The organism is Microcoleus sp. AT3-D2 (genome assembly GCF_036705715.1).
Lineage (GTDB): Bacteria > Cyanobacteriota > Cyanobacteriia > Cyanobacteriales > Microcoleaceae > Microcoleus.
This window is the reverse complement of the sequence record NZ_JAUBVE010000027.1, coordinates 1-57,671: the sequence shown is the minus strand read 5'-3', so window position 1 is coordinate 57,671 and position 57,671 is coordinate 1. Positions and strand designations below refer to the sequence as shown.

53 protein-coding genes (1 of these 53 running past the window's edge) are annotated in these 57,671 nt (G+C 44.7%); 34 read left to right on the top strand and 19 right to left on the bottom strand.

What is annotated here, in order from left to right:
* Positions 1 to 1,238: the 5' portion of a dihydroorotase gene (locus tag QUB44_RS14220; RefSeq protein WP_333368361.1), read on the bottom strand. It extends 76 nt beyond the left edge of the window; only the first 1,238 of its 1,314 coding nucleotides appear in the window; the start codon lies at positions 1,236 to 1,238; its stop codon lies beyond the left edge, outside the window.
* A 396-nt stretch (positions 1,239 to 1,634) separates the two neighbouring features.
* Complete coding sequence (locus QUB44_RS14215; RefSeq protein WP_333368358.1) at positions 1,635 to 2,996, bottom strand: histidine phosphatase family protein; 1,362 nt, start codon at positions 2,994 to 2,996, stop codon at positions 1,635 to 1,637.
* A gap of 215 nt (positions 2,997 to 3,211) precedes the next feature.
* On the opposite strand from QUB44_RS14215, the gene QUB44_RS14210 reads away from it, so the two are divergent.
* The 7 genes from QUB44_RS14210 to QUB44_RS14180 all read left to right on the top strand — a co-directional run bounded on the left by QUB44_RS14210 (position 3,212) and on the right by QUB44_RS14180 (position 10,875).
* Entirely contained in the window at positions 3,212 to 4,804 is a 1,593-nt protein-coding gene (locus QUB44_RS14210; RefSeq protein ID WP_333368355.1) for a type II CAAX endopeptidase family protein, read from the top strand.
* 353 nt (positions 4,805 to 5,157) lie between these two features.
* Positions 5,158 to 5,370, top strand: a complete 213-nt coding sequence (locus tag QUB44_RS14205) for a hypothetical protein (RefSeq protein ID WP_333368352.1) — start codon at positions 5,158 to 5,160, stop codon at positions 5,368 to 5,370.
* A gap of 93 nt (positions 5,371 to 5,463) precedes the next feature.
* Positions 5,464 to 5,811, top strand: a complete 348-nt coding sequence (locus tag QUB44_RS14200; protein WP_333368349.1) for an NINE protein — start codon at positions 5,464 to 5,466, stop codon at positions 5,809 to 5,811.
* Between the two features lie 44 nt (positions 5,812 to 5,855).
* Positions 5,856 to 5,990, top strand: coding sequence for a hypothetical protein (locus QUB44_RS14195; RefSeq protein WP_333368346.1), 135 nt, complete (start codon positions 5,856 to 5,858; stop codon positions 5,988 to 5,990).
* Between the two features lie 44 nt (positions 5,991 to 6,034).
* Positions 6,035 to 6,739 (top strand): helix-hairpin-helix domain-containing protein, encoded by a 705-nt coding sequence (locus QUB44_RS14190; RefSeq protein WP_333368343.1) that lies wholly within the window; start codon positions 6,035 to 6,037, stop codon positions 6,737 to 6,739.
* Between the two features lie 315 nt (positions 6,740 to 7,054).
* Entirely contained in the window at positions 7,055 to 8,065 is a 1,011-nt protein-coding gene (chlG, locus tag QUB44_RS14185; protein WP_006633316.1) for a chlorophyll synthase ChlG, read from the top strand.
* A gap of 239 nt (positions 8,066 to 8,304) precedes the next feature.
* Positions 8,305 to 10,875 (top strand): penicillin-binding protein 1A, encoded by a 2,571-nt coding sequence (locus QUB44_RS14180; RefSeq protein WP_333368341.1) that lies wholly within the window; start codon positions 8,305 to 8,307, stop codon positions 10,873 to 10,875.
* Positions 10,876 to 10,898: 23 nt separating this feature from the next.
* On the opposite strand, the gene QUB44_RS14175 is transcribed toward QUB44_RS14180, so the two are convergent.
* The 3 genes from QUB44_RS14175 to QUB44_RS14165 all read right to left on the bottom strand — a co-directional run bounded on the left by QUB44_RS14175 (position 10,899) and on the right by QUB44_RS14165 (position 16,219).
* Positions 10,899 to 12,248: a 16S rRNA (cytosine(967)-C(5))-methyltransferase gene (locus tag QUB44_RS14175; protein WP_333368338.1), complete on the bottom strand. Its 1,350-nt coding sequence runs from the start codon at positions 12,246 to 12,248 to the stop codon at positions 10,899 to 10,901.
* Positions 12,249 to 12,363: 115 nt separating this feature from the next.
* Entirely contained in the window at positions 12,364 to 13,080 is a 717-nt protein-coding gene (locus QUB44_RS14170) for a Uma2 family endonuclease (RefSeq protein WP_333368335.1), read from the bottom strand.
* 166 nt (positions 13,081 to 13,246) lie between these two features.
* Complete coding sequence (locus tag QUB44_RS14165) at positions 13,247 to 16,219, bottom strand: tetratricopeptide repeat protein (RefSeq protein WP_333368332.1); 2,973 nt, start codon at positions 16,217 to 16,219, stop codon at positions 13,247 to 13,249.
* A gap of 301 nt (positions 16,220 to 16,520) precedes the next feature.
* Between QUB44_RS14165 and QUB44_RS14160 the strand changes: the two genes are divergently transcribed.
* Both QUB44_RS14160 and QUB44_RS14155 read left to right on the top strand, forming a co-directional pair.
* Positions 16,521 to 16,790 (top strand): hypothetical protein, encoded by a 270-nt coding sequence (locus QUB44_RS14160; RefSeq protein WP_333368330.1) that lies wholly within the window; start codon positions 16,521 to 16,523, stop codon positions 16,788 to 16,790.
* Between the two features lie 190 nt (positions 16,791 to 16,980).
* Positions 16,981 to 17,685, top strand: a complete 705-nt coding sequence (locus QUB44_RS14155) for a hypothetical protein (RefSeq protein WP_333368327.1) — start codon at positions 16,981 to 16,983, stop codon at positions 17,683 to 17,685.
* Between the two features lie 454 nt (positions 17,686 to 18,139).
* Here the strand turns inward: QUB44_RS14155 and QUB44_RS14150 are convergent, their stop codons facing one another.
* Both QUB44_RS14150 and QUB44_RS14145 read right to left on the bottom strand, forming a co-directional pair.
* Entirely contained in the window at positions 18,140 to 18,586 is a 447-nt protein-coding gene (locus QUB44_RS14150) for an NADAR family protein (protein ID WP_333368324.1), read from the bottom strand.
* Positions 18,587 to 18,634: 48 nt separating this feature from the next.
* A complete protein-coding gene (locus QUB44_RS14145) occupies positions 18,635 to 19,348 on the bottom strand; it encodes a hypothetical protein (RefSeq protein WP_333368321.1) in 714 nt (237 codons plus the stop codon).
* A gap of 121 nt (positions 19,349 to 19,469) precedes the next feature.
* On the opposite strand from QUB44_RS14145, the gene QUB44_RS14140 reads away from it, so the two are divergent.
* From QUB44_RS14140 to QUB44_RS14110, 7 genes are all read left to right on the top strand, one after another.
* Positions 19,470 to 20,549, top strand: a complete 1,080-nt coding sequence (locus tag QUB44_RS14140) for a dipeptide epimerase (protein WP_333368318.1) — start codon at positions 19,470 to 19,472, stop codon at positions 20,547 to 20,549.
* Positions 20,550 to 20,580: 31 nt separating this feature from the next.
* Entirely contained in the window at positions 20,581 to 21,405 is an 825-nt protein-coding gene (locus tag QUB44_RS14135; protein WP_445299899.1) for a Uma2 family endonuclease, read from the top strand.
* Positions 21,406 to 21,479: 74 nt separating this feature from the next.
* Complete coding sequence (locus QUB44_RS14130; RefSeq protein ID WP_333368316.1) at positions 21,480 to 22,529, top strand: DUF1611 domain-containing protein; 1,050 nt, start codon at positions 21,480 to 21,482, stop codon at positions 22,527 to 22,529.
* Between the two features lie 43 nt (positions 22,530 to 22,572).
* A complete protein-coding gene (locus QUB44_RS14125) occupies positions 22,573 to 23,202 on the top strand; it encodes a type I restriction endonuclease (RefSeq protein WP_333368313.1) in 630 nt (209 codons plus the stop codon).
* Positions 23,202 to 23,672 carry a GNAT family N-acetyltransferase gene (locus tag QUB44_RS14120; protein ID WP_333368310.1) on the top strand — a complete coding sequence of 157 codons (471 nt, stop codon included), beginning with the start codon at positions 23,202 to 23,204 and terminating at the stop codon, positions 23,670 to 23,672. The genes QUB44_RS14125 and QUB44_RS14120 overlap by 1 nt, the downstream gene beginning before the upstream one ends.
* 1,047 nt (positions 23,673 to 24,719) lie before the next feature.
* A complete protein-coding gene (locus QUB44_RS14115) occupies positions 24,720 to 25,007 on the top strand; it encodes an NfeD family protein (protein WP_172191372.1) in 288 nt (95 codons plus the stop codon).
* Positions 25,008 to 25,125: 118 nt separating this feature from the next.
* The gene (locus tag QUB44_RS14110) at positions 25,126 to 25,413 is read left to right on the top strand and encodes an NfeD family protein (protein ID WP_333368307.1); all 288 of its coding nucleotides are present in this window, start codon (positions 25,126 to 25,128) and stop codon (positions 25,411 to 25,413) included.
* 174 nt (positions 25,414 to 25,587) lie between these two features.
* Here the strand turns inward: QUB44_RS14110 and QUB44_RS14105 are convergent, their stop codons facing one another.
* The gene (locus QUB44_RS14105; RefSeq protein WP_333368303.1) at positions 25,588 to 26,733 is read right to left on the bottom strand and encodes an Rpn family recombination-promoting nuclease/putative transposase; all 1,146 of its coding nucleotides are present in this window, start codon (positions 26,731 to 26,733) and stop codon (positions 25,588 to 25,590) included.
* A gap of 52 nt (positions 26,734 to 26,785) precedes the next feature.
* Between QUB44_RS14105 and QUB44_RS14100 the strand changes: the two genes are divergently transcribed.
* Entirely contained in the window at positions 26,786 to 27,055 is a 270-nt protein-coding gene (locus tag QUB44_RS14100) for an XRE family transcriptional regulator (protein WP_333368299.1), read from the top strand.
* Here the strand turns inward: QUB44_RS14100 and QUB44_RS14095 are convergent.
* From QUB44_RS14095 to QUB44_RS14085, 3 genes are all read right to left on the bottom strand, one after another.
* Positions 27,048 to 27,416 (bottom strand): clan AA aspartic protease, encoded by a 369-nt coding sequence (locus tag QUB44_RS14095; RefSeq protein ID WP_333032779.1) that lies wholly within the window; start codon positions 27,414 to 27,416, stop codon positions 27,048 to 27,050. The genes QUB44_RS14100 and QUB44_RS14095 overlap by 8 nt on opposite strands.
* Positions 27,413 to 27,685 carry a hypothetical protein gene (locus tag QUB44_RS14090; protein ID WP_333368296.1) on the bottom strand — a complete coding sequence of 91 codons (273 nt, stop codon included), beginning with the start codon at positions 27,683 to 27,685 and terminating at the stop codon, positions 27,413 to 27,415. The genes QUB44_RS14095 and QUB44_RS14090 overlap by 4 nt, the downstream gene beginning before the upstream one ends.
* A gap of 162 nt (positions 27,686 to 27,847) precedes the next feature.
* Complete coding sequence (locus QUB44_RS14085) at positions 27,848 to 28,132, bottom strand: hypothetical protein (RefSeq protein ID WP_333368293.1); 285 nt, start codon at positions 28,130 to 28,132, stop codon at positions 27,848 to 27,850.
* Between the two features lie 167 nt (positions 28,133 to 28,299).
* Between QUB44_RS14085 and QUB44_RS14080 the strand changes: the two genes are divergently transcribed.
* The 5 genes from QUB44_RS14080 (at position 28,300) to QUB44_RS14060 (ending at position 33,737) form a co-directional block, all read left to right on the top strand.
* Positions 28,300 to 30,825, top strand: coding sequence for an NACHT domain-containing protein (locus tag QUB44_RS14080; protein WP_333368290.1), 2,526 nt, complete (start codon positions 28,300 to 28,302; stop codon positions 30,823 to 30,825).
* Between the two features lie 73 nt (positions 30,826 to 30,898).
* Complete coding sequence (locus tag QUB44_RS14075) at positions 30,899 to 31,255, top strand: hypothetical protein (RefSeq protein WP_333368287.1); 357 nt, start codon at positions 30,899 to 30,901, stop codon at positions 31,253 to 31,255.
* The gene (locus tag QUB44_RS14070) at positions 31,252 to 31,680 is read left to right on the top strand and encodes an HNH endonuclease signature motif containing protein (RefSeq protein WP_333368284.1); all 429 of its coding nucleotides are present in this window, start codon (positions 31,252 to 31,254) and stop codon (positions 31,678 to 31,680) included. The genes QUB44_RS14075 and QUB44_RS14070 overlap by 4 nt, the downstream gene beginning before the upstream one ends.
* Positions 31,681 to 31,868: 188 nt before the next feature.
* Positions 31,869 to 32,747: a glycine--tRNA ligase subunit alpha gene (gene glyQ / locus QUB44_RS14065; RefSeq protein WP_333368281.1), complete on the top strand. Its 879-nt coding sequence runs from the start codon at positions 31,869 to 31,871 to the stop codon at positions 32,745 to 32,747.
* Between the two features lie 222 nt (positions 32,748 to 32,969).
* Complete coding sequence (locus QUB44_RS14060) at positions 32,970 to 33,737, top strand: ATP-binding cassette domain-containing protein (RefSeq protein WP_333368277.1); 768 nt, start codon at positions 32,970 to 32,972, stop codon at positions 33,735 to 33,737.
* A 203-nt stretch (positions 33,738 to 33,940) separates the two neighbouring features.
* On the opposite strand, the gene QUB44_RS14055 is transcribed toward QUB44_RS14060, so the two are convergent.
* On the bottom strand, positions 33,941 to 35,212 hold the full coding sequence (locus QUB44_RS14055) for an MFS transporter (protein ID WP_333368273.1): 1,272 nt from the start codon (positions 35,210 to 35,212) through the stop codon (positions 33,941 to 33,943).
* Between the two features lie 291 nt (positions 35,213 to 35,503).
* Positions 35,504 to 36,016, bottom strand: a complete 513-nt coding sequence (locus QUB44_RS14050) for a DUF2808 domain-containing protein (protein ID WP_333163667.1) — start codon at positions 36,014 to 36,016, stop codon at positions 35,504 to 35,506.
* A 444-nt stretch (positions 36,017 to 36,460) separates the two neighbouring features.
* Here QUB44_RS14050 and QUB44_RS14045 point away from each other — a divergent pair, with 444 nt between their 5' ends.
* The 3 genes from QUB44_RS14045 (at position 36,461) to QUB44_RS14035 (ending at position 39,671) form a co-directional block, all read left to right on the top strand.
* The gene (locus QUB44_RS14045) at positions 36,461 to 37,609 is read left to right on the top strand and encodes a Re/Si-specific NAD(P)(+) transhydrogenase subunit alpha (RefSeq protein WP_333368269.1); all 1,149 of its coding nucleotides are present in this window, start codon (positions 36,461 to 36,463) and stop codon (positions 37,607 to 37,609) included.
* Between the two features lie 362 nt (positions 37,610 to 37,971).
* Positions 37,972 to 38,265: an NAD(P) transhydrogenase subunit alpha gene (locus QUB44_RS14040; protein WP_106150865.1), complete on the top strand. Its 294-nt coding sequence runs from the start codon at positions 37,972 to 37,974 to the stop codon at positions 38,263 to 38,265.
* Positions 38,262 to 39,671 carry an NAD(P)(+) transhydrogenase (Re/Si-specific) subunit beta gene (locus QUB44_RS14035; RefSeq protein ID WP_333368266.1) on the top strand — a complete coding sequence of 470 codons (1,410 nt, stop codon included), beginning with the start codon at positions 38,262 to 38,264 and terminating at the stop codon, positions 39,669 to 39,671. The genes QUB44_RS14040 and QUB44_RS14035 overlap by 4 nt, the downstream gene beginning before the upstream one ends.
* Before the next feature lie 254 nt (positions 39,672 to 39,925).
* Here QUB44_RS14035 and QUB44_RS14030 read toward each other — a convergent pair whose 3' ends face one another.
* On the bottom strand, positions 39,926 to 40,255 hold the full coding sequence (locus QUB44_RS14030) for a tetratricopeptide repeat protein (protein WP_333368263.1): 330 nt from the start codon (positions 40,253 to 40,255) through the stop codon (positions 39,926 to 39,928).
* Positions 40,255 to 40,530, bottom strand: a complete 276-nt coding sequence (locus QUB44_RS14025) for a hypothetical protein (RefSeq protein WP_333368260.1) — start codon at positions 40,528 to 40,530, stop codon at positions 40,255 to 40,257. The genes QUB44_RS14030 and QUB44_RS14025 overlap by 1 nt, the downstream gene beginning before the upstream one ends.
* 261 nt (positions 40,531 to 40,791) lie before the next feature.
* On the opposite strand from QUB44_RS14025, the gene QUB44_RS14020 reads away from it, so the two are divergent.
* Positions 40,792 to 41,487, top strand: coding sequence for a hypothetical protein (locus tag QUB44_RS14020; protein WP_333368258.1), 696 nt, complete (start codon positions 40,792 to 40,794; stop codon positions 41,485 to 41,487).
* 20 nt (positions 41,488 to 41,507) lie between these two features.
* Here the strand turns inward: QUB44_RS14020 and QUB44_RS14015 are convergent, their stop codons facing one another.
* On the bottom strand, positions 41,508 to 41,858 hold the full coding sequence (locus tag QUB44_RS14015) for a hypothetical protein (RefSeq protein ID WP_333368256.1): 351 nt from the start codon (positions 41,856 to 41,858) through the stop codon (positions 41,508 to 41,510).
* 219 nt (positions 41,859 to 42,077) lie between these two features.
* On the opposite strand from QUB44_RS14015, the gene QUB44_RS14010 reads away from it, so the two are divergent.
* From QUB44_RS14010 to QUB44_RS13980, 7 genes are all read left to right on the top strand, one after another.
* Entirely contained in the window at positions 42,078 to 45,173 is a 3,096-nt protein-coding gene (locus QUB44_RS14010) for a type ISP restriction/modification enzyme (protein WP_333368253.1), read from the top strand.
* 20 nt (positions 45,174 to 45,193) lie between these two features.
* Entirely contained in the window at positions 45,194 to 45,520 is a 327-nt protein-coding gene (locus tag QUB44_RS14005; protein WP_333368250.1) for a DUF433 domain-containing protein, read from the top strand.
* A gap of 198 nt (positions 45,521 to 45,718) precedes the next feature.
* Complete coding sequence (locus QUB44_RS14000) at positions 45,719 to 48,418, top strand: protein-arginine deiminase family protein (RefSeq protein ID WP_333368247.1); 2,700 nt, start codon at positions 45,719 to 45,721, stop codon at positions 48,416 to 48,418.
* A gap of 199 nt (positions 48,419 to 48,617) precedes the next feature.
* A complete protein-coding gene (locus QUB44_RS13995; protein ID WP_333368244.1) occupies positions 48,618 to 49,541 on the top strand; it encodes a hypothetical protein in 924 nt (307 codons plus the stop codon).
* 84 nt (positions 49,542 to 49,625) lie between these two features.
* The gene (gene pruA, locus QUB44_RS13990; RefSeq protein WP_333368241.1) at positions 49,626 to 52,601 is read left to right on the top strand and encodes an L-glutamate gamma-semialdehyde dehydrogenase; all 2,976 of its coding nucleotides are present in this window, start codon (positions 49,626 to 49,628) and stop codon (positions 52,599 to 52,601) included.
* 125 nt (positions 52,602 to 52,726) lie between these two features.
* Entirely contained in the window at positions 52,727 to 54,397 is a 1,671-nt protein-coding gene (locus tag QUB44_RS13985) for a glycosyltransferase family 39 protein (RefSeq protein WP_333368238.1), read from the top strand.
* A 153-nt stretch (positions 54,398 to 54,550) separates the two neighbouring features.
* Positions 54,551 to 55,030, top strand: a complete 480-nt coding sequence (locus QUB44_RS13980; protein ID WP_333368236.1) for a hypothetical protein — start codon at positions 54,551 to 54,553, stop codon at positions 55,028 to 55,030.
* Between the two features lie 28 nt (positions 55,031 to 55,058).
* Here QUB44_RS13980 and QUB44_RS13975 read toward each other — a convergent pair whose 3' ends face one another.
* The 3 genes from QUB44_RS13975 to QUB44_RS13965 form a co-directional block, all read right to left on the bottom strand.
* A complete protein-coding gene (locus tag QUB44_RS13975) occupies positions 55,059 to 55,445 on the bottom strand; it encodes a transposase (RefSeq protein ID WP_333368233.1) in 387 nt (128 codons plus the stop codon).
* 46 nt (positions 55,446 to 55,491) lie between these two features.
* Positions 55,492 to 56,031: an IS110 family transposase gene (locus QUB44_RS13970; RefSeq protein ID WP_333368230.1), complete on the bottom strand. Its 540-nt coding sequence runs from the start codon at positions 56,029 to 56,031 to the stop codon at positions 55,492 to 55,494.
* A 320-nt stretch (positions 56,032 to 56,351) separates the two neighbouring features.
* Entirely contained in the window at positions 56,352 to 56,564 is a 213-nt protein-coding gene (locus tag QUB44_RS13965; RefSeq protein WP_333368227.1) for a hypothetical protein, read from the bottom strand.
* Between the two features lie 617 nt (positions 56,565 to 57,181).
* Between QUB44_RS13965 and QUB44_RS13960 the strand changes: the two genes are divergently transcribed.
* Positions 57,182 to 57,562 carry an IS110 family transposase gene (locus tag QUB44_RS13960; RefSeq protein WP_333368223.1) on the top strand — a complete coding sequence of 127 codons (381 nt, stop codon included), beginning with the start codon at positions 57,182 to 57,184 and terminating at the stop codon, positions 57,560 to 57,562.
* Positions 57,563 to 57,671 lie beyond the last annotated feature (109 nt).

Here is a 57,671-nt window from a genome sequence, read left to right as displayed (position 1 = left end):
AGACTTTGCCCGTCAACAGTCCAACTCATTTGCGGGTCGAACAAAATCAGCTCAGCAGAGACTCCCGGTGCAACCGTGGCGGGGGTTTGTCCGAGACAAACGGCAGGGCCTGCGCTCAACACTCGCCACAGTTCTAAAGCCGAAAACTCGCCTGTTTCTACCAGTCCGTGCCACAGTAAAGGCAAGGCTAATTCCAAGCCGATCGCCCCGGGCGGACTATCAGCAAAAGCCACAGTTTTCTCCTCATAAGTATGCGGCTTGTGGTCGATCGCGATCGCATCAATTACGCCATCTTTCACAGCTTGAATCAGCGCTAATTGGTCGCTGACATTGCCCAACGGCGGTTCTAGGTGTAAATTCGGATCGTATGCCAACGAAGCAGTCAGAGCATTTTTCCCGCCGGAATCTTGAGAGTTTCCTGAAATTGCCCCGACATTCAACAGCAAGTGCATCCAAGTCACACTCGCAGTCACCGACAAACCCCGCGCCTTCGCATCTCGAATCAATTCCACGCTACGCGCTGTAGAAACGCGCATAATGTGCACTCCTGTGCCCGCAGATGCCACCAACTCCAGAATTGCCGCCAAAGCCGAAGTTTCCGCACTCGCCGGAATTCCAGGTAAACCCAAGCGCACCGACACCGCACCCTCTCTCACCGCGCCATTTCCTGCCAAAGTTCGATCGCACGGCCACAAAGCCACAGACTTGCCCAAAGGCTGGATATACTCAAGCAAACGCCTCACCAGAGCCGGATTAGACAGCGGCAAACCGTCCGCAAAACCCACCACTGCACAGGATGCCAGCTCGCCCAACTCTGCCATCTGCTGCCCTTTAACGCCCGCTGTCAGCGCTCCCCAAAAATACAAGCGGGGCAGCCCCGGCGACAAATTGCGGATATGTTGCTGCAACAAAGCTAAACCAGCCAAATTGTCAACAGGTGGCGAGGTATCCGGCAAAATCGCCACTCGCGTAAAACCGCCAGCCGCCGCAGCCTGCATCAAGGATTCCAGGGTTTCTCGATCCTCAAAACCCGGTTCTCCGCTGTGACTGTAGATATCAGTTAACCCCGGCCCCAAAATCAGTCCCTGGCAATCCCGCACTTCCGTGTCAGCGGGAAACTCAGCAATTTTTTCCTCAACTGCTTTGATATTACCTTCAGCAATCAGAATATCAGCGATGCGATCGCTCCCTGAAACTGGATCTAGCACTCGTACATTTTGTAGCAGTTCGCGGCTCATAACTTAAGATTCAAATATATTGAAGAAGGAAGATGGAGGATGGAACCGCGAAGACGCGAAGGACGCGAAGGAAGATGGAAGAAGGAAGATGGAATAAAAGCAAGGGTTTTAGTAATTAAGAAGGCTTGGCAGTTGCTATAAAAATTCAAACATTTTTCAGGCGGGCGAAGCGTAGCGGTGGACATTGGTGTTAACTTAAGCCTAAAAGCTTTGATAAATTTCGCTTTGACACGAGTCTCGATCCCCCTAAATCCCCCTTAAAAAGGGGAGTAGGGGTTGACTTTGAGAAGGCTTCTTTTCCCCCCTTCTTAAGGGGGGCTAGGGGGGATCGAAGGCCTAATCGTCAAACAGCAGACCGGTACTACATCTACGGGTTCGCGCCCAGCAGTTTACTAATTACAGTGCTCCGGCTGCTGTTTTGTCAAAAACGCCGCCGCTCAAATGAGTTGTCACATTCATCGCCTGTAATACCGGCAAACCATCGGGGCCGTGAGGATAATCAATCACGCTAACGGCTCCGTTTCCTTGTTTGAATTTCCAGAAATGTTCTGGTTCCAAGCCGAATAGGTGGCAGAGAATAGCTTTGTTAATGGCATCGTGAGCAACCACAATCCCAGTACCAGAAACAGATTGTACAATTTCTCGCCAAGATGCGATCGCCCGCGTCCAAACGTGCTGCAAATTCTCTCCTTCGGGCATTTGCACTGTTTCAGGAGATGTTTTCCATTCTTCTAGCAAACCGGGATAGGATTGTTCGATTTCTGATTCAAACTTTCCTTCCCAAAGTCCGTGGCTGATTTCTCTCAACTCATCGCGGAGTTCCAGTTGCAAACCGCTGTGATATTTGAGAATAATTTCCGCCGTTTCTTTCGGCCGTAGCATGGAACTGCTGATCGCAAAATCTAATTTTACATCCTTGAGAAATTCTGCTGCTCGCCGGGATTGTTCGCGACCGTTATCGTTGAGAGGTACGTCTATTTGCCCCTGAAATTTACCTGCTTTATTCCAGTCGGTTTCGCCATGACGCACCAACAACAATCGCGGGCCTTGGTGTCCGTCCCTCGGTTTGGGAAAAATTTCCCCAGTATGGGAAGTTAAATTTACCGACTCTAATTGAACTGCAACTTTCTTTTTTGGCTCTCCGAGTTTGTCGTTTGTAACAGGGGAAGGGCCAAAATTAATGACACTAATTCCGCAATTTGACTGTTGAATTGATTGATAGTAATCCGGGGTAATTTCCGACGCGGTGGCGATGAGAGCGCGGTTGATTCCGTTGTGACCTACTACTAGAATTGTGCCGTCTTGGTGGCGCGATAAAAGTTCTTGCCAAAAATGACGAGCGTTAGCAAAAATTGCCAATACGGGAAAGTGTTCAATGTCGCCGTCAGCAGATGGCAGTTTCATGGAAAATTTGTCTGGCTGTCTTTGCCACTGCTGATATGCTTCGGGGAATTTGTCGATCGCATCTTGGCGCAGCATTCCTTCCCACAGAGGCAAATCGATTTCCATCAAATTATCAGTTGGCTGGAGTTGTGGCGGATTTGTCAAGCGCGACAGGATGATTTCCGCTGTTTCTTTGGCTCGTTGCAAGGGACTGGTATAGGCGGCATCAAAGGCGATACTGCTGAGTGTGTCGCCTACTTGCAGGGCGGCGCTGCGGCCTGCTTCTGTCAAAATTGATTTATCGAGGCGGCCTTGGATGCGACGTTCTTGATTGTATGTGCTTTTGCCGTGACGGACTAAGATAATGCGAGTCATTCGATTTTAGATTTTAGATTTTAGATTTTAGATTTAGCCTGTTACCGCGCTTCGGGTGCGCGGTGCACGCCTTACCCAGTCTTCGGGTGCCAGACGAGTCAAAAAGATGAGCCAGTGAAATTTTACCAGTTGTGGGGGTACTCTCGTCTGCAACGACCTATGATGAAAGACGGAAAAGATTTAGCCACGGATTCGCGCGGGACGGAAAAGCAGGAATGACACTGAAGCGGGTTATTTTAGGTATTTTAACGGCGATCGCGATCGCCATGGTCGGTTTATCTTTACTTGCTAGTTGGAATCAGCCGCAAATTCAAAGCCGGCTGGAACTCTACCAGACAAATTTGCTGCTGCACGCCTCGGAGTTGCAAGGAGAAAATAATCAGAGTGCTAATTTAAGTTCGGCGCGCAACAATATTGTCGGTGCAGATCCTTTAAATACGGCTTTGACGCAATATCAAGAAGCGCGAGACTCGACTCGCAAAACTCTCGAAACAACTCAATCACAATTTAAAGAAATTCAGTCTGCCATCGCCTCCAAGTCGGCTGATAATACTCTGAATTTTGCTCAAAATAAGGCTTTGTCAGAGTCTATAAATCAACAGTCATTGCTGCTGAACGAACTTGACTTGCGATTGGGAATTTTGCAGGCAAGCAGTGGCAAAACTGAGGCGGCGCTCCAAACTTGGACAAATTTAGTTGAGCGCTACAAAACTAAAAGTGATGACGATTCTTCGGTGGTAACTGCTCAAGTTTTAACGGGAATTTGGAGCAATCCGGCTCAACTGCTACCGGATGCCGAGCCGCGCATTCAAAAGTCTTTGGATGGCTGGTTTCGCTATCGCGCTCTCGCTCAACTTTACAAGCTGCAAGAACGTTCTAAAGAGCTGGCGGCGCTGCAAGCTGCAGAGCAAGTAACGGCCCAGCAAGCTGTAGAAAAGTTGGCAATTATAGTTGGCGTTCCGGCGATCGCACTTTGTATTGGTACGGTTTTGCTGGTTGGTTTGACCGTGCAGTGGCTGTTGCAGCGGAAGCAGTTAGATACAGCAGGTTCCGGCCCGGTATTGGCGCGAAATGCGAGCTTGACTTGGGATGTGCCTTGGGATGGTGAAATTGTTTGGCAGGTGCTTGTGGTCGGCTTTTTCTTTGTCGGGCAAATCTTGATTCCCTATTTGTTGCTGCCTGTTTCTCTGGCTGTTTTAAAACTCAATCCTGCTACTTTTGACCCGCGCGACAAGGCTTTTTATATCTTTGCTACTTATTTGTTGCTGTCGGCTGGGGGGCTTTCGGTACTGTATTTTTCGGTCAAGTCTTTTTTGCCTTTGCCTGAAGGTTGGTTTCGGATTAATTGGCGAGGAAGTTGGTTTTTGTGGGGTTTTGGCGGCTATTTTGTTGCTTTGCCTTTGGTAGTTTTGGTGTCGCTGATTAATCAGCAATTGTGGCAGGGACAAGGTGGCAGTAATCCGATTTTGCCGATCGTTCTCGAAGGTAGAGACAACGTGGCTTTAGCGGTGTTTTTCGGCACTGCTGCGATCGCGGCTCCGGTTTTTGAGGAAATTGTGTTTCGGGGCTTTCTACTGCCTTCTCTGACTCGCTATTTGCCTGTTTGGGGAGCGATCGCAGCTTCTGCTTTTTTGTTTGCGGTGGCTCACTTGAGTGTCTCTGAGATTCTGCCTTTGGCGACTTTGGGTGCGGTTTTGGGGTTTGTGTACACGCGATCGCGCAATCTACTTGCTCCTATGCTTCTCCACAGTCTTTGGAACAGCGGTACTCTTTTGAGTCTGTTTCTTTTGGGCGGCGGCGCGAGTTAATTGGGGCGGTTGTTAATAATTGTGAATTAACCGAGTTTTTTTGAGAACGATCGTCAGGGCGATCAACTCTTGCCAAAAACAGCAGTAGGCTGTTCGGTGCGCCCCTGATATCTAGCCCGGTAAAATAACCGCAACTCCCATAGGGGCGGGTTCACCTTAATCTGTAATATCAGCCACAGATCCAGATAGACCCGCCCCGCTCCCTTACTTTAGCGGAAAAACTTGGTTTAACATGGAAGTAATATCTTGTCGGCTGATGATTGAGAGACTCACCCGGGCGATCGCACCAAACGGAAGTTGACAATCGGGCTAATTTATAGGTAAATTTTAATTTAGGATGAGGCTTAAACCCAATGAGCAATTTGAACAGCCGCAAGTTAGAGGGAACGCCGAGTTGGATGCGTTTCGCACCCTATGCAGCCTTGGGCATTTTAATATTTTCTCTCAATTCAGGCAGCGAACTCAATTATTTCTTGAGAGGCTACTTGGTAATTCTACAAGCTCAAGCCGGTATTGTTCTGCTGTATTTTGCGATGTCTAAGTTTCGCAAAAACCCAAATAAATGAGTAAAAATTAGTAAAATTACTTAGCTCGATCGTTCAAGATCGCGCATTAAAGCCGATCGCGGAAGTTAAAATAAAAAACTGGGGAAAGTAAAAATGGTAAAAGATAAAACCGTAGCAGTTCTGCTAGCTTTCTTTGTTGGAGGTTTCGGAATTCACAAATTTTATTTGGGCAATAACTTAGCAGGGGTATTATACTTGCTATTTTCTGGGACATTAATTCCGTTCGTGATCGCGTTTTTCGATTTTCTCGGACTGCTGCTGATGTCGGAACAAGCTTTTCAGGTTCAGTACAATGGCGGAACGTTGCCATCTGGGTATGTCCTCAGAGCGGCAAAAGATGTAACCGGGGCGATCGGCGAATTGAAAAAACTTTACGATATAGGCGCAATTACCGCCGAAGAATATGAAGAAAAACGCCAAAAATTGCTGCGAGAATTGTAATTAAGAAGGAAGTTCGGCAACGAGCAATGTACGGGATGTAACGGATGTCAGTCCGAGGGAAGTCGGAAGAAGGAAGTTCGGCAACTAGCAATGTACGGGATGTAACGGATGTCAGTCCGAGGGAAGTCGGAAGAAGGAAGAAGGAAGGAGGAAGCCCACTATTAAAAAAGTGGGAGTGAAATAAGTAAGTGTGAGATCATAACTATTTAAGGATAAAATTAAAGTGTCTCAAGATTTATACTGGCTGCGTCAAACTCCAAATTGGGTGTGGTATGCTTTTATTCCCTACTTCGGCGGATTGGCGATCGCCTATGCAGGCCAAAAGTCAAATATTCGTAGTTGGATGGGATGGGGTGTTGGCATTACTTTAGCAGCACTCGCTGTATCTTCTTCAGCTAATTTGGGTACGATCGTGTGGATTGCTCAAATTGTTACTGCTTTTAGTTTGAAAAAGCGCTATCTCATCAAAACCGCACCCAGAGGTATACTGGTTCCTGCAACTGCAACAAATGCCGAAGAACTGGCAAACGTGCGTGGCAAAATAGATATTAATGAGTGTACCAAAGACGATATGGTCAGAATCTTGGGTTTGCCGATCGTCTACGCCAACGATATTGAATCTTTGCAAAACGAAGGCTACATTTTTACCCACGCCGAAGAGTTATCAGAAATAGCCGGAGTTCCCGAAAGTCACGTCAGACGCATCGCCCCGATGATTTGCTTCAGCTACAATTATCAAAAAGAATTGCAGTTTACTTGGAAACGGTTAAATATTCTTTCGCCGGAAGAGCTAATCGCCAGCGGTTTAGATCGAGCTGTTGCCGAAAAAATAGTTATAGAAAGGCAGAGAAAAGGCGCTTACAAATCAGTTGTAGAAGTCAAGCGGCGGACGGGACTGCCTTTTGATTCCTACCGCCATATTTGTTAATTTGCATATGATTCAAGGGTAGTATGGCAAAAAACTCGATCGCCTCCTGGTAATTGACATTAAATGCACCTGCGGGCAAAAATCTCCCCCAGCAGGCGGGCAAGCGCGAAATTATAAAAAAAAGTATTTATTATCTTGACATTTACACAAAATAATGATATTTCAATATATTGTGAAACTCGTACTTTTCCCTAGCATCAACTCCAAACCAGGGTAAGTTTTCCAGAATATGCCTTAAATATCAGTGGTAAGCTATCTGAATTATTATTGAAATGCAAAACGACACAATAGTAGCAGTACCGCTAACATCAAATTATGTCTGACTCTCCTCCATCCCAAATCTCTCCAGAAGCTGCACCGGAAAGTGCTGCTACCGAAAACCGCAGTGCCAAAACTCGGCAACTGTTGGGCATGAAAGGGGCCGCTAGCGGGGAAACTTCCATCTGGAAGATTCGCTTGCAATTGATGAAACCGATTACCTGGATTCCCTTAATTTGGGGCGTGGTGTGCGGGGCTGCGTCTTCTGGAAACTATGTTTGGAACCTAGAGAATTTCTTGATCGCAGCAGCTTGTATGTTGATGTCAGGGCCGTTGCTGGCCGGGTACACTCAAACTTTGAACGATTTTTACGATCGCGACATCGACGCCATTAACGAGCCCTACCGTCCGATTCCCTCCGGTATCATCTCGATTCCCCAAGTAGTAACGCAAATTTTGGTATTATTAGCCGCTGGCATTGGGGTGGCTTATGCTCTAGACTTGTGGGCGGGTCATGAATTCCCGATAATGACTGTTTTGACTCTCGGCGGCGCGTTTCTAGCTTATATCTACTCTGCGCCCCCGCTGAAACTCAAGCAGAATGGCTGGTTGGGAAATTATGCCCTGGGTGCTAGCTACATTGCCCTGCCTTGGTGGGCGGGTCAAGCTTTGTTTGGTACACTAGATCCCACGATTATGATCTTGACCCTGTTTTACAGTTTGGCTGGGCTGGGAATTGCGATAGTCAACGATTTCAAAAGTGTTGAAGGCGATCGGCAATTAGGGTTAAAATCTTTACCAGTGATGTTTGGCATTAGCACCGCAGCTTGGATTTGCGTTTTGATGATCGACATCTTTCAAGCTGGGATTGCAGGCTACCTGATCAGCATCCACCAAAACCTTTACGCTGTCATTCTGCTGCTGCTGATAATTCCCCAAATTACTTTTCAGGATATGTACTTTTTGCGTAATCCCCTGGAAAATGATGTTAAATATCAGGCAAGTGCTCAGCCTTTCCTGGTTTTGGGTATGCTGGTAGCAGCCTTGGCACTGGGTCATGCGAGTTAAGCAGAGTTTTGAGGTTTGAGTTAAAAAATTTTGAATTCAAAAAACCTAATTCACTTCTCAAAAAAATACCAAGCTCTGCAGCGTTAAGAAAAGTTTTGAATTTTGAGTTGTGAATTAAAAACTTTTTAATTCAAAAAATCTAATTCAAGGCAGCGTATTATTCAAGAAAAAATGTCGAATTAAAAATTAAGAATTGAAGAAGGCTAGCTTTTTTAATTTTTAATTTTTAATCGGACTTGATGAGGTTTGAAGGTCTGAACGTGGCAGAATTTTTCTCAAATATCAAAGATACATTGAGCAAAGTCACTAACGCAATAAGCGGTAATTCCGATCGAGAACCGCCGAAGGCTGCGAAGGGCAATAAGCTCAATTCGCCGGAATCGGAGGCGGAATTTTCTACACGGACAAGGGATGAGCGCTCCGAGTATGTGGTATCAGAAGATGCTGCACCTCTAGAAGAGTCAGAATATTTAGAGTCAGAATATTTAGAGTCAGAATATTTAGAGCCAGAATACGCTCGATATCCAGTAGTCAAGCGCGAGTGGGAAGGGTTGAAGCGCTTAATTGCTTGGTTGGAAATTGAACCTCAAGTTACCAGCTTGCAAACCAAGGGAAAAGAATTGTTGCGGCCGGGATTAACTTTGCTGGGAACTAAATCACCCAAAAAATCGGATAGTAGCGAATTGCCGGAAAATAGCGCACCGCAGAACACCGAATTGCAGAGACATACGGAACTACAGGAAATTAGCGCACCGCAGGAAAATAGCGCACCGCAGGAAAAAACTAAAAAACGGCTCTCCCGCCACCCTAGATTTTGGATACGTTTAGGTGTTGTAAGTATAGGCGGGGGCGCTTTAATCTACTGTTTATGGATTTTGTACACCTTAGACAAAGGCTTGCCGGATGTTAACGATTTGTCAGCCTTTAACCGCGACGGAACGCTGACAATTAAGGCGGCAGATAATACGATTTTGTTGCAGTCGGGGCCTGCAACTAGAGATAAACTGAAACTTAAAGAAATTCCCGAACAGTTGGTTCAAGCTTTTATTGCCATAGAAGACCGCCGTTTTTACAAACATCGCGGGGTGGATTATCAAGGTATTGTGCGATCGATTGTTTCTAATTTGATAGCGAGAGATTTAGTGCAGGGCGGCAGTACAATTACGCAACAATTGGCTCGCGTTGTTTTTCTTAATCAGGAAAGAAGTATTAGGCGGAAGGTTCGGGAAGCTCTTTTAGCTCAGAAAATAGAGCGAGAGTTGAGTAAAGACCAAGTTTTAGAAAGATATTTAAATCTGGTTTATTTGGGTTCGGATGCCTACGGAGTGGCAGATGCAGCTTTGGTTTTCTTTAGCAAAACAGTCGATAAATTAACTTTGGCAGAGATGGCAACTTTGGCGGGTTTGCCGCCGGCACCAAGCGAATATTCGCCTTTGGTTAATCCCGATATTGCTAAGAAACGCCGCAATCTTGTGCTGCAACAAATGCAGCAAGCGAAGGTAATTACAGAGGCTGAGGCGATGGCGGCGATGGCGGAACCTATCGCTGTTAAACCAAGTCCGCCGAAGCGATTTAAAGTAGTCGCACCTTATTTTGCTAGTTACATTCGGAAGGAATTACCGCGCTATGTTTCTCAGGATGCTTTGGAAGCTGGCGGTTTGACTGTTGAGACGACGGTGGATTTGAAGTGGCAGAAAATAGCGGAAAAGGTGGTTAAAGATGCGATCGAAGTTGATGGCCGCCGTCAGGGTTTTGAACAGGCCGCTTTAGTTTCTATGGACACTAAGACTGGGGAAGTTAAAGCCCTGGTAGGAGGTGGAAATTTTAAGGAAAGTGAATTTAATCGCGCTACGCAGGCTTTGCGGCAACCAGGCTCGACGTTTAAAGGGTTGGTTTATGCCGCGGCGATGGCGGCTGGTTTTTCTCCCTATGACGGTTACGAAGATGAACCAATTATTATCGACGGCTATCAACCGAATAATTATGGCAAAAAATTTAGCGGTTGGCGATCGATGTCTGATGCTTTGACGCGTTCGGTGAATGTCGTAGCTGTGAAGGTGTTGATGGATGTGGGCTTTGAACCGGCGATCAAATTAGCCAACGATATGGGAATTAAGTCGAAATTGAGTCCGATTTATTCCCTGGCTTTGGGTTCTTCAGAGGTGAATTTGCTGGAGTTAACCAATGCTTACGGTACTTTAGCCGCGCAAGGGAATTTTATTGAAGCCCACGGAATTAAGCGGGTGATTAATCAGCGGGGAGATGTGATTTATCAGGCTAATTTTAAACCGAAGCGGGTTTTGGATAAGGATAGTGCTGCGATTACTACTTGGATGTTGGAGGGTGTTGTGCAAGACGGTACGGGCGGGCCTGCTGCTTTAAACGATCGCGCTGTAGCAGGCAAAACTGGTACTTCGGAAAATGTCAGGGATTTGTGGTTTATTGGTTACATTCCACAGGTGGTGACTGGAGTTTGGCTAGGAAATGATGACAATTATCCCACCTGGGGAACTAGCGGTACGGCGGCCTATAATTGGCGCGATTTTATGAGTCAAGCTGTTAAGGGAATGCCGGTAGAGAAGTTTCCTAAGTTGCCGGAGTTGGAGGGCCGCAAAGGCAGTATTAAGGCCAAACCGGTGGAGCCTAAGAGGATTATTCGGGGGATGATTGTGAATGAGGATGGTGCGATCGTACCTTACAATCCCAATCCTCAACCCCGGTATCGCCAGTGGCAAGAGCCTGCTTATCAAGAGCCTGCTTATCAAGAGCCTGCTTATCAAGAGCCTGCTTATCAAGAGCCGGGATATTAAACTATCGGTTTGGAGTAAGGACTTTACTCCTTTTTCAATTGCTTTAGCCTCACCATAAAAAAGCCGTCCATGTGATGTCTGTGCGGCCACACTTTCACCCATCCTTCGGGTGATGCCTGTACGGGTAAATCAATTGTTGGCGGTTCGATTTGCCAGTTAGGATTGCTCTCTAAGAACGATCGAATAACTGTTTCATTTTCCAAGGGATGAATTGTGCAAGTTGCATAAACTAATACACCGCCGGACTTGACAAATGTCGCTGCATTTGCTAACAATTCCGATTGCAGTTGAGATTGTTGTTGAATGTTTTCGGGCGTGTGATGCCAGCGGGCGTCGGCGCGGCGGTGGAGGGTTCCGAGGCCAGAACAAGGTGCGTCTAGTAAAACTCTGTCTGCGAGGTTAACAAATTCTGGGAAATGGCGGCTGTCTCCGGTATGAATTTTAATGGATTTCATCTGGAGTCTGTCTGCATTTTCTTTAAGTTTTTTGAGTCTGCTGGCGGTTTTATCGCAGGCATAAATAGTGCCTTCATCCTTCATTAATTCGGCGCTGTGGGTGGTTTTTCCCCCCGGCGCGGCGCAGGCGTCGATGATGGTTTCCCCTGGCTGGGGCGCTAGTAAATGGGTGACTAATTGAGCGCTGCTGTCTTGGATTGTCCACCAACCTTCGCTGTATCCGGGGAGGTTTTGAATTGCGCCGATGCTGCCATTTAGTCTTAATGCTTGTGGCAAGTTGGGGATTCTGCTAGTTGAGATATTGTGGGTTTTGAAAGCAGCTTCGATTTCGGCGATCGAGCTTTTTAAGGGATTGATTCTCAGGTCAATCGTGGGGGATTGATTGAACCATTCACATAGTTGTTCTGTTTCGGTTTCGCCTATTTGTTCGATCCACAAATTTACCAGCCATTCGGGGAAGCTGTGCAGAATTCCTAGGCGTTCAACCGTTGATTTATAATTAGTAACTGTTAATGGGTTTAAGTCGTTATCTGTTAAACGGATGTATTGGCGCAACAAACCGTTGACAAAACTGCTGAGTCCTGAAAATCCGTTTTCTTTGGCTAGTTGAACGGTGGTGTTGACGGCGGCGGAGGGGGGAATCTGGTTGAGATATTCGAGTTGATATAAGCCTAAATGTAGGATGGTGCGGAGTTCGGGCGGTTGTTGGGAGGATTTCTTTGTGGCTAGTTTGTCGATGATAAAGTCGATCGATCGCATTCTCCTGACGCTACCGTAAACTAATTCGGTCACTAAACGCCGATCGAGGTCGTTGAGTTGAGAATTGCTGAAAGCGCGATCGAGTGCGGCATCTGCGAATGCACCGCGGCGGTGGACTTCGCGGAGTGCGAGAAAAGCTATTTGGCGGGGATTTTGCATAATTAAGATATGGGGGTCTAGAAACCGGGTTTTTTACGATAAGACGCGTTACAGCCCGCAGATTTGGTGAAAAACCCATTTTCCGATCGCCCGTGATTCGAGGACTATTATAATCTCAAATGTCCTCTGGATTTATGCCCATTTCTCGGAGTTTTTCTGAAAGGCGATCGGCTTTTTGCTGTGCTAACTCTTTATCTTGCCGTTCTTGTTCCATTTGTTGTCGTTCTTGTTCCATTTGTTGCTGCGCTTGTTCCATTTGTCTTGACAACTCCACATAAGACAAAAACTTCAGTCCGTCAGGACGATAAATTTCCAAGTCTCCCGATGCAGTTTCAAAACGTGTCTGCAAACGCGGACTTACCCAACCATCCATTAATTCAATATAGTTAAGTTTTCCATCAGAACGCAGCCAACCAATTAATTCATTATCCTCTGGACTGTAGACATAATATTCTTCGACTCCATAATCCTGGTAGAAATTAAACAGCTTAAACAGTGCTCCGATTCGATTTCCCGGCGAGAGGATTTCAAAGACAACTTGCGGGGCGATATTATCTTCAAGCCACTGTTGGTAGGAACCTCTGTAACCTTTGGGTCTGCCAAAGACTACCATAGTATCAGGTGCTTGGCGAGTTTTGTTATCTCCTTCGACGGGATACCACAGCAAATCACCTGCTACAAAGACATTTTCGTTGTCTTTGAATAAAGCATCTATTCCACCTTGAATTTTTACGATTAATTGGAACTGTTTGGTATTGTCAGACATGGGTTTTCCGTCGCTGTCTGGGTAGATAATTTCTGGCAAAGTTTGAGTCGGAATTGTTGTTGTCATGGGGATGACTCCATTGCTAGTAGCATCAATTTCTATTTTAGATCTATTTTATAGGACTTACGCAGGGGGCCCAGAAACCGGGTTTTTCACGAAAAGACTTGGTTGCAATCGGCAGATTAGGTAAAAAACCCGGTTTCTTTGTCGGAGTGCGTAAGTCCTGTTTTACTTATTCTGGTTTTGTTGACACCAACGGTTCTAATAAATTGCGTTCTTCGATCGCAAGTTCTAGCAAAACTCGTCTGTCGCCCTTGGTTTCCTTATAGCGGACAGCCGCTTTCAGCAGACGGATGGAAATTTTGAATTCATCGTACTTGCTGGTTAGTTCTTGCCACAATTCTAACCAATTGCGTGCGGCTTGGTCGCTGACCATTTCTGACATTAGCAAGGGGATGTTTCCTACAATTCCCTGTCCTAAGATTGAGAGATATTCGTATTTTTTGTAAACTGCAGTTAGGCTGGTGATGCGAGGTTTCCATATCGCTAGATCGTTGTTGTCGAAGAGGTTGTTGATAATTACCTCAGTATGTTCGCTGCTGGCATCATCGTCTGATTCAATACATTGGAATGCGTCATCTAAGGCAGCGATGCCTTCATCCCAATGATTCAATCCAAGAATAGCAATAACGACGTTGAAGAAGACAGATGAAGATGGATTGCCAAGTTCGAGCACTCTATTTAAAGATGCTAAAGCTTCATCGTAGCGTTTAATTCTGTTGAGTAGATCGCCTCGTAGAGCCCAAACGAAGAGATTATCGTACTCAAGCTCGATCGCTCTATCTAAGGATGCTAAAGCTTCATCGTAGCGTTTTAAGCTGTTGAGTAGATAGCCTCGTATAAACCAAACAAGCCGATCGTCGCACTCAAGTTCAATCGCTCGATCATAAGATGTTAATGCTTCATTATAGCGTTTTAGATTATAAAGTACATTGCCTCGGTGAGCCCAAGCCCAAGCATCATTAGTATCACTTTCGAGCGCCAGATCGTAAGCTGCCAAAGCTTCTTCATAACGTTTTAGGTTATTAAGTACATAGCCTCGGTTAGCCCAAGCTGGCTGATAATTGACATCAAGTTCAGTCGCTCGCTCGTAAGATTCTAATGCTTCATCATAGCGTTTTAGATTATAAAGTACATTGCCTCGTAAAGTCCAAATATCCAGATCGTTGGGATCTAGTTCGATCGCCCGATCAAATGATACTAAAGCTTCTTCATAGCGTTTGAGCTGGTTGAGTACATTGCCTCGTAAAAACCAAATATACTGAATATTGTCATCAAATTCGAGCACTCGATCGTAAGCTCCTAAAGCTTCTTCATAGCGTTTGAGCTGGTTGAGTACATTGCCTCGTAAAAAACAAATATACTGACTATTGTCATCAAATTCGAGCGCCCGATCGAAAGATGCTAAAGCTTCTTCATAACGTTTGAGAGCATTTAGTACATAGCCTCGTACAACCCAAATCTTCTGAGAATTTGCATCCAGTTCGATCGCCCGATCAAAGGATGCTAAAGCTTCTTCATAGCGTTTGAGGTTATCGAGTACATTTCCTTGGATCACCCAAGCAGCCCGATCGTTGGGGTTAAGCTCGATCGCCCTATCCAAAGATTCTAATGCTTCATCATAGCGTTTGAGATTGTGCAAGCAACGTGCTTTTTCTAACCAGTCTCCTGCCTTACCGCGAATTCCTACCAGTTTATTTGCTAGATTCAAAGCAGAAACATAGTCTTTCTTTTCTTTGAATTTTTTAATTTCCTGCACGCAAGCTGCTACGCGAGGGTCTTCATAATCATCTATTTCCATTGGCTGAAGCGCACACAGCAGATATTCTAGCTCAAATACAGCATTAGGCGGTAGTGTTTCCAGATTTAGGTGATACTTCAAATGAATTTTTTCCGAGCTATTATCAATTAGCTCTTTCCCGATCGCAGTAAATCCTACTCCCAAGCGCTCCAAGCGCTGTTTCAACTCTTCTTTCGTGTACCACAACCGCAAAAAATCCACAATTAAACTAATCGGCTCGCCCCGATGCTTCTTCACATCCATGCAAAAGCGCATCAGCACTTCTTGAAGTTCATAATACGACTCGCGCCCAATCGATTCGCTCGTCACATAACCCATTCCCGACAGTTGTTTAAGTTGGCTCGATGCTGTCTGATGCGTCATAAAACAGCGTTGGGCAATCTCTTTAACCATGACAGCCCCGCGTCGATCGCACAAAAATTCAACTATCTTTCGTTGCTGCGGCGAAAGCCACGCCATCCGCGCCTGATAGTACGGTGTCAATTCATCTAGCGTTTGCAAAAACGGTTTTACAAGTCGATCCAGCGAGTCGCGAGTCAGAAATTCCGCAAAAATCATATAAACGCGGTGGTTGCCGCCAGCCAAGTGATGGATTGCTTCAATTCGAGAACGTCCCTTCGGCGTTTCTATGAATAACTCTAGTTCTTTGTTGTCCTCTAATTTAGCGATATTTTTCAATAACCCGACAACTTGATCTAAATTTAGCTTTTCTAAATAGTGGCGATTGAAAAAGTCGTAGAAGGGCGCTTTTTTATGCTCGATTCCTTTGAATAAATGCTGAGATGTCGCGAAAATCGTACAGAAATGATAAGTTGCTAAATATTCTCGGAATTGCTGCTGCCCGCTGTCGCCCAACCCTTCAAACAAGTCATCCAAATTTTCTACAAGTAAAAGCAGAGTGCGATCGCCCGCAAAATCTTTCAGCAATTCTGCTGCTGTCTGTTGAGCGCTATCGGGCGATTCACCGTAAAGCGATTCTACGCGATCGAACAATTTAGCATTGTATTGGGCCGGATATTCTCGTTGGAGCGATCGCAAAATTCGCAGCAGCAAATCGAGAAACGAAGTGACGCCCCACTCTTCCTCCCGCAACCAAGCAATTAGCACTTTTTCCCGCAAATCCTCCATTTTGGAAACGCGGTGATACATTAGCGAGACTAAGTGCGTCTTCCCAATACCTCGCATCCCAATCAATAGGTGATGCTGCTCGATCGACTTGAGGATGCTCAACCGGATTGACTCGACTAGCTCGTTTGCCAAATCGTGACGCTGCACCAACATCTCCTCTAAATCTTCGTGCTTCATCAGACTGGGCGTGAAGCGAGAGACAAGTGTACCTTTCATACTGTCAACCCCCTAGATAGTAACTGGGAACGAGAAATTATGGTGGCTCCGTTTTCCATGAAATGCTTGTTATACAAGGTTTTTAATATTTGTACGTTTAATTTACCATATATTTTAAAAATGTACGTTATTTCTATTGTATATTTTTTAAAGCAGTGTTAGACTGCCCTTAACAAGCAAACAAGCGCCCCTAGCTGTAACTAGAGACGCTTTCGATCGCTTATCAGTTTTTCGGGAGCCACTGGCTGCAACCAGTAGCACTCTTATGTTGTTTATGGTCTATATAGACCGAGGATTTCTCATGACTAATTATAACAGCGAACAGCTCAATTTGTTCACCCAGCCGATCGCAGTTTCGGTGGAAATGGGCTGCACTGTTGAACGTGCCACCGAATTAGTACAATGCTCAAAAAGCTCAATCTACGATCGGCTAAGGAAAAATAAACCGTATCTGCGGCAGGTTCCCACAGGTACGTGGCAAATTTACTCTACAGGCAAAAAAGATGGCTCAATTCTTGTGAATGTTGCCTTCATTTATTCTCCAAAAGATAAGAATTGGAGACTTGCTTGAACTAAAATCTCAAGGCTGCGTTAGTCCAAAGCTTAACGCAACCTTCTGCCTCTTCGGTTGCTGAGGAAAACAGCAAGCAGAGCCTCCAAATCTGCGTCCCCAGGCAGAGGCAGGGAACAATAAAAAATCTGAAAAATATGCTTTAAGACTTGTTACAATACACAAAACTTCATACTTTCCCCAACACTGGATGACCTTTTTCAACGCCTCCGAACCCCTAATCCGCTGCAAACAGGAACATCTCGACGTACAAGACCGCGAAGGCCTGTTGCAACTCCGCTGGCAAATTGGAAATATTACTCTTTTCTCAGGACTTTATACCCGCATCGACCAAACTTTTCTGCTTTGGGGTTTGGTGACAGGGGGGATTTTTTTTACTGCTCAGTTTTTCCCCATCAGTTGGAGCTTTCAGGCGATTCTGTGGTCAAGTTTGACTCTAATTGGCACTGCGGTAATGGCTGTTTTGACTTTGTTTTGGGTAAGAGTCGAGCGAGTTAGCTGGATTCTTTATTCTTGGGCGATTTTGATGATAACTGGTTTGGTTTTGACCGATTGCAGTATTTTTGCCGGTTGGGGAGGTTTGTTGCTGCACCTTTGCGATTTGTGGTTGGGGTTGAGCGCGATCGGCTATTTGTTGACGGGATTAGGTTTGCGATCGCGCACTTTTCTCCTGATTGGACTAACTCATTTATTTAGCATCCCTCTATTAACTTTTGTTGCACCTTGGCAATATCTAACCACAGGAATAATTATGGCTGGTTGTTTGTTGTTATTGTCCGAATTACAGTGGGATATGCGATCGCCGATCGAGAATAGTTTGCTAAGCGCAGAACAGAAAGAATTTAACAAAATTCAACAGCAACTGCGACAGAGTGGCGCGATGGTATCCAAATAAATCACAAATGTAAAGAATTCTGTAGCACTGCTGACACTTTCCACAAATCGTACACAATAGTAAAGATACAGCATCAATAAAAAACAAACTTTAACCAGAACAGGTGTTTTGCTGTTTTACCTGTGAATCGCCAACTTTAGGGGAACGGTGTCCGGGAGGCGACTGGCTAACAATGCTGTACTTGCAACCATAAAAGTTAATTCCGGTTGAGAGTAGTTGTTAAAACAAAAAAAGTGGTGCAGGGTTTTTACCGTTTCCCCTGCTTCGCAGTCTCTGAGGAGAGGCTAAACCCTCTACTAGAACAGCCCGACGAGATTGACACAGGTTTTGACAGTTCCTCAGACCGATTTTTAAGTTCAGTGTTTAAGAAAATTGAGGAAATGCTCGCTTAGGAGCATTGCAGGACTTAGGATTAAATAAGTCCTGCTTTAGTTTGGGAAATTTAAGTTCTGTTTTACTCTGATGTGCGTTTTCGCAATATTTCCCTTACTTCCATTAAAATCTGGCCCAACATATTTTTACCACTGCCATCTTTACCGCAACCCCAATAGTAATCAACAGGGGAATTTTCGACTATTTCCTCATCCGCAGTAGCGAGTAAAATTTCTCTAATTTCGGCATGAGTTTCAAATTTGCGGAGTACGGCTTTTCGCATGATATCATCTTTTACTTTTTCCCAATCTTTGCGGAGGGGACGAGAGCGATCACGTCCCATTTTTGCGGCATCTTTCGGTGTTTTTGCTTGGCGAATTTGGTCACAATGAGCCGTTTTGGGAAACTTTTGTGCTTGAAAATAATGCTCGGTAGTTGGCCAATATTCTCCGTCTAACTCGAATCCATGACTGAAAAAATTGGAAAAACAGCCGTATTCGCTGCCAGTGGTGTAGAAGTAGATAGCCATAAAGTCGGCGATTTCAATTTAGTTAATAATCTTGGTCGATCGTCATTTTTACCTCTGTTGATTCTCCACTACCTTCAACCGCAAATCAATAGTTTCAATATGGGAACCGATGTAAGACAGCAGGGCGTAGATGAATACTATCACCCCTACCATTTCCATAATTTCCTCAACAGAAGTCATCAAACCGTAGATCAAGTTTCGCTGACCTACCGCATCTGCATAATAGCCAGTAACCATTTCCATGCCAAGTGCTCCACCGACATATATACTGCCTGCCAGTAAAAAACAATCCCTTGTTTTCCGGGGTAAGTGCCGGAGAAACTTGAGATAAGCCAGCGCAGTAACCCCAACAAAAATCGCCCCCGGAATTACCCAAATGAAGTAAAAAATTCCCCCTAAATCCAGTGCTTTTCGCAAGTCGTTAATAATTAATATTTCGTGCAAACTCAAAATTTCATCTAAAGAAAAAAATACAAACATCAACGCCAGCGCTTTCCAGTGCCCAAAATACCGATCGCCCTGCTTCTTCTTAGCACTAGCAATAATACCTAGCAAAATCGCGCAAAACAGCAAAGTAAATGACGAGTACCACGAAGGATAATTTATTTCTTGGTCTAAGTTAAACAAACTAATCCAGCGTTCTTTATAGTTAAAACCGTAGCGCAGAACTTGTACGATGCAACCAGCAACAGCAAAGAAGAGCACCCAAATGCTGAGAGAGAAAGCAACTCTCTTCGGCGAAACAGAAATAAGGAATTTCATCAAGTTTTTGATAAACTAGAACAAGCAAAATCAAACTATAAAGTAAAAAGTTAAAAATGGCAATAGCGGCGCAATCCGCCACCTTGGATTTTTATTTAGAAAAAATTACCAATCACTGACAATGCACCTTCAAATTGAAACTGTCACTGTCCGCAAGCGGTTTGCCCTTACCATCAGCCGCGGTACAACAGCCCAAAGTACGAATTTATGGGTAAAATTAGCACACGAAGGAATCGAAGGTTGGGGAGAAGCATCGCCCTTTTCCACAGGTTCTCGGCCCCAAACTACCGCAATTCTGCTAGCGGCATTGCAGGAAGTTGCACCGCTACTAGAAAAGTTTACTCCGTTCGATCGCCAAAAAATCGAAAAAGTATTAACAGAGGTCAACTTACCCTCAGCGGCCCGCGCCGGCATCGACATGGCAATGCACGACTGGCTGGGCAAAAAAGCAGGCTTGCCGCTGTGGAAAATGTGGGGATTAGATCGATCGCGCATCGTCCCTACCTCCGTCACAATCGGCATTAATTCGCCGTCTGGTGCAAGAGAAAGAGTGCGCGATTGGTTTGGTAAAGATGCGACAGATCCAGCAAGCATCAAATACCGCGCCGTTAAGGTTAAATTAGGAAATCCCGAAGGAATCGAAGCGGACAAAGCTATGTTAATAGCAGTGCTAGACGAAGCACCAGCTAACCTTAAAATCAGTGTTGATGCTAACGGCGGTTGGAGTTTGACCAGCGCGCTCGAAATGTGTCGCTGGCTGGAAAAATACAAGATAAATTATGTCGAACAGCCACTTTCACCCGTCGCCGATATGGATGAATTCTCAGAACTGTACAGTCAATCGCTGCTGCCAATTTTTGCTGATGAAAGCTGCTTTAATAGTTCCGATATACCCAAGTTAGCACACTGCGTCCACGGCATCAATATCAAAATGATGAAGTCAGGCGGATTGACCGAAGCAATGCGGATGATTCACACAGCAAAAGCCTGTAATTTGCAAGTAATGTTCGGCTGCTATTCAGATAGCGCGATCGCAAATACAGCAGCAGCACAACTTTCCCCGCTAGCTGACTATTTGGATTTGGACAGTCACTTAAATTTATTAGACGATCCTTTCATCGGTGCGATCGTTGAAAATGGGTGTTTGCTGCCAAACGGGCGATCGGGATTGGGAGTGCGACGAATTGAGATTGTAGAATAGAAGTATCGCTCAAAACAAATCTGGAGATACTATGATGCCAGTGGAATCAATAGGAGAGCAAATTAATAGAGAAGCCAAGCTTTTCTTTGAAGAACACAAGCCGCCGACTGATTTAATTTTTGATGATGGTGCAGAAATGGAAAGCAACCGCCACCGTATAGCGATGACCGTTTTAATCCGTTCCTTAGAACAAGGTTTAGCTAACCGGAACGATTTTTTTGTCGGTGGCAATATGTTTATTTATTACAGCGCTAAACAGATTCGCAATCAGGATTTCCGAGGCCCGGATTTTTTCGCTGTGTTGGGTGTTGACAGCAATCCTTCTCGACAAGGCTGGGTAGTTTGGGAAGAAAACGGACGTTACCCGGATGTCATTGTGGAACTGCTGTCGCCGTCAACGGCAAATCAGGATACAGGTAAAAAAAAGGATATTTACGAGCAGGTTTTTAGAACTCCTGATTACTTTGTTTTCGATCCTTTCGATCCGAATTCTTTGCAAGGATGGCGTTTAGATGCCACCCTGCGCTATCAGCCGTTAGTGCCCAATGAGCGGGGTTGGTTGTGGTGCGAAACGTTAGGTTTTTGGTTGGGTACTTGGGAAGGAATTGTCGATCGAGAAACAGCGACGTGGGTGCGTTTTTTCGATGAATCTGGCAATTTAGTTTTGTTGCCGGAGGAAGCCGCTCAACAACAAGCCGAAGCCGCTCAACAACAAGCGGAAGCCGCTCAACAGCAAGCCGAAGCCGCTCAACAACAAGTGGAACAGGAACGCCAGCGAGCCTCGCGACTAGAGGCCAGATTGCGAGAATTGGGAGAAGATCCGAATGATCTTACCCTGAACCCAAATCACAGCTAACACCCAATCGATTTTAGATTTTAGATTTTAGATTGAAGCTAAAATCTAAAATCGCCCGTATCAAAAGTGAATCAATGACTAAAAACTATCCCATCCAAAATCGCAAAGTTGCTATCTTGTTCCACGAGGGAATTCTCGGCCCTTCCGGGAAAACAGGTTTAGCATTTTTGCGCTACAGCGAAGCACAAATTGTAGCAGTAATAGACCGCCAATGTGCCGGACAATATTTACCTGAATTAACGGGCATTCCTCAACAAGTACCGATAGTTACTTCCGTTGCAAAATCACTGCAATTTGCGCCGGATATTCTGTTAATTGGTATCGCTCCTTCCGGCGGTGTTTTGCCTGCAGAATGGCTGCCAGAAATTAATCAAGCGATAGCAGCAGGTTTGTCAGTTGTCAACGGTTTGCACGCGGAACTTGCACCTTTGATCACAGTTCCGTTAACCGAAAATCAATGGATTTGGGACGTGCGTCAGGAACCGAAATCTGTCGGTGCGATCGCCTCTGCCGCCGCTGCTAAATTAAGTTGTCGCCGCGTGTTAACCGTCGGCACAGATATGAGCGTTGGCAAAATGTCAACCAGTCTGGAACTCAATCGCACTTGCTTGCGGCGGGGTTTGCGTTCCAAATTTTTGGCAACCGGACAAACTGGTTTAATGATTGGAAATGAAGGCATTCCTTTGGATGCAGTGCGAGTTGATTTCGCGGCTGGTGCTGTCGAACAAATGGTGATCAAATTGGGTTCTGAATGCGATATTCTGCACGTAGAAGGGCAAGGTTCGCTATTGCACCCGGGTTCGACAGCGACTCTGCCGCTATTGCGGGGTTCGCAGCCAACTCACTTAATTTTAGCGCACCGAGCCGGACAAACTAGCATTCGCAATCACCCGCACGTATCTATTCCCAGGTTATCAAAAGTGGTTGAATTGTACGAAATAGTTGCTGCTGCTGCGGGTGCTTTTTCAGGGGGAAAAGTGAGCGCGATCGCCCTCAATACTCATCACTTAAATGAGGCAGACGCGCTGTTAGCAATAGCTAAAGTTCAAGCAGAAACGGGATTGCCTTGTACCGATCCGGTAAGGTTTGGCGCGGAGGTTTTGTGGGAGGCGATCGACAGTTGATCTGCTAGAATACATACCAACTAATAAATAACTAGATAAAACTATGACACAATCACTTCAAGCAAAAACACTGACACTGCGTGAGGTCAAAACAAAATTCAACTTGCAACTTGCAGAAGACGAGCAATTTTTCCCGGAGTGGATTGACGATTTACCAGAAATTACTGATGAAGAAAAGCGATATCTAGACAAAGTAAAAGCTGGCTACACTAACACTGCTGAGTACCCCATGATAGAAGATACCGTAAAAATGGTGGTACTGGCTCCCTTGCTATTTTTAGCAGATTTTTACCTGACTCCCTTTCACATAGAGTCAGAAAAATCGGTGGAACTGGTTACAGTGGATGAAGATATACTTGTCAGAGGAAGCATTGATATTCTGCTTTTAATCGAATCTTTTTGGGTTGTGGCAATCGAAGCCAAGCGAGCTCAATACTCCCTTGAGGCAGGACTTCCCCAGCTACTCTTTTATATGCTGAGTAACCCCAATCCAGACAGACCAACTTTTGGGCTTCTGACAAATGGCAGCAACTTCAGATTCCTTAAATTGATTAAACAAGACACTCCGCATTACGCTTTATCTTATGAGTTCGTAATCGATCGCGCTAATGACTTTTACGAGGTATTCCGCATTTTTAAACGAATTGCTGCTGTAGTTACCAACTATAACTAATGACTGAAACTTCTTTTTCCTTACCGTCTGAATGCGTCATCCGCCCAGCCTCAGCTCAAGACATCAAATCAATTAGAAAGTTAGTTTGGAGCGCCAAACTCGATCCAACTCAGTTGCGCTGGCAGCAATTCTGGGTCATCGAATGCGGTGGGAAATTGGCAGCTTGCGGACAGTTGCGGAACTTTGCGGGAGCGCAAGAATTGGGCAGTTTGGTGGTGGCGAAAGATTGGCGCGATCGAGGTTTGGGAAGCTACCTCACAAAATATTTAATTCAACAAGCTACAGAACCGCTATATTTAGAATGTTTGGGAAAGCGACTCGCATCATTTTATACTCGCTTTGGCTTCGTAGAAGTTTCCGTACAAGAATTGCCGCAGTCGCTTAAATTCAAGTTCGGTCTGTCTCAATTAGCTAAAACTTTATTCAAAATTCCTGTAACAATTATGCAGTATCAAGCAGGTTGTCTATAATTATGACTTTTATGAGTTTAAGATTCTGAATTTATGAATGGATTTTAAGTTCGACCTGTTCAATAATTGGATAACAGGGTGCGATCGACCTCTGCGTAAATCCCTTGTCATCTGCGGCCTGAGAAATTCTCTTGTTTAGACCGCAGATACAGGCAGATAAACACAGATTAACGCAGATTAATTATATCAATTCCGGTTGCAGGATTCGTGATTGTTGACTGTTGACTGGATTTTACGCCCGACGATGCTACAGGATTTGAGCTCAGTCTCGATCGCCTATTTTCTATGCCTAAGTAGGTAGGTACAAATCAACATCGCATGGGGAGGGCGGGTGAGTTGCCAAGTTTACTTGCTTATATCATAGATCCGCTTACGGACCCCTAATAGCGCACAGGGTGTCAGAAACCGGGTTTTTAGAGGTTTGGTGCGTAAGTTACGGACTAGATATTTATGGATATTCCGGATTGGGCGATCGACAATGCGTAAGTTCATAATTAACCGTTCGCGGTAGTCCAGTTAGCTAAATTGGCACAGCAAGCAGCCTGATAGCTAGGCATAAAACCTTGCAAAATCGTTGTTTGCAGGTTTACAAGTGTCATGTGCCAGTACCAGACTCGGAAAGTGGACTGGCGATCGCACCAAAGACATTCGACTCCTGGCAAATTAGTAAGTGTAAAGCAAGTGAGTCACAACCCAATCAAAACATAAAACCCAAAAATAAAACATCTTCACAGCAGCAGTAATGCGGAATCAGCCAATCTCTAATGTAGCTAATAACATCTACCCGTCAGGCAAATCCCACCAACTGCTCAACCACTAAATCCTTAATTCAATACCTCGGAATTACTGGATTTAGATTCTCCGCAACCGCTTCTCAAACCCCCTCAACATTTCAAAAATTCTTTGCCTTTTATCCCGATAGAACGACGGAAGACAAGAACAATGAAATATCAAGGCAATCAATCTCAAGCGAGCAAATGCAGCCTTTCAATAGCATAAACAGACAATTACACATCCATATATTTTAACACAACAGGAGTAAATATCATGTTCAACGTAGTAAAAGCTTTCGGCTCGATTTTCTCTACCCAAGGATACAGCACAGCTAACAATATGCTTATCAAAAATTACATCAACACCAATTTTAACTACTTCAACGAAGAAGCAGTCGTCGATGAATCGATTTACCCGAATCAAACAGGTCGCGTGCGCTTCCAAGGTAGCTGGTGGCCCGCACGGTGCGATCGCCAAATCACCCTCACACCGGGAGACACGGTTTATGTCATCGGCGTTGACAACATCACTCTGTTAGTTTCCCTGGCTCCTGCAGACTAAATCAGAAATTGAAATACAACGGCAACAAATAAATCTCAATCCCGGAAATGCAACCTCTTAAATAGCATAAATAGGCGATTAAACTTCGATATATATTAACACAAAAGGAGTCAACAAAATGTTTAACGTAGTAAAAGCTTTCGGTTCTATTTTTTCTCTTCACACCTACAGCACAGAAAAGAATATCATAATGGATAACTACATCAACACCAATTTTAACTACTTCAACGAAGAAGCAGTGGTCGATGAATCGATTTACCCGAATCAAACAGGTCGCGTCCGCTTCCAAGGTAGCTGGTGGCCCGCACGGTGCGATCGCCAAATCACCCTCACACCGGGAGACACGGTTTATGTCATCGGCGTTGACAACATCACTCTGTTAGTTTCCCTGGCTCCTGCAGACTAAACTAGAAAGTAATCTCAACTTTTTCACTGTCAGAACCCCGACTTATTCAAGAAATCGGGGTTCTGACTGTTCTGTTTTTTAGTGGCAATTTGGCGATCGCTTCCACTCAACACCTGACGCAAGACAGCAATATCTGCCTCTGTTTATTTGCCAGTAGAAATATGGCAGCTCGCGCTACAATAAAATGGCATTTTTGAGAGCTTGTTTGTTGAGGCGATCGCCGAGTTGAGATTCGCTAGTTTCTCGGGTGACTGCTGCTTTTTCTGATGGCTTAGCGATCGGCGGTAGTGGTTCGAGGAGTTGGGCTTGAGCTTGCTGAATTGAAGGGTAATTTTCAGCCCAGGATGAAATCGCTTCTGAAAGGACATCGATCTCATCGGATAAGGGTTCAATTAGCTGCGCTAGTTCGGTTAATTGTTCGGCCCCGAAGAGCGATCGCTGCTGAGTTAATAGTTCGATAAATGAGTCGATCTTTTGTTCGGGGAGTGACATCGATTCCCGTTGGATTTTGTTAATTGTTTGCCGAACAAATTCGAGAGACAAATCTAATAATTGCGCGATCGTCTCTAAATTTATCCCCAACCCTATCGTGCGACGAATGGCTTCTAACTTCGCCTGCCGCTCACCTTCCTGCTTACCTTGTTCGAGTCCTTCTTCTAAGCCTTCTTGCTTGACTTCCTGGTAAAATCGAGTTTGTCTGAGTTCGCTTAAATTCAACATGGCGGCAATTTCCTCGCGGCTTTTCTGGGGGAGTTTGTAGACGATAATTGTTTCGATGAGGTTAATTAAATCGCGTAGAACGGTTGGATCGGACAACTGTTGTCGGGCCATTGCGATCGACTGCCGTGCTTGTTCTGCTGCTGTCTCTGCTGGCTCGATTACCAGTTTAACAACTTTCACTCCGAGCGATCGATCTGCGGCTTCTGGCAATTCATCGAGGTAAATCCGTTGGACGCGCTGACTGGTTAAGAGTTCCTGAAATTGCAACATCTGTTCGTGTTCGATGCGACGATTGGGATAGATGACAACCACGCGCCAAGGATTGAGGGGTTTGTATTGTCGCAGATAGAGAAAGAGTTCGCCAAAGATGCGGTAGTACAAGTCGGCATCGGGTTGAAACTGAACTTCAGCCAAGTAAAATGGTTTTTCAGGTTCTTCGGTTTTGGGGAGAAATAACCCGTCGATGCGGAATGCGAGTTGTTTGATTTCGCGGGAGGTGAATTCATAGGCGGCGGCTTCGTCTGGAGGGCGATCGATCAGTTCAAAGAAGAAGCTGGGGAATTCCTGAAACAGGCTGTAGAAAATGGTGTCTGTTTTCATGAGTTGTCGATGCGAATCGAAGATGGGTACTATACCATGCCAAGAGAGAACCATGACACAAGAACCGATTTTTGAAGAAAGCAGTGGCAACGTATTCGCTGACCTCGGTCTGAAGGATGCAGATGAACTTTTTATGCGAGGCAAAATAGGAATTCAAGTAATCCGTCTCCTGAAACAACGGAACTTGAAACAACGCGAAGTTAGTCAACTTCTTGGCATTTCCCAGCTAGAAGTATCTCATTTGATGAATGGAGAGTTTCAACAGTTTAGCGAGGGCAAACTACTGATTTTTCTCAAGCTACTCGATACAGAAATTACATGATGTCATCTACCAGTACCGTTCCTCCTTCACAAAAATCAATACTAAGGTGATAGTCTTCTAGAAGTGCTGTCCCGATGAGAGGACGACGACCCATTGCTAAAACTGGAATCACTCGCTCCACCCCATTCCAAAGGATCGTGCCTTGATGAACGTTGGTTACGATGCGGGAGTTGTCAGCCAAATTTGCATTAATTGGTGCAACGTAAGGTAACTGAAGCTCTGCAACTACAGTAGGTGGCAAAGTTAAGAACCCTTCAAAACCTGTATCAATAACGCATTCGATTTCTATTTCTGCACGTCCCGGAGGGTAGAGAATAATTCCCATGCGTGCTTGAAGCCCAACAACTATTCCATTAATCACAATGCTGTCCTAACCAATGTTCCACCTATTGCATATACAGCATCATAACCGATGCGCTCCGCCCAAGTAATGGCATTAGGCTGTTTGGCTTGCAGGCGATGACAAGCTGCTAGCAAATCTTTGTCAATCTCATATTGACCAGTATTGAGATCGATCGCGATAATTTTACCGATATTCTCTGTTATTTCAATATGGGTACGGATGCGTTGTTGGTATATCTCTTTGCCACGCTGAGCGATTGCTTCGCGACTAAGGGTGGGGTGAGTCATAAAAGTAAGTTCCTAACTAAAGTTTCTCGGCTGCTTTCTCTATCCTAGTGCAAAATCGAAATTATGAAGCTACTTTAGCGTCAGGATGAGAATTACTTCCATCGTAACAAAGGGGCGATCGCTCGATAGTTTGAGGAGCGATCGCACCTACAAATCGCGAGACTAACTTAACTTTTGCTGCTTGGTGAATTCAACTGATGTATGAGGAAGCGATCGGCTCATGATGGCTGCCTCTCGATCGGATTGCTGGCGATCGGACAAACGGCGGGTTGTCGGTTTGTCCTTGTCTGTTTCACTCGGATCATCTTTCTGCAACGCTGTCAGAATTTGAAAGCACACCTTGAGCCCCAACAGTAACCCGCCTGCTGTTGGATCGCACAAAGTCGCAAAGCCAACCACTGCAAATTCGATTACTTTCAGCCATTTCTTTTTGTTCTTACCAGACATCGCTTAGACCTCTTGTGAATTGCTTAAATCCACTGTCTCAAGAGGATTTGAGAGATTTCATCCAAATTTTAGGCTGACTTTGGCTGACTTGCCTGACTTTGGCTCACTTGTCTCCAAGAATCGCAAAGTAGTGGCTATACTAGCTGTAAAGCTATTAATGTCAGTCGATGCAGTTGTTACCGCGTGAGTTTCTTGTCAAATTAGCTCAGAAGTACCTTTCTCCAGAACAAGAGGAAGCTTTCGTTGCACGTTTTAGTAGCAACAAAAGTAATTTAGAGATTGCAGGAACCCTCTCTATCTCGGAATCCGCATTTGGAACCAGGATGAGCGGAGTATATGGAAAGTTCAGCATTGGCGGTAAAGGACCAGGCAAATTGCGAAAGCTGCACGATTTCCTACTGAACGAATATCAGAAGTCAAATCCTTCTGGAAGTTTAGGTTTCAGAAACAAGGTAAGTGAGATTGATGAGTTGGTTCAGGAAGTGCGATCGCGCCTTTTGCCTTTCATCACTGCCCCACATAGCATCATCGGCACAATGCGGATGTTCTCAGTGAGTCAACCTGTGCCAGTGGACAAAATTTACATTGACTTGAATGTGTTAGAGCAAGTCAGTTCTTCACGTCATTTTTCTAACTGGCGGGGCGAATATGAACCAGGTAATCGCCAGGATTTCGATCGCCTGAGTTTGAGTCAGGTTAAACAGAAAGGAGTGGAGGCAATCTCAGTCATCAAAGACTACGCCAAATTGTTGGTGTTGGGTAAACCCGGAGCAGGAAAAACAACATTTCTTAAATCATTGGCAGTAAAGTGCATTCAGCCAGAGGAAAATTTTTTCGCTGATTTAGTACCGCTGTTTGTTACGTTGCCAGAGTTTGCAAAAAGGGCGCACGAAACGTCGTGGGATCTGTTGGATTATTTGGCTGAAGCATTATCCAAGCAATCGAACGGGTGCGATGCCAATGTCAAAGAGATTTTAGTGCAGGGAAGATCGTTAGTATTGCTTGATGGTTTGGATGAAGTGCCTTCAGACGATATGGAAAAGGTAATTGACGCGGTACGAGAGTTTGTTGGATACCGAAACAACCGATTGGTCATTACCTGCCGAACCCAGAGCCAAAAAGAGCTAGAAGGTTTTACGGATGTCGAAGTCGATAACTTTACGCCTGAACAAGTAGATCGATTCGTGGAAAATTGGTTCAAGATAGTCGATTCAGGTGCTCAGGCATCCCTTGCACCTCAATTACAGCAGCAACTTCGAGCAGCAGAGAACAAAACTATTGCAGAACTAACCGTTACACCCGTACTGTTAAATTTGATTTGTGCAGTTTTTCGGGATGAACAAGGCAACCTACCTAAAAAGCGTTCTCAGCTTTATGAAAAAGGCATACGTCAGTTATTGGAGCGACTGAAACGAATGCCCAGCGATCGGAAATTAACCATTGACATCAAAGAGGAGTTTTTGGCAGAGTTAGCAGTAATGTTATTTGAAAAAAATGACTATTTCCCTGAAGAACAAACCCTAGAAAAATTCATTTGTAACTATTTTGGAGTTGAACGTTCTACTGCCAGAAACATTATGAAAATATTCGAGACAGAAACCGGATTACTGATCGAGCGCTCGGCAGGCTATTGGTCATTTTCACACCTGACGTTTCAAGAGTATTTAGTAGCGAAGTGGTTTTGCAAGCTATCCGAGCTAGAAAACTTCGTAAATCACATTACAGAGAGGCCGTGGAAAGAAATATTTTTGCTGACAATTGAATTACTTAAAGACTCTAGCACTCATCTTGAATTTATTAATATAAGAGTTATAGAAATACAAAGAGACATCACTATTGTAGGCGAAATTATTCACTGGATAGATCGAAAATCCAACTTAGCAGCTCTAGAAATCTATCATTGGATAAGTATGAGTAGAAAAATGCTTGACGCTGTTGCTTTAGGAAAAGATATTGTAACTTTATCAAGTGAAAATTTGAAAGAAAGTATTTTTACTGCTGGGTTAATATCTGAATGTAGGTGTTTTTATTTCGATTTATTTAATGCTTACAGCATTTCTGATGGATTTATATCGGATGCGAATATATTAAATCATTTATCCCTATACAATAGACTCAACAAGGAAGTAATAGATTTTGTTTTAATATTAGATAATTTACTTTATTGGTTAATAAGATCTCTTCCATCGTTTCCTTTTTTTCTTACACAGCCTTGTGTTCTAAACCAACAAGTTAATGAACTAGAAAAATGCTTACTCCAAATTTTTAACATCATTAATGCTGCTAGTAGTCGAGGAATATTTTTTAATGAGATTTATGAAAATCTACTTTGTTTATGGAATAAAATGCTTATTATTAAAAGCAAATCGATTGCAAGTGAAAAAGATCGGGAATGTCGTGAAATTATCGATTTATGGAATAATTTGTTTAACGAGCATAAGAATGAAGGTTTTTTGAATTTATTAAAAAATACTATAGGCAGCCACAGAGACATTCCTCACCACTGGTTACTTGAGGACAAACAGAAAGAAGATTTAAGCAGATATTATGAAGCAAATAAGTTATTAGTTGATTGTCTTATTATTGCTGTAAAATTTAACAGCGTTAGTAAAGAAATAGGAGATACAATCAAAGAAAATTTATTGCTCCCGATCGCCGAAATCGAAAAACGCCAACGTGAAAAAGCCGAGTAGGGCAATCCTACTCAAGATATCGATCGCCCATTTGTTACAATCACAGCAAGTCTCATCCTCACATCACCGAAGTATGCAAATTATCCTAGAAGTCCCCGATCGCCTGGGTGAAAAACTGCAACAATTGGGCGATCGCCTCCCAGAAGCCCTCGATCGCGCACTCCAGGAACTCACCCCCCCAGAAACCATCCCCTACCAAGACGAGCTCCAAATCGTCGCATTGCTTGCCAGTCAACCCAGCCCAGAAGTCATCCTCGCTATCCGCCCCACGCCTGCATTGCAAACCCGCATGAGCGAATTGCTCGATCGCAATAAATCCGGCACTCTCTCGCGATCGGAAGAAGTCGAACTCGATCGATACTTGCTCCTAGAACATTGGGTGCGGTTAGCCAAAGCTCATGCTTACAAACACTTACAGACAGCAGCATGAGTTATGTACCAGCCACTTTGCGTCGGTTAGTGACTCAACGCGCCGCAGAGCAATGCGAGTATTGCCGATTTCCCCAAACGGCTGCACTTTTCGCCTTTGAAATGGAACACATTATTGCAGAAAAACATGATGGCATCACCGTCGTGGAAAACCTAGCGTTATCGTGTCCTTGCTGCAACCGTTTCAAAGGAACTGACCTCGGTTCGATCGATCCTGAAACACAACAGCTAACCCCCTTTTTTAATCCCCGTCTCCAGAAATGGTCAGACCACTTTCGGTTAGATAGAGGAACCATTGTCCCACTGACTCCGCAAGGGCGCGTAACCGCTAAAATTCTACAATTTAACCTCCCAGAACGCATCCTCGAACGCGAGCAACTCATCACGAGCGGAGAATATCCACCACCCTATCCACCAACAACATGATGGCTCTTTTCCCTAGCAGTAGGGACAGATAAATCTAAAAAACATTGCTATTATCGATCGCAATAACTCGAGCGATACAATATTAGAAAAAAGAAATTAAATATCCAGCGATACATAGTTTATTTAAATAAACCGTGCCTTGAGTATGCTTAAATAAGCTTAGACACTCGCTAACCATATTTAAACCAGTGAACTTTCAATCAGTCATTGCCACCTTAAACAAATTCTGGAGCGATCGAGGCTGCCTGATCGCCCAATCCTACGACACAGAAAAAGGTGCAGGAACCATGAATCCCCACACCTTTCTCAGAGCAATCGGCCCCGAACCTTGGTCAGTCGCTTACATCGAACCCTGTCGCCGCCCCACCGACGGACGCTACGGTGAAAATCCCAACCGCTTCCAACATTACTATCAATATCAAGTTTTAATTAAACCCTCTCCTCCCAACATCCAAGACATCTATTTAGACTCCCTCAGAGCATTAGGAATTCGCCCCGAAGACCACGACATTCGTTTCGTAGAAGACAACTGGGAATCGCCCACCCTCGGAGCTTGGGGCGTCGGCTGGGAAGTCTGGCTCGACGGCATGGAAATCACCCAATTTACCTACTTTCAGCAGTGTGGAAGCATTGACTGTCGCCCCGTCTCCATTGAAATTACCTACGGACTAGAACGCCTCGCAATGTATCTCCAAGAAGTCGATGCGATGACGAAAATTCAGTGGAAAGATGGCATCACTTACGGCGACGTTCACCTGCAAGGAGAAATAGAACAGTGTACTTATAACTTTGAAGATTCCAATCCCGAATTGCTGTTTACTCTATTTGGATTGTACGAGCAAGAAGCCGAACAATTGACAAAAAAAGGATTGGTTTTACCGAGCCTTGATTATGTGCTAAAATGTTCTCACACTTTCAATTTACTCGATGCTAGAGGTGTGATTTCGGTAACGGAAAGAACCCGGTATATTACCAAAATTCGCAACTTGGCGCGGCGAGTTGCTCAGCTTTATTTGGAACAGCGCGAAAAGCTGGGTTTTCCTTTAGAAAAAGCTGTAAAAGTTTGAGAAGGAAAAGGATAACGACACGGATACACGGATGAATTTAGTTGCGATCGTCCTAGACTCATACCAATTTTATAGGTCGTTTCAGAGAATTCCGATCCCCCCTAACCCCCCTTAATAAGGGGGGGACAAGATTCCGATCAAAGTCAACCCCTACTCCCCTTCTTAAGGGGGATTTAGGGGGATCGAAATATGTGCAACTTTTTGGGATTTTTAATTAATTAAATGCCTGATTATTCGGAAAATAATACAGAAACAAATCCTCAACTGCGAATTGACGGTGTAAGCTTGAAAACACCGATCGCCTCAAGTTATTTGTTGGAAAATATATCGTTTCAGGTAAACAAGGGATCTCGCGTGGCAATTGTTGGCCCTTCAGGTGCCGGCAAAACAACGCTGTTGCGACTGCTAAATCGGCTCAGCAGTCCCACCAGCGGCTCGATTTATCTGGAAAATACAGAATATCGCCAAATACCTGCGATCGAACTCCGCAAACAAATCACCCTCATCCTGCAAGAATCCAAGCTTTTGGGAATGTCGGTGCGAGAAGCATTGGCTTATCCTTTAAAGCTGCGGGGCGTCAATTCATCAAACATTGCTGAGAGAATTAGCGGGGCGATCGAACAACTGCACATACCCCAAGAATGGCTCAATCGCAGCGAATTCCAGCTTTCCACAGGCCAAAAACAGCTCGTGGCGATCGCCCGCGGCATCATCCTACAACCAAAAATCTTGCTTTTAGACGAGCCAACATCCGCCCTAGACGCAGGAAAAGCCGCCCACCTTTTGCAAGTATTGACACAGCTAACAAACGGCCAAACCACAATTGTCATGGTAAACCATCAATTAGAATTAGCCGAGCAATTTAGCACGCAAATTCTGCATTTACAGCGCGGAAAGCTCATCGAAGACTTGCCCTCTCATCAAATAAATTGGGTGCAACTGCGGCAAAATTTAATCCAAGCAGAAGCAGAAGCCGAACAAGAATGGTGAACAAACTAAAAAACATTTTCTGCGACGGGTTGCGTAATTAATTTGGATTTTTTAACCGCAGAGGGCGCAGAGGGCGCAGAGAAAGAGAAGATAAGAGGGAAAGAGAGAAGTTTACAAATTGTTGAGGATTGCTAGAGATACAGTCTGAGCTTAGCTTTGGGAATGTTGTTTAATGTTGGCCTTTGTGATTTTAGGCTAAATCGCTAGTGCGGAATTAAACCCATTTTTTGATAAAGTGGCCGGACTAAGTTTTTTAAAGCTGGCAACTGTTTGGTAAAAACTATGGAGCCTAAAACACAAATTATACCTCCAATGATGACTGTATTGGGAGCGCCGATATAATTTGCCAATCCGCCAGCAACTAAATTCCCAAACGGTGTCACTCCAAAAAATGCCATCGTGTATATGCTCATCACTCTTCCGCGTTTGTCGTCTTCCACAATTGTTTGCAAAAATGTGTTTCCTCCGGCAAATTGGATAATGAAACCAAACCCCACAAACAACATCATGATTAATGACAGCCACAAGACGTGGGACAAACCAAAACCTATTAGTCCAAATCCCATAATTGCCGGTGAAATCGCAATCCATTTGCCGAGACCAACTATACTTTTGCGCGAAATCAAATAAATCGCGCCCGCGAAAGCGCCAACTCCTGAAGATGCCATCAAAAAGCCGAGGGTTTGTGCGTCGCCTTGCAGAATTTTGGTGGCAAAAATGGGGACTAAAACTGTGTGAGACATTCCCGAAAAACTGACTAATGCTAATAGCAGTAAAATTGCTCGAATCGGGGGAAATCCGAAGGCATAAACGAATCCTTCTTTTAATCTTTGTAAGGGTTTGGTATTAGTTGGGGCAATTTTACGGGCTTTGATCTGCATCGCTAATAAGCCTGCAATTACAGCGATGTAGCTGAGTCCGTCAATGAGAAAGCAATAACTTGCGCCGACTGTAGCTATTACCAAACCTGCAATTGCTGGGCCGATTAATCTGGCTCCGTTGAACATGGAAGCGTTGAGGGCGATCGCATTTGCTAAATCTTCTTTCTTTTCTACAAGTTCCGGTACAAAAGCTTGCCGTGCCGGCGCGTCAAAGGCGTTAATTGCGCCTTGAAAGAAACTCAGCACCAGGATCTGCCAAATGTTAACAACTCCTGTTAGCGCTAAAAATGCTAGCGCTAAGGATTGAACCATCGCTAATATTTGAGTGGCAACTATGACTCGGTGGCGGTTCCAGCGATCGATTAAAACTCCTGCAAAAGGCAGTAAAATTAATGTGGGGATTTGACTTGTAAATCCCACCACGCCCAGCATCCAAGGTGAATCGCTCAAATTGTAGACAAGCCAAATAGTAGCGACTTGCGTCATCCAATTGCCAATCAGTGAGATGCCTTGTCCTGCAAAAAACAGGCGATAATTTCTCGATCGCAGCGCTGGAGGAAGTTGTATTGTTTTGATTTTTGCTAGTAGATTCATGCTGCAAGTACGGCTAGAGAAATCCTATTTGATTGGTAAACATTTTTTAGGGGTAGCGCCCCTAAGCCTACCCCTAATTAGCGAAGGGCAACCATCGGGGGACTGCCCCTAGACTCATTATTACGAATCATTGAGAATTGCGATATGAGCCGGAGGTTCTATTTTCACAACTCCCGAAAACCAGGATTTGAGTATTGTTAAATTTTTGCTCGCAGGAAAACGATCGCCACAGTTAAATTTTTCTGTCGCGATCGCTTGAATAACGAGAAATTCCTTCCCCAAACTCTTCCCTCAATTAATGCTCAACAGCCAAGTACCGAGATAACGCAGCAAGGGAACGTCCCCAGGAGTGCGGATGCGGACGTTGAAATGGTACATTCCGCCGGGAGATGGGTTTTGGACGTTGGAGAGTACAACCTCAACATTGTTTCCTGCAGGAATTGGTTCTGTGGGATAAATTTCTATGAATCGATTTTCTTTGTCCCAGATTACTTCTTGCAATTCTATTGTTTTGTCTTTGACGCGCACTTTAATGTCTTTTGGGTCGAATTCGCCTTTGTAGTAGTCTGGATAGGATATGTTCAGTTGGGCGATCGCCAAACTTACTTTTTTGGAAGGAATTCGCAGCCGATATCTATCGCCGCTCATCCCCGCTTTGCCGTAATCTAAGCGATAGTTTAATTGGTTGGCGCGTTCGGGGCCGCCGAAAATCGTGAATCCTGGCATGGACTGGGCTAAACTGATGGCGGGTAATCCAGCCACCAAGCAACCTGTAACCGCTAGTGCTGAAAATAATCGTCGCATAACAACTCCTCTAATTAAACTCTTGGTGAACCTTAAATATTGCTCGCCCGAAATTTGCGATCGTGGCTACAATATATCGCACGTCTCAGCAATTTGATGAGGGCGAGCGACCGCCGGCTGAGGTCACTTTTTTTTTCGTAATTTTTGCGTAATACTGATAACTGACATTTAAACTACAGAATTAGGCGACATAAAATTATATCATAATCGGTGGCCAACTTAACAATTTAGCGAATTTGAATGTATAAGATAAGTTAAAGATACGGGTCGAATTTGGGCGATCGGCTTTAGTATCAACGAGAGAAGTTTAAGGCAACGGCTGCTTCAATGTAAAGCAAGGCATCGGGCGATTAAAAATCGCACTTCAAGAAACCTGCGGAGGCAGGTTTTGTCTGTGTAGGCGCGGTTTCAACCGTCCTGGGAAAGCTTAAATAAGGAGAGTGTATGAAATTAGCGATCGCAAAAGAAATAGAAGCAGGCGAACGCCGGGTGGCTTTAGTACCCGACGCTGTGGCCAAATTGGTAAAACAAGGCGTCGAAGTTTGGGTTGAAGCCGGTGCCGGCGCACAATCCTTTTTCTCGGATCTTGCTTACGAAGAAGCGGGAGCTCAGGTTGTCGCCGATACCGCTAGGCTGTGGGGCGAAGCCGATCTCGTCGTCAAAATCGGGGCCCTGCAAGAATCAGAAGTTCATCAACTCCGGGAAGGAGGCGTTTTCATCGGATTTTTGAATCCTCTGGGAGATCCTGCTTTAGTGCAGCGTTTAGCCGATCGCAAAGTAACGGCATTCAGCATGGAAATGATCCCGCGCACCAGCCGCGCTCAAAGCATGGATGCGCTGTCATCTCAGGGTAACGTCGCCGGTTACAAAGCGGTATTGATCGCAGCCTCCGCTTTGCCGAAATATTTCCCAATGCTGACAACGGCGGCGGGTACGATTCGCCCCGCGAAAGTCTTGGTAATGGGTGTGGGCGTTGCTGGCTTGCAGGCGATCGCCACTGCGCGCCGTTTGGGTGCGGTAGTCGAAGCCTTCGACATCCGCCCGGAAACAAAAGAACAAGTGCAAAGTTTGGGCGCTAAATTCCTTGATGTCGAACTCAAGGAAGAAACCGTCGCCGCCGGAGGCTATGCAAAAGAACTATCAGAAGCAGCCAAAGAATACACCCGCCAAGTGCTCACCCAACACGTCAGCGCTTCCGATGCAGTTATTACAACCGCTCAAGTTCCCGGCAGAAAAGCACCTATTTTAGTTACTAGAGAAATGGTTTCTCAAATGAAGCCCGGATCGGTAATTGTTGACCTCGCGGGCGAACAAGGCGGCAATTGCGAATGCACGGAAGCGGGGAAAGATGTTGAATGGAACGGCGTTAATGTCATCGGCCCGATTAATGTGCCCTCGTCTATGCCTGTCCACGCTAGCGAAACTTACTCGAAGAATATCTCGGCTTTAGTTCAGTTGATGCTGAAAGATAAGGAACTCAATTTGAATTTTGAAGACGATATCATTGCTGGTGCTTGCGTCGCCCGCGATGGCGAAATTAGCAACCAGCGAGTTCGGGATGCTTTGGCTGCTGAGGCTTCAGCCGTTAGTTAGTTAATAGTCAACAGTCATTAGTCATTAGTAGGAAAATGGGTGGTTTCATTAGTGTCAGCTTAAATCTAAAACCGTTGATAAATCTCGTTGGTAGTCAAGGCCAGATCCCCCTAAATCCCCCTTAAGAAGGGGAGTAGGGGTTGACTTTGAATGCTTCTTGTCCCCCCCTTCTTAAGGGGGGCTAGGGGGGATCTGATCTCGGCAGTAAACAGCAGTCTGTGAAGACGTTTGACCTGGTTTGGAAACGGTAAAGCTTTTACAGTTGATGACTAAGGACTAATGACTATTGACTAACAACTAACAACTAATGACTAATGACTAATGACTAATGACTAATAACCAATTACCAATTACCAATTGTTATGGCAGAAGGATTGATTGCAGGTTTAGTGGTGTTTACTCTAGCGTCGTTTGTGGGATTTGAAGTAATCAATAAAGTCCCGCCGACGCTGCACACACCTTTGATGTCGGGATCGAATGCGATTTCTGGAATTGCGGTTTTAGGTGCAATTCTGATTTCTGGCCAAGGTAATGTAACTGTTACTTCGATTTTGGGGACGATCGCGATCGCCCTGGCCACAATTAACGTTGTCGCCGGTTTTTTAGTAACCGATCGAATGCTGCAAATGTTCAAGAAAAAAGAGGTTAAAGCGTGAGCGATTTTCTGCCCAGTGGCATTCAACTAGGTTATTTAGTTGCCGCATCTTTGTTTATTATCGGTTTGAAACAGTTGGGTTCCCCTGCAACCGCCCGTCAAGGGAATGTGTTAGCTGCGATCGGGATGTTAATTGCGATCGTCGGTACGTTGCTGGAAAAGCAAGTCATCAGCTACGAATTGATTGCTGTCGGAATAATCATCGGTTCCATTTTGGGAACAATTATGGCGAAAACCGTCGCGATGACGGATATGCCACAGATGGTGGGTTTGCTTAACGGTTTTGGGGGCGCGGCTTCTGCACTCGTTGCTGTGGGAGAATTCTGGCGCTATCTCAGCATCCCGGAATCGCCAACTCCAGACGCGACAATCACGATCCTTTTGGGTGTGCTCATTGGGGGGATTACTTTCACTGGTAGCCTTGTGGCGTTTGCGAAGCTGCAAGAATTGCTGCCGGGTGCGCCTGTGACGTTTCCGCTGCAACAGCCGTTTAATGCCATGCTGGCGATCGCACTTTTAGCCGGCAGCGGTTATATGCTGACGAATCCCGAAAATGTGCCGGTATTCCTGGGTTTGGTGGCGATTTCCAATATTCTGGGAATCATGTTTGTGCTACCCATTGGCGGTGGCGATATGCCCGTGGTGGTGTCGCTGCTTAACTCTTATTCGGGGATTGCGGCGAGTGTCGCTGGGTTCATTTTGATGAACAATATGCTGATTATCGCTGGTGCATTGGTGGGCGCGTCGGGGATTATTTTGACGCAAATCATGTGCAAGGGGATGAATCGATCGCTTTCTAGTGTGCTGTTTAGCGCCTTTGGTAGCGGTGGCGGTAGTGCTGGGGCGGCTGCTGGGACTGCTGGTGCTACTGACAAAACTGTTCGCAGCATCAATCTCGAAGAAAGTGCGATGATGTTGGGTTATGCGCGATCGGTTGTAATTATTCCCGGTTACGGGATGGCTGTAGCGCAAGCACAGCACGCGGTGCGCGAGTTAGCCGACGGTTTGGAAAAAATGGGTGTTGACGTGAAATACGCGATTCACCCGGTGGCTGGGCGGATGCCGGGGCACATGAATGTGCTGTTGGCGGAAGCAAACGTGCCTTATCCGCAGTTGTACGATATGGACGATATCAATCCGCAGTTTGAAGAAACGGATGTGGCGTTGGTGATTGGTGCGAATGATGTGGTGAATCCGGCGGCGCGTCACGATACGGCGAGCCCGATTTACGGGATGCCGATTTTGGAGGTTGATAAGGCCAAGCATACGATCGTGATTAAGCGCGGGATGAGTGCTGGTTTTTCCGGTGTAGACAATGAGTTGTTCTACAAGGATAAGACGATGATGTTGTTTGGTAGCGCTAAGGATGTGGTTGCCAAATTGGTTTCTGAGGTGAAGCAATTGTAGGATTTTGCAACCGCAGATGAACGCGGATTAACGCGGATTAACGCAGATGATTAAACCCGGTTTATTGGATAAACCGGGTTTTTGTTTTGGGGTTGTTTTAGATTGTATCTGGTTGATTTGCAATGTTGTAGGGGCGGGTTTTACAAACAATAATTGACTAAAATTAATAATATCGTAAACCCGCCCCCTCCATGCTAGAAGGATGCCACTGGACTTGATATTATGCAATGCTAGCTTGGTTCACATATTCACGCTCAGATGGGTGTATGTGAAAATCCTTGTTCTCTGGCTTTTTGAAACCATTTTTCTGCTTCAGTGCGATCGGCTGCTACACCATCAGCACCGCAAAGATAAATTCCTGCTAAGTTGTTTGAGGCAACACCATAGCCTTGCTCAGCGGATTTGATGTACCATTTAATTGCTTCTAATATCATCATTTCTCGACCTAATCCTAAATGGTACATACTGGCAATTATGCACTGGGATGCAGCATTACCTTGTTCTGCTAGTGGTTTTAACAAGGTAAAGGCTTGGGTATAATCTTCGTTATTAAAAGCGGCTAGACCTTTTTCTAAGTCAGACATTAATAAACTCTATCTAGTTGTTGCGATTTCTTATTTTGCTCTTTAATCTGACGCATTTTTAAGACAAAAGGTGATGGATTGCGATCGTATTCAGCTTCAGATTTGAGGCAATATTCTAACCAATCTCCTACATATTTACCTACAGTTTCTTGATTTTCCAGATAGTACAAAATCGTAGCATCAACTTGAGCCATAGTTAGTGTCAGAAATTTTTGAGCTATGGCTTCTGGAGTTTTGCGGCAGTGGATGTATTCGTACTGTTGTCTTGACTTCATAATTTGAAGTGGCGGGCTGCCAAGCTCAAACAATTATAGTTTTACTTGAGATTATATCACATCTTTCGCTGTTCGGTGGAGACGGGCGATCGCCCTATACAATGCTAGCTTGGTTTAAATAGTCACGGGCGATCGGTGCTAGTCAAATATACCGGCGATCGGAGAATTTTTAAATATAATGAAATCCTAAAGAATTAATAGAACGGCAAAAATTGTACTAACCTTAGAGCTAAAGTCAATTCAATTAAAAAATTTTCAACTATGTCAGATCAACCTTTTAACATCCGCCAACTAAATGACCTAGATTATGACGAAGCAGAACCACTCCTGGAAGATTATCAGGAAACGCTAATCGAGCTATTTGTCAATTCTCCCGAAGGAGAAGAATACTGTAAAACTTATCCAGACGTTGGATTTTGGATCTCGCAGTTCATTTATTACGGTTTTGGCTATGAAGGTTTTACGCTGCCTCGAATGAAAGTGGAAGATGTGGCAACTGTAGTCGAAGAGTTGTTTCCCAGGAAAGTGAGTTTGCTTTCGCCGGAAGAAGGTGAAAATGCTATCCCGGAATTATTGGCGTTCTGGCAATTTTTGAAGCGAGAATTTAAACTGCGAAATGCCACTTCAATTATCAAATACCTGCGGGATATCGAGCCGGAATTTAAGGAGATTATGGAAGATTCCTCTAAATTTGGATTTGCCAAATCCTTTGTAACGCTCGGTCATCAAGCAGGGTTTGATATGAGTACGGGGGAAGGTCTAACACAATTTCAGGAGATATATAATGCTAGCATTGCTCCTATAATGGCAGCTAAAAACTCCGATACATCGGGATTTTCCAGCAAACCGATAAGTGGTAGTGCTGTCAATGAATCTAAAGCAAGTAAAGAAAAACAAAAAAAAGCAAAAAATACGGCGGCTGAATCGAGAAAACGCAACCGCACTAAGAAAAAATGAGGTTTAGCAAGTATCTATCCTCACTTCACTCTTCTTCTGATTCTTCTCAGCATCTTGTTAGCTTCTTCCCTCCCGCGAAACTTCCAAACTAATAAATAACACATCAAACAAAACCCGAAAATTCCTAACACGATCGCACTTTCTTCCGGTGAGTTGGTAGTTCTATCGAACTTCCCACTCTTCGGACTTCCTTGGATGTTGTTAGTTCGATCGATCGTGCGATCGCCCGCTTGAAAGTTAAAATTGTGTTGTTCGATCGCATTACTCTTTTTAAATGTGCGATCTATTTCTTGAAATGACTTCGCCTGTTCGCAGCTTGTTAAGGATAATCCAATAAGGATAAAAATTAAGAAATAACAGCGACATTTCATGATTTTTACCTTTCGGTCAGCGAAAAAGAGAATAAATCCATATAGGGCTTACTGACTCCGACGAAGAAACCTGGTTTTTATCTAATCTGTCGGTAGGCACGAAGTATTTTCCTAAAAAACCCGGTTTCTGGGCCCCTATCTCCAGGACTATTCTATCTACTATAATAGCATTAAACGAATTCAGGAAACATTTCCAAACTAAACCAGGAAACTGATTCAATGCCATCTATATCTTTTGATGCTTACCTCAAGTCGATTCAAAATAACCTGCAAAAAGGTAGCGAACGCAGCCATTATCCAGCGTTGAAAGATTTGCTGGATGACTCAGACAAGGGCATTGATGCCGTCATTGAAGAAAAAGGCAACAAGGCAGGGATTCCAGATTTTACCGTGAGGCGGCGGGAACTATTGGTGGGTTATGTAGAAGCCAAAGATGTTGGGCTAGACCTGGATCAGATAGAAAAATCGGAGCAATTGCAGCGCTATATAGAAGCGTTTCCGAATCTAGTATTGACCAATTATTTAGAGTTTCGTTGGTATGTGAATGGGAAGCGCAGGCAGAAGGAAATTTTAGCAGATCGTAGTGAGAATAAGCTGCAAGTAAGGGCTACAGAAAAGATTGCGGCTCTGCTAGATCAGTTTATCAACTATAGAGGCGAGATTATCAGCAGTCCTGAAGACCTGGCGCGACAGATGGCGAGGTTGACGAAGGCAATCCGGTTAGCAACAACAACTGCGCTGGAGGGAGAAAGGAAAGACGGTGAATTGCATCAACTAAAACAGGGCTTTAGTGAGGTGTTGTTGCCCGATTTGAATGATGCTGATTTTGCTGATATGTATGCTCAGACGATTTCTTATGGGTTATTTGCGGCAAGAGTTGGTCATGCTCAAAATCCAGGGTGTGAACCGTTTACTCGGCGCACGGCTGGCACGTATATTCCGGCAACAAACCCATTTTTGAAGCGATTGTTTAATACGATCGTCGAAACGGATGCAGTCAGTCAGATCGATTGGGCGATCGACGATCTGGTGCAATTGCTGTCTCAGGTTGATATGGGCAGCATTCTCGAAAACTTTGGGCAGCGCACTCGTCAAGAAGACCCGGTGGTGCATTTTTATGAAACGTTTTTGGCGGCGTATAACGCGGCTTTGCGAAAGAGTCGAGGCGTTTATTACACACCGGAACCTGTGGTGTCATTTATTGTGCGATCGGTTGATGCCATTCTCAAAAACCGCTTCGATTTGCCATTGGGATTAGCTGATAATGCCAAAGATCCAATAACACAAAAGCCGAAAGTGCAAATTCTCGACCCTGCCACGGGTACGGGTACGTTTTTGTATGAAGTGGTGAAGCAAATTTACCGCAATTTAGAAGAAATTGGCATGGCGAATCAGTGGGATAGCTATGTGCGAGACAATTTGCTGAATCGGTTGTTTGGCTTTGAGTTATTGATGGCTCCCTATGCCATTGCCCACCTCAAGCTAGGGCTAGAACTTCAAGAACTTGGTTACAAATTTAAGGGCAAACAGCGATTAGGCATTTACCTCACCAATACGCTAGATGAGGCACTGAAAAAATCAGAGATTTTGTTTGGTCAGTTTGTCGCACAAGAAGCAAATGAAGCTTCGACGGTAAAACGAGATACACCTGTGATGGTGGTGTTGGGCAATCCGCCCTATTCAGGACATTCGGCAAATAAAAGCGAGTGGATCGCTGGTTTAGTTCGCGATTATTACTATGTGAACGGTTTACCGCTAGGAGAAAAAAATCCCAAATATTTGCAAGATGATTATGTAAAATTCATTCGCTTTGGGCAGTGGCGAGTCAGTGAAACCGGTTATGGCGTTTTAGCGTTCATTACCAATCATGGTTATCTCGATAATCCAACATTTCGAGGGATGCGTCAGAATTTGATGAAAACATTTACAGATATCTATCTCTTGGATTTACACGGTAATTCTAAAAGAAAAGAAATTTCTCCCGATGGTTCTCCCGATCAAAACGTCTTTGATATTCAGCAGGGTGTTAGTATTGGAATTTTTATTAAAGAGCCTGGAAAGACGGGTGCAGCTAATGTTCATCATGCTGATCTTTGGGGAGATCGAGCGACTAAATATGAAATTTTGAATCAAAGTTGTATTGACGATGTTGATTGGAAAGCGATCGCACCTCAATTACCCTTCTATTTATTCAGTCCTCAAAATACTGATTTACTAGCAGAATATAATACAGGGTGGAAAATTACAGAAATTATGCCAGTTAACTCCACAGGGGTCAAAACTCATCGAGATCATTTTGTATTTGATTTTGAACGGACAGCGCTGTATGAGCGCATAAAAGAATTTAGAGATTTAACTATTTCAAACCAAGAGGTAGCTGAGAAATATTTTATTCCCGATACAGGGAGCTGGAAATTAAGTGAGAAACGACGCTCACTAGCAGCAGATACTGAGTGGGAGAACTATTTTACTGAATGCCTTTATCGACCTTTTGATACTCTTTTTTACTATTCTCATGAGGATTTAGTAGAGCGCTCAAGGCATGATGTGATGCGTCACATTATTTCAAAAGAAAATTTAGGCATCATCTTCATGCGACAAGTAGCACTTCAAGAGGATTACAGCCATTTTACAGTGGCCAATCACGCTGTAGATAATCGAGCTTTTTACAGTAATAAAGGTACGATGGCTTTAGCTCCTCTTTATCTATATCCTGACGATGACAATCCTCAAAAATCACTTTTAGAGGAGAAATGCAAGCCAAATCTATCTCAAAAATTTTTAGATTTAATTCGACAGATACTTGGTTATATTCCCACACCAGAAGCCATCTTTTACTACATCTACGCCATCTTCCATAGTCCCACCTATCGCCAACGCTACGCCGAGTTTCTCAAAATCGACTTTCCCCGTGTGCCGTTAACCAGCAACGATAAACTCTTCAAAGACTTGGGTGCAAAAGGTCAGGCATTGGTAGACCTGCACCTGATGAAATCGAAAAAGCTTAATAAGCTGATTACTAAAATGAGTGGCGATGGTGACAATGCCGTTACCGAAGTTACCTATAAACCCGCAGAACAACGAGTTTATATCAACAAAACCCGCTATTTTGAAGGCATCGCCCCCGAAGTTTGGGAGTTTAAAATTGGCGGTTATCAGGTTTTAGACAAATGGCTCAAAGACCGTAAGAAAGCCAAACGCACTTTATCCTTTGATGATGTACTGCACTATCAAAAGGTGGTGGTTGCGCTCAAAGAAACCATGCAACTGATGGTAGAAATCGATCTAATGATTCCTGGCTTCCCCATAGAGTAAAGTTTATGAGATCGGAAAAAATGACACTGAAAGAATTAGAAAAACAACTCCTTGTCTTAACTCCCGGTGAAAAAACTCAGGCAATACAGCTATTAGTTCAAAGTTTAAGTAATACTTGGCAAGGAATCGAAAAAACTCCGGGCGTGTGTGGTGGGGATGCTAAAATTGCCAAGACTCGCATACCTATTTGGTCGCTGGTAAATTATCGCATTCTGGGTGCAAATGATGTGCGAATTTTGCAAGACTTTCCTTATTTGAGTGCAGCAGATTTGGCGAATGCTTGGGCTTATGCTGAGGCACACCCAGAGGAAATTGAAGCAGCGATCGCTAGAAATGAAGAAGCCTAAAACATGGCGCGAATTTGCCTATTCAGAACTTACGCACTCTGACCAAAGAAACCGGGTTTTTAGCGAATCAGTCCGCAGCAACAAAGTATTTTCGTAAAAAACCTGGTTTCTGGGCCCCCATGCGTAAATCCTTATAATTAAATCCCCCATTGCTCCCAAGATTAGGTAAAATTATTGGCGTGTCTGAGGATAAACTATATGCGTTTGGTTAAATATATTGCGATCGCCATTATCAATGGTTTCGGTGTCGTCATCGGTATTATTTGGGTTGCAGTCCCCACAACAGTGGCTCAACCTTCCCTAAACTACCAACTCGCACTCTCTGGGCGACAGTCAGAGGGCGAAACTCCGCAATCCCTTTCCGAACTCTACAAATTGCGAGATCGGCTCAAAGTACAATTAGATAACCTTGCCAAAAATCCCGACAGCGCGCCGTTTCCTGCAGAACTTTGGAAATCAGCAATCCACCGTCAGCAATCCCAAACTCTGACGCAGCAACTCCAAAACGTTCAAAGTCAGATTCAAATCGAAGAAAGAGCCAAATATAATTGGGACGATGCTGCTAAATTAGCGACCAAAGCAGTAGTAATTGGACGCACTTCTAATCCTTCTTCTGCTACTTGGGAAGAGTCCCAGCGGCTGTGGCAGTTGGCTATCAATACCCTGCGACTCATTCCTCACGATTCTTTTTTGGCCGATCGGGCGATCGACAAAACCATCGAATATCAAGGCAACCTCAGTGTCGCTACCTATGAAATGCAAGTTGCACGTTCTGTTGAGAAAATTAGAGCCGAGGAAGAAGAGATAAGAGAGCGCGCCCGCAAAGAGCAAGAGAAAAAAGAATTTGCTCGTCGAGAAATAGAGAGAAAAGAGCAAGAGAAAAAAGAACGGGCTAGAAAAGAACTTGAAAGGCAAGAATTCCAAAGGCAAGAATTGGTCCGCAAAGAACTTGAAAGGCAAGAATTAGCCAGAAAAGAACTTGAAAGGCAAGAGTTTGAAAAGCAAGAATTAGCCAGAAAAGAACTTGAAAGGCAAGAATTCCAAAGGCAAGAGTTAGCCAGAAAAGAACTTGAAAGGCAAGAATTAGCCAGGAAAGAACTTGAAAGACAAGAACTTGAAAGGCAAGAATTAGCCAAGAAAGAACTTGAAAGGCAAGAACTTGAAAGGCAAGAACTTGAAAGGCAAGAACTTGAAAGGCAAGAACTTGAAAGGCAAGAGTTAGCCAGACAAGAACTTGAAAGACAAGAGTTAGAGAGAAATCAGCAAGCAACTCCTCAACCAACTCCTGAATCAACTGCAACACCAACTCCCGCCCCAGTTACGCCTGCTGCTTCCCCGTCGAACTTTTTGTTTGTGGGAGATACTAACAGAGATGGCCAAATTAACCAGCAAGACGAAGCTGGAAAAGAACAATGGTCTTTGTCCAAGGGCGCGCTAATTTCATTTAACGATCGCAATAACGATCGCGGCAAGATACCGACTTGGAAACAAACCAAAGTTATGGTTCCCCGCCGTGCAGCAATGCTTTCTCAAGTTAACTTAACACTGTCTGAAAACTTCAAAACCTCTCAATTATTTATCACTGCTGATAGCATTGCCAGCCCTCACATCAGCGTTTTCCAAAAGACGGGCGGCGGCTGGAAACCTGTAGATATATCCGGTGCTAAACCTCTAGTTTTCAGCACGAATATTGTTTTAGGTGTGGAAGCCAAACAATTTGCCGATCGCAATTGGAACGGCACTGTTAATCTCAAAGCAACTGCCCAAAACAACGGTCAAGAAATCGCCTCCACAACAATCCAAATGGGCGTTAGTCCTTGGATGATAGCGCCCAACACAGCGCCAGTCACCGAAGTTCAAGTCAGCGACAGAGGCTCGGTAAACAGCGAATTTATCTCCCAACTAAAACAAGCAGTAGAACCCACGGGCGCCAAAGTAAAAATTCTCCAGGGCGATCGCACTTGGATGCAAGATACCCAGAAAAACGGATACGTTCAACTCCCCGAAAAATCGGAGATACGCCAGTTTAATGTAGCCCTAAAAAGCAATAGCGATCAAGAGAAAAACCCGCCTGTTAAATCTACTCAAGACCGGGATTTGAAAGTAGTTAAAATTGGCAATCCTCGTTCTTTAGACCCTGTAAGTCAGTGGTCTGACGGATACGGCAATTTGCAGGTGACACCGCCGATTCCCGGACACCCAATGGGTCGAGTTTATTACGGGAATTCTGGAAATGCTAGTTTTAATCCAGAGGTACTTGATTTTATTCAAGCTCAAAGAATTCAAGGGCCACCAGTGGATATTGATACTTCTTGGCTTTTGACTCGCCAAGTCGATGAAATTATCAATTTTATTCCCACTCAAACTCCCGGACAATATGTAATGGCGATCGCCAGTCCCGAAGCCGGAGTTAAGCTGTTGGAAGAATTAGAGGGAAGAGGTTACGGCGATGTGACTATTAATCGTGGTTTGAGCACTCAAACAACTGTCAGCGCCACCTTGAAAAACCGTGCTTTAATTCAACACAATCTCTATTTGCAAAATCAGAAACTTAATCCGATTATAGAGAAGTTGAAAAGAGAGTTTTTACTCGGAGACGACCAAATTATTCAAGTTCCGGTGATGTTTGGCTACAGCGGTTATGCTTGGTGGCCAAATATGGTCAATTCGGTGCCAGTTAATGGCAAGTTGTTAGTTTCAAATCCGCGCGGGCCAATGATTGAGGGTGTAGATTACACTCAGGAAAGATTGCGCCAACTGCTGCTTCCTGCTGGCGTCAGCGTTAGTTTTCTGGATGACAGGTATTATCAAGAATTAAAAGGAAACGTGCAGTCGGCGACGAATACTGTGAGGAAGCCAGAAGACCAGCCTTTTTGGCAGTCTTTGCCTAATAATTGAACCCAGTAGTAATTTGCGATCGCAATTTGTACTCAATATTTACCGAAAATTGGTAAATTGCGATCGCCCCAGCCGACAGATTTCTCTATCGACACGGACGGCATTTTGTCAATAGCCGTGCCGTATTAGTGCTGTGCAGGCGATCGCACCAGTAACGTAAAATGTCTAAAAGCGGTCTTTGTAAAATAAATTTAGCCCCATGAGCGACGAACAGGAAAAAAAACAAATTTTGACTCAGCAACCGGAAACAATTTCCACTGCCACCGATGAGTTCGATCGCACTGAAATTGCCAGTGGCGATTCAACTTCCGCACCCCCAGAAACTCCCGCAGAAATTGCAGCGCCCGAAGATATTTCAGCGCCAATCGACGCAACCGAAACAATTACAGTTGCCGCCGATAGCACGCCGGAAACAACTCAACTTGCAAGTTATCCGCCTCCAACAATTCCAACTGCCAACCCTGATCCCAAACCAGCTCGCTCGTGGCAAATCTTAGCAGTTTTTCTCAGCGGAATGTTAGTCGGTTCCGTGCTTAGTCTCGGCAGTTTGCTAGCGTGGAGAATGTATCAGGAAAGAGCGAACCTTCAAATCAAACTACCCGCTGACGTACCCCTCCCCGAAAGCCCTCCGCCTGTCGCAACAGCGCCCGTCAACCGCCGGCCCGGACTTCCCCCAGCACCTGGAACTGGACTGCCCGCCCCAATCCGTCCGTCGCCCAGTCCCACTCAAATACCATCTCTGTCTGGCGTTCCGCAACTTGCTTCGCCGTTGCCGTCGCCGTTGCCGTTGCCTTCTCCTTCTCCTTCTCCCGCTGCGGTTGAAACCCCTGTAACCGAGCGAGTTTACTTTCCAGCCGGTGCTACGGGAACTACTCTGAGCAATAGTTTGCGAGCCAACATATCCAGGCGCTACTTACTGGAGTGCAATAGCGGCCAAAGCATGACAATTAATGTTCAAGAAGGTCAAGTTAGCGCAGCAATTATTGCTCCTAACGGTGAAAATTTAGGTACTGCTGATAGTACAGGTCAGTGGCAAGGTCAATTAGCCAGTAGCGGCGATTATACTATTGAAATTTCAGGCGATCGCCAAGCAAACTACCAAGTTAAAATTGAAGTCAAATAGCAACTATAATTGTATCAGGGGGTATTTACAAAATACATAAAGTCCCCCTGTAGCTAATTACAAATTACAAATTACTTATTACCAATGATTGCACAAGTATCTGAAAACATCTACGAAGCAAAAACCCAGGAAATTGCCACAGAAATCCTGCGGCTAACTCAAGAGAAAAAGCGCTCTTTTTTCGGTCAACTCCAAGACCAAATGCGCTGGGACGACAAACTCATGGATTGGGCGATGGCTAGCCCCGGACTGCGGGTGCAGTTGTTTCGATTTATTGACTGTTTGCCGGCCCTCCGCAGCAGGCCAGAAATTGCCCGCCACTTGCAAGAATACCTGACCGCCCAAGAGGTAGAATTGCCCGAAGCATTGAAAAAATTGCTCAACTTTGCTAGCCCTGATTCGGTTCCGGGTCAATTGGCGGCGACGACGGTTGCGCCTGCTGTGGAAACATTGGCGCATAAGTATATTTCTGGGGAAAATATCAAGCAGGTAATTAAAACCTTAGAGCGACTTCGCAAAGATAAAATGGGTTTTACAGTTGACCTTTTGGGCGAAGCTGTCATTACTGAAGCTGAGGCGCAAATTTATCTTAACCGCTATTTGGAATTGATGGAGGAACTCGCGAATGCAGCGAAGAATTGGTCGCAGGTAGATGCAATTGATAAAGCTGACGGCGAAACTCTGCCGCGAGTGCAAGTATCGGTAAAGTTAACGGCTTTTTATTCTCAGTTTGACCCGTTGGATGCTAAAGGTAGCGAGGAGAAAGTAAGCGAGAGAATTCGCATTTTACTGCGCCGCGCGAAGGAGTTGGGATCTGCCGTTGATTTCGATATGGAACAATATGCTTACAAGAGTTTAACTCTGAGCATTCTCAAAGACTTATTGTTAGAAGAAGAATTTCGCAATCGCACTGATATTGGAATTACATTGCAAGCATATTTGCGCGACAGCGCCCAAGATTTGCGAAACCTGATTTCCTGGGCAAAAAAACGCGGAAATCCGGTAACAGTACGTCTGGTAAAAGGCGCTTACTGGGATCAGGAAACTATCAAAGCGATGCAGAAAGATTGGCCGCAGCCGGTCTACAATGACAAAGTTGCTACCGATGCCAATTTCGAGCAGATGACGCAGTTGCTGCTAGAAAATCACGAATATTTGTATGCAGCAATTGGCAGTCATAATGTGCGATCGCAAGCGAGGGCGATCGCCATTGCTGAGACTCTCAATATACCGCGCCGCCGCTTTGAAATGCAAGTGCTGTACGGCATGGGCGACAAATTGGCTAAGCTTTTGGTCGATCGAGGTTATCGCGTCCGAGTCTACTGCCCCTACGGCGATTTGCTGCCGGGAATGGCTTATTTGATCCGCCGTTTGCTGGAAAATACCGCCAACAGTTCTTTCATCCGGCAAAGTTCCGAAGAAATGCCGATCGAACAATTGTTAGCCGCACCAGTTGCTAACGGAAATGACCAGCTAGTTTACAGCAAAGTATTTCCCAACGTTGCCGATACCGACTACGCCAATACCAAATTGCGGCAACAAGCAGAAACAGCCATCAAATCAGTGCGCGCCAACTTAGGTAAAACCTATTTACCGCTAATCAATGGCGAGTACCAAAATACTGAAGCAACAGTTAATTCTCTCAACCCTTCCAATCCCACAGAAGTAGTTGGCACAATCGGATTGATTTCCGAAGAACAAGCCAAACAAGCCATTGAAGCAGCAAAATCAGCCTTCACCGATTGGCGAAAAACCCCCGTCCGCCAGCGCGCAGGCGTCCTCCGCAAAGCCGCAGAATTGATGGAACAGCGGCGCCATGAACTATCAGCTTGGATGGTGTTTGAAGTCGGCAAACCTGTCAGAGAATGCGATGCCGAAGTCTCCGAGGCTATTGATTTTTGTCGCTACTACGCCGACGAAATGGAACGGTTAGAACAAGGAAAAAATTACGACATTCCCGGAGAGACTAATCGCTACAGCTATCAGCCACGCGGAATTTCTTTAATCATTTCGCCTTGGAATTTCCCCCTCGCAATTCCTGTGGGCATGACAGTTGCATCGCTGGTTGCAGGTAATTGTACTTTGCTCAAACCTGCGGAAGTTTCCTCAGTAATTGCAGCAAAAATCACAGAAATCTTGCTAGAAGCCGGAATCCCCAAAGGCGTATTTCAATACGTGCCTTGCAAAGGTTCAACCGTCGGTGCTTACATGGTGAAACACCCCGACGTTCACATGATTACTTTCACCGGTTCTCAGGAAGTTGGCTGTCAGATTTATGCCGATGCTGCGATTTTGCAGCCTGGACAAAAACACCTGAAACGAGTAATTGCTGAAATGGGCGGCAAGAATGCAATTATTGTCGATGAAAGCGCGGACTTAGACCAAGCAGTTGCAGGCGTAGTTTATTCGGCATTTGGATATAGTGGCCAAAAATGTTCTGCTTGTTCGCGAGTAATTGTGGTGGAATCGGTGTACGATAATTTTGTGGCAAGATTGGTAGAAGCGACGCGATCGCTCAATGTCGGCCCAGCAGAAAATCCCGGCACTCAAGTCGGCCCTGTGATCGATGCAAATGCCCATTCGCGCATCCGCGAATACATCGAAACAGGCCGCGCCGAAGCTAAAATAGCTTTAGAAATGCCGGCACCGGAAACCGGTTATTTTGTCGGCCCAGTCATTGTTACGGAAGTATCGCCCACAGCAACTATCGCCCAAGAAGAAATTTTCGGCCCGGTTTTGTCGGTGATTCGGGCTCATAATTTCAGCGAAGCGATTGCGATTGCTAACGGCACGAATTTTGCTTTAACCGGCGGATTGTATTCTCGCACACCTTCGCATATCGATCGAGCCGCATCCGATTTTGAAGTTGGAAACCTGTACATCAATCGCGGAATTACCGGGGCTGTGGTATCGCGGCAACCCTTCGGAGGATTCAAACTTTCGGGAGTTGGTTCTAAAGCGGGTGGCCCGGATTATTTGCTGCAATTCCTCGAACCCCGCACAATAACCGAAAATATTCAGCGGCAAGGTTTTGCGCCGATTGAAGGAGTAGATGATTAATCATTCCTTTGTTCGTAGTGAGGACTGGAGTCCTCTCTCTGGCTGTTAAGTTAGTAGGGTGCGTAAGCGCGCACCTTACGGGTGCGGTAACCGAAAAAATTTGTGCCTGATTAGCTAGTTATAAAATGGAATCTACGAAAGATCGCGATCGACTAAATTCTTACAACCCTTCACTTGACAAGTGGCTGCGATTTTTAATTATAGCCGTATTAGTCATCGGTATTTTATTTCGGTTCGCCAATCTCGATCGCAAATTTTACTGGATCGACGAAACATATACTTCTTTGAGAGTTTCTGGCTACACCGAAGTCGAAATAATCAAAGAAATTTCGTACCAGAAAATAACCTCGCCTGCGGATTTACAAAAATATCAGCAGATAAATTCCGAAAAAACTTTAAGGGATACCCTGAATTCTTTAGCAACAGAAGACCCCCAACACCCGCCGCTGTATTATGTACTAGCGCGATATTGGGCGCAATGGTTCGGCAGTTCCGTTGCAGCAATGAGAAGTTTGGCCGCCGTGATTAGCCTGCTAGTATTTCCCGCAATTTATTGGCTGGCTTGGGAGTTATTTGAATCTTCAGCAGTAGGGTGGATGGCGATCGCAATTTTCGCAATTTCTCCCTACCAGATTATATTTGCCCAAGAAGCCAGACAGTACAGTTTGTGGACATTAACTACTATTTTATCCAGTGCAGCCTTGCTGCGAGCAATGCGCTCTGACGAAAATCAAAATGCTGTCGCCCTCGTTCTTTCCTGGGCGCTTTATGCAGGCACAGCAACACTGGGATTGTACACCCACTTGTTATTTGTCTGCGTCGCTGCCGCCCACGCAATCTACGTCGCAGTTATTGCCAACTGGCGCGATGTGAAAACATTCATTTCCTATTATGTAGCATCTTTAATCGCATTGAGTGGCTTCATGCCTTCCCTGGTAAATACTGTAGAAAACTTCAATCAAGTTAGAAGCACAACAATATGGGCAGAACAAACAAATTACTTAAGATTAGTCAGCAGGTGGGTTGGTTCCGTCAGCATAGCATTTTTTGATATTGGCATTGATGGAACCGCCAACGCCACACAACTAGCCTTGCTAATTCCAGTTGGTATCATGATTCTAGCTTTAGTTGGCTATGCCCTTTATTATCTATGCCGACAAACACCAAAGCGAGTGTGGTTGATTGTATTGTTATTAATTGCAACAACTGCTTTGTTTTTAGCAGTCCCTGATATAATAAAGGGTGGAAGGCGATCAGCAAATCCGCGATATTTAGTTCCTTGTTATGTGGGGATTCAGCTAGCAGTTGCTTACCTGCTGTCTGCGAAAATTAGTAACAATTTGGATAACTTAAAACAGCAAAAACAGTGGAAAATAGTTATAGTTACAGTTTTTTCCGCAGGTATTATATCCGGTGGAGTTAGTTCTCAAGCAGACATTTGGTGGAATAAAGGCAGCGGTTGGTTGGGTGTCTTGGAAGTAGCTGGGACTGTCAATCAAGCCAGCAATCCCCTAATTATCAGCGATGCCAATATCGCATATATCATGCCTTTAAGTTATTACCTAGAACCAAAAGTCAAAATGCTAATAGAACCCCGCTGTTACACTTCTTGCTACAGAAATCGAGAATTGGCAAAGAAAAAACCGCAAACCCCAAAAATTCCCGGCGGTTTCAGTGAGTTGTTTTTATACAGACCTTCCTCTACTTTGCGATCGGCAATTCAGCAACAAAACTATCAAATAGATCCTGCTGACACTAATGTCGAGCTTAATCTATGGAAAATCACCAAAAAATAACCTAAAAAAATTTGGCAAAAAATGTCTGACTCACCGAGACATACTGCCCCAAAAATAGGGTTTTTGGAAGTATGTCGCAAGTATAGTTCAATAGGGTTGATTTTCGCGTTAAGCTAGAAGTTAAGAATCCAAAAATAATATCAAAAATCTCAAATGACAGTCACTGAAACTTCAAATATTCGCAAGCTACTGTGTGATCCAGACTTAGGGCTGATTCCTCACCTAGAAAAGTGCCTGAAAGATTTGCACTCATCTGCGATCGCCAGTGGAGAGAATTTCAAGGTAGAACCTTACGATATAGAACTCAAAAGCTGCCACACCCAGAAGCATCCCAACGACCAAAAACCCCTCGTCACCCAGTCAATGTTAATAAAAGTTCCCCTAACTGGGAAAGTTGAAGACAAGATGCACCTATATCTGATCGCAACTGAGTTGCAGAACCAAATCGATTTCAAAATTATCGAATGGAGTGCCTTAGAACGCCGCCAATACGACATTCAGGGCATTCCCTTAAAGCAGCCGATCACCAAAATAGACGGCCAGATGAATTACGAGTTAGTATTCGATCGACCCAGCTACTGCTGCATCACCCTGTGCCGCCAATTTGATTTAACTTACGCCGCCAATTTTTAATTGGGCTTGTAGATACTGTCTTGACCTGTCAAGGGGTAGCAGTCAAATAATTGGGGTCGAAAGGCTTTTGGGATTTTAAAATCCCAAAAGCCAAATGCACCAGTTTCCTCATCAGAGCGCCAATCACCTGCATTTTGACCTTGCCACGACCCAATAATCGGTCACTCATCGCCTTGAGTAACGGATTGTGACGCATCGCCACTACCGCAGGCAAATACAACGCCTTTCGCAGTCGGACGTTTCCGGTACAGGACAAACGAGTTTTGCCTTTAACCGAAGTCCCAGAACTGCGTTCACAGGGTGTTAAACCCGCATAAGCTGCTAATTGACGAGCATTGGTGTAATCGGAAACATCACGAATTTCAGCTAACAATACGGATGCTGTCTGTTCACCAATTCCGGGAATTGAGGTCAAGAGGTCACGCTGTTGTTTTAAATGTGGGTGCTGGTCAAAATGGTCGCTAATCAGTTTTTTGATCAGTTGCTGTTGCCATGATTAGATACTCCAAATGTGCAAGGGTAAGACCAGCAACAGTTGGCGTAGCTGTTTCTAGACGGTTCTGCTCTTGAGTTGCCATTTCTGTGACTGATTCGAGCCGTCTCAACAGGGCTTGTAATTCTTTAACTTCGGGTGCGGTTGGTGTCCATAGAGACGGTTTCATTGCCGCACAAAAACGAGCAATTAGTGCCGCATCTACCGAGTCAGTTTTAGTTCGTAGGAGTTCGCTTTTAGCAAACCCTTTAATCCTAGCTGGATTCACAATACTAACCTGAAAGTCAGCCCCATAGAGGAATTCGGCTAAGGCTTCTCCGTAAATGCTAGTGGCTTCCATGCAAGCATGGAGTCCCACTACATTTTGTTGTTTAAGCCAGTTATGTAAACTCTCAAACCCTTGAATATTGTTCGTAAACTTTTTGGGTTTAGTTGCACGACCTTCTCTGAGTAATGAGACATGAAAGTCTCTTTTACTGATGTCTATACCTAAGACTGTTGATGTCATTGTTTGCTCCAGATGTACTCCGATTTATGAAAGAACCGACAGGCAATTGAAGACTAACCTTGTCAAGGCAGGCTTTCAAGGGCGGTGCCGAGAGCCTCAGATACTGTCCAGTTTAGTGTGCGCCTGTCATCAGTAATGGGAGCTGATCTACGCAACAGACTTATTCCGTCTAAGGGGCGGGCCAACTTCACCGATTGCTGATGTCCTATAGCTAGCACTTTCGCCTGTTACAGAACCTTTTTTACAAAACTTTCCTTGTTTCTTTAGATTCGCTTTGCTTGTCGGCTCGATCGACTGATTATCGGTACGATCGACTGATTCTAGGCTCGATCAACTGATTCTCGGCTCGATCGACTGATTATCGGCTCGATCGCCCACTTGTCGGTACGATCGCCCACTTGTCGGTACGATTGAATCAATGACGTGGCGATCAACTGACTCACTCTTTTAAGATACAAGGGGCGGGTTTCACCAACAATATTTAGGTTAATTAACAATCTATAAAACCCGCCCCTATCCCACGGTAAACCCATTGTACATTTTTCGCATTCAATACAAATCAATGTTGATGTAGATTGTTAGTTGTGTGTGGGCGGGTTTATGTAGATTGTTAGTAGCAATTCGATATTATTGGTGAAACCCGCCCCTTGTATCTTAAAAGAGTGAGTCAGTCGATCAAGCGAGCTGTCACTCAGGCGATCAAGCTGTCACTCAGGCGATCAAGCTGTCACTCAGGCGATCAAGCTGTCACTCAGGCGATCAAGCTGTCACTCAGTTGATCGAACCGACAATCAGTTGATCAAGCTGTCACTGAGTCGATCGAACCGACAATCAGTCGATCGTACCGACAAGTGTGCTCACGAACCGACAAGCAAAGTGAATCTAAAGAAACAAGGAAAGTTTCGTGCAAATGGTTCTGTAACAGGCGAAAGTGCTAGCTATAGGACATCAGCAATCGGTGAAGTTGGCCCGCCCCTTAGACGGAATAAGTCTGTTGCGTAGATCAGCTCCCATTACTGATGACAGGCGCACCTAAAGCTGGACAGTATCTTAGGCTCTCGGCATCGCCCTTGAAAGCCTGCATTCACAAGGCTAGCATTCCATTGCCTGTCAAGTTCTTTAATAGAAAGGAGTACATCGGGAGTAAATTATGGCACTAACAGTCTTAGGCATAGACATCAGTAAAAAAGACTTTCATGTCTCATTACTGAGCGAAAGTCGTGCGACTAAACCCCAAAAATTTACCAACAATACTCAAGGTTTTGAGAGTTTACATAACTGGCTCAAACAACAAAGTGTAGTCGAACTCCATGCTTGTATGGAAGCTACTAGCATTTATGGCGAAGCCTTAGCCGAATTTCCTTATGGAGAAGGCTTTCAGGTGAGCATCGTCAATCCAGCGCGGATTAAAGGGTTTGCCAAAAGCGAACTTCTGAGAACTAAAACAGACTCCGTAGATCCAGCATTAATTGCCCGTTTTTGTGCGGCGATGAAACCCTCATTATGGACTCCTAAGCTGTTCAGCATCTAAAACGCATATTGTATGGTATAATATAATAATTTTTTTCCGATAAAGTCAATGCCTACTAAAAACTTCCTCAGTTCAGAAACAAAGGAAACTCTGCAACAAGCATTAAAAG

What these genes read in the sequence shown, in the direction of transcription:
- QUB44_RS14215 (WP_333368358.1), bottom strand. Translation starts at nt 2,996, where the DNA reads ATGACTCGCATTATCTTAGTCCGTCACGGCAAAAGCACATACAATCAA.
- QUB44_RS14210 (WP_333368355.1), top strand. Translation starts at nt 3,212, where the DNA reads ATGACACTGAAGCGGGTTATTTTAGGTATTTTAACGGCGATCGCGATC.
- QUB44_RS14205 (WP_333368352.1), top strand. Translation starts at nt 5,158, where the DNA reads ATGAGCAATTTGAACAGCCGCAAGTTAGAGGGAACGCCGAGTTGGATG.
- QUB44_RS14200 (WP_333368349.1), top strand. Translation starts at nt 5,464, where the DNA reads ATGGTAAAAGATAAAACCGTAGCAGTTCTGCTAGCTTTCTTTGTTGGA.
- QUB44_RS14195 (WP_333368346.1), top strand. Translation starts at nt 5,856, where the DNA reads ATGTCAGTCCGAGGGAAGTCGGAAGAAGGAAGTTCGGCAACTAGCAAT.
- chlG (WP_006633316.1), top strand. Translation starts at nt 7,055, where the DNA reads ATGTCTGACTCTCCTCCATCCCAAATCTCTCCAGAAGCTGCACCGGAA.
- QUB44_RS14180 (WP_333368341.1), top strand. Translation starts at nt 8,305, where the DNA reads ATGAGGTTTGAAGGTCTGAACGTGGCAGAATTTTTCTCAAATATCAAA.
- QUB44_RS14175 (WP_333368338.1), bottom strand. Translation starts at nt 12,248, where the DNA reads ATGCAAAATCCCCGCCAAATAGCTTTTCTCGCACTCCGCGAAGTCCAC.
- QUB44_RS14170 (WP_333368335.1), bottom strand. Translation starts at nt 13,080, where the DNA reads ATGACAACAACAATTCCGACTCAAACTTTGCCAGAAATTATCTACCCA.
- QUB44_RS14165 (WP_333368332.1), bottom strand. Translation starts at nt 16,219, where the DNA reads ATGAAAGGTACACTTGTCTCTCGCTTCACGCCCAGTCTGATGAAGCAC.
- QUB44_RS14160 (WP_333368330.1), top strand. Translation starts at nt 16,521, where the DNA reads ATGACTAATTATAACAGCGAACAGCTCAATTTGTTCACCCAGCCGATC.
- QUB44_RS14155 (WP_333368327.1), top strand. Translation starts at nt 16,981, where the DNA reads ATGACCTTTTTCAACGCCTCCGAACCCCTAATCCGCTGCAAACAGGAA.
- QUB44_RS14150 (WP_333368324.1), bottom strand. Translation starts at nt 18,586, where the DNA reads ATGGCTATCTACTTCTACACCACTGGCAGCGAATACGGCTGTTTTTCC.
- QUB44_RS14145 (WP_333368321.1), bottom strand. Translation starts at nt 19,348, where the DNA reads ATGAAATTCCTTATTTCTGTTTCGCCGAAGAGAGTTGCTTTCTCTCTC.
- QUB44_RS14140 (WP_333368318.1), top strand. Translation starts at nt 19,470, where the DNA reads ATGCACCTTCAAATTGAAACTGTCACTGTCCGCAAGCGGTTTGCCCTT.
- QUB44_RS14135 (WP_445299899.1), top strand. Translation starts at nt 20,581, where the DNA reads ATGATGCCAGTGGAATCAATAGGAGAGCAAATTAATAGAGAAGCCAAG.
- QUB44_RS14130 (WP_333368316.1), top strand. Translation starts at nt 21,480, where the DNA reads ATGACTAAAAACTATCCCATCCAAAATCGCAAAGTTGCTATCTTGTTC.
- QUB44_RS14125 (WP_333368313.1), top strand. Translation starts at nt 22,573, where the DNA reads ATGACACAATCACTTCAAGCAAAAACACTGACACTGCGTGAGGTCAAA.
- QUB44_RS14120 (WP_333368310.1), top strand. Translation starts at nt 23,202, where the DNA reads ATGACTGAAACTTCTTTTTCCTTACCGTCTGAATGCGTCATCCGCCCA.
- QUB44_RS14115 (WP_172191372.1), top strand. Translation starts at nt 24,720, where the DNA reads ATGTTCAACGTAGTAAAAGCTTTCGGCTCGATTTTCTCTACCCAAGGA.
- QUB44_RS14110 (WP_333368307.1), top strand. Translation starts at nt 25,126, where the DNA reads ATGTTTAACGTAGTAAAAGCTTTCGGTTCTATTTTTTCTCTTCACACC.
- QUB44_RS14105 (WP_333368303.1), bottom strand. Translation starts at nt 26,733, where the DNA reads ATGAAAACAGACACCATTTTCTACAGCCTGTTTCAGGAATTCCCCAGC.
- QUB44_RS14100 (WP_333368299.1), top strand. Translation starts at nt 26,786, where the DNA reads ATGACACAAGAACCGATTTTTGAAGAAAGCAGTGGCAACGTATTCGCT.
- QUB44_RS14090 (WP_333368296.1), bottom strand. Translation starts at nt 27,685, where the DNA reads ATGACTCACCCCACCCTTAGTCGCGAAGCAATCGCTCAGCGTGGCAAA.
- QUB44_RS14085 (WP_333368293.1), bottom strand. Translation starts at nt 28,132, where the DNA reads ATGTCTGGTAAGAACAAAAAGAAATGGCTGAAAGTAATCGAATTTGCA.
- QUB44_RS14080 (WP_333368290.1), top strand. Translation starts at nt 28,300, where the DNA reads ATGCAGTTGTTACCGCGTGAGTTTCTTGTCAAATTAGCTCAGAAGTAC.
- QUB44_RS14075 (WP_333368287.1), top strand. Translation starts at nt 30,899, where the DNA reads ATGCAAATTATCCTAGAAGTCCCCGATCGCCTGGGTGAAAAACTGCAA.
- QUB44_RS14070 (WP_333368284.1), top strand. Translation starts at nt 31,252, where the DNA reads ATGAGTTATGTACCAGCCACTTTGCGTCGGTTAGTGACTCAACGCGCC.
- QUB44_RS14060 (WP_333368277.1), top strand. Translation starts at nt 32,970, where the DNA reads ATGCCTGATTATTCGGAAAATAATACAGAAACAAATCCTCAACTGCGA.
- QUB44_RS14055 (WP_333368273.1), bottom strand. Translation starts at nt 35,212, where the DNA reads ATGAATCTACTAGCAAAAATCAAAACAATACAACTTCCTCCAGCGCTG.
- QUB44_RS14050 (WP_333163667.1), bottom strand. Translation starts at nt 36,016, where the DNA reads ATGCGACGATTATTTTCAGCACTAGCGGTTACAGGTTGCTTGGTGGCT.
- QUB44_RS14045 (WP_333368269.1), top strand. Translation starts at nt 36,461, where the DNA reads ATGAAATTAGCGATCGCAAAAGAAATAGAAGCAGGCGAACGCCGGGTG.
- QUB44_RS14040 (WP_106150865.1), top strand. Translation starts at nt 37,972, where the DNA reads ATGGCAGAAGGATTGATTGCAGGTTTAGTGGTGTTTACTCTAGCGTCG.
- QUB44_RS14030 (WP_333368263.1), bottom strand. Translation starts at nt 40,255, where the DNA reads ATGTCTGACTTAGAAAAAGGTCTAGCCGCTTTTAATAACGAAGATTAT.
- QUB44_RS14025 (WP_333368260.1), bottom strand. Translation starts at nt 40,530, where the DNA reads ATGAAGTCAAGACAACAGTACGAATACATCCACTGCCGCAAAACTCCA.
- QUB44_RS14020 (WP_333368258.1), top strand. Translation starts at nt 40,792, where the DNA reads ATGTCAGATCAACCTTTTAACATCCGCCAACTAAATGACCTAGATTAT.
- QUB44_RS14015 (WP_333368256.1), bottom strand. Translation starts at nt 41,858, where the DNA reads ATGAAATGTCGCTGTTATTTCTTAATTTTTATCCTTATTGGATTATCC.
- QUB44_RS14010 (WP_333368253.1), top strand. Translation starts at nt 42,078, where the DNA reads ATGCCATCTATATCTTTTGATGCTTACCTCAAGTCGATTCAAAATAAC.
- QUB44_RS14005 (WP_333368250.1), top strand. Translation starts at nt 45,194, where the DNA reads ATGACACTGAAAGAATTAGAAAAACAACTCCTTGTCTTAACTCCCGGT.
- QUB44_RS14000 (WP_333368247.1), top strand. Translation starts at nt 45,719, where the DNA reads ATGCGTTTGGTTAAATATATTGCGATCGCCATTATCAATGGTTTCGGT.
- QUB44_RS13995 (WP_333368244.1), top strand. Translation starts at nt 48,618, where the DNA reads ATGAGCGACGAACAGGAAAAAAAACAAATTTTGACTCAGCAACCGGAA.
- pruA (WP_333368241.1), top strand. Translation starts at nt 49,626, where the DNA reads ATGATTGCACAAGTATCTGAAAACATCTACGAAGCAAAAACCCAGGAA.
- QUB44_RS13985 (WP_333368238.1), top strand. Translation starts at nt 52,727, where the DNA reads ATGGAATCTACGAAAGATCGCGATCGACTAAATTCTTACAACCCTTCA.
- QUB44_RS13980 (WP_333368236.1), top strand. Translation starts at nt 54,551, where the DNA reads ATGACAGTCACTGAAACTTCAAATATTCGCAAGCTACTGTGTGATCCA.
- QUB44_RS13970 (WP_333368230.1), bottom strand. Translation starts at nt 56,031, where the DNA reads ATGACATCAACAGTCTTAGGTATAGACATCAGTAAAAGAGACTTTCAT.
- QUB44_RS13965 (WP_333368227.1), bottom strand. Translation starts at nt 56,564, where the DNA reads ATGGGTTTACCGTGGGATAGGGGCGGGTTTTATAGATTGTTAATTAAC.
- QUB44_RS13960 (WP_333368223.1), top strand. Translation starts at nt 57,182, where the DNA reads ATGGCACTAACAGTCTTAGGCATAGACATCAGTAAAAAAGACTTTCAT.